Here is a 53,732-nt window from a genome sequence, read left to right on the forward strand (position 1 = left end):
TACAGCAATGTTTTGGATGCGAAGAAGCAATTAAACGCATATTTTGAATTTTATAATTTGAAACGACCTCATTCGAGTCTGGACAAAATGACTCCAGATGAGTTTTACTATGACCAGCTACCACAACAAAATAAGGTAGCTTAACTAGAGCAGAGTATCACTTATAAATAAGCTTTTAGTTGTTCAAACATGTGGGACCACCTCTTATATAGCTATAGATTGATTTATACTGTTAAAGGATGCACATAAGTATGCCACCCTTAATAATTGATCACAATATAGGGTGAAATTTAAAATATATTTTACCGATAGTGATTATAAATATTCTCTTGTCCTTCAACTTTGCGAAAACGCTTGTAAGACCATAAGTACTGTTCAGGAGCGATATTAATCATCTCTTCTAAGTCTTGGTTGAGGCGATTCACGGAAGTTTGTAAATCTTTAGACAAAATATCATCGGAAAGTCGTGAACAATGAACATTAAAACCAGAAACTTCATCACGAATACAACTGAGTCCAATCACATTACATTGGGTTTTGCTGGCTAATTTTGATACCAATGTTGTTGATAATGTTTTTTGACCAAAAAAGTTTGAATAAATTCCGCCAGATTCTTTGGGCAGATGGTCGGGTAAGATGACGGTCAAACCGCCTTGTTTGAGGTGCTTAAAGATTGAACGTACACCATTTTCATCGGTGGGAACGAGGGTGGCATTCGTTCGTTGGCGTGCTTCTAACATAAAGCGATCAATGCCTTTGTTTTTATTCGGTTTATACATAATCATTGGTGAGGCATACTGATTCAGCCATGCATTTAAAAGCTCCCAACAGCCAAAATGTGCAATCACCACAATCACACCTTTTTTATTGGCTAAGGCTTCAGTAAAATACTGTTCACCATAAATATTTTTGAATAAAGCTAAATTATATTTGGGTGGCATCCCCCAACATTTAATCGACTCAACATAGGTCATACATTGGCTTTTTAAGCTATTTTTGATGAATATGTTTTGCTGCTGCGTGCTTAAATCTGGGTAGGCCAATTGCAGATTAATGCGGGTAATTCGTTTCATGGATGAGTTGTAACTATTGAGTAAAATAGCAATCCAAGAGGCAATTAACTGCAACAGAGAAAGAGGGAGCAAAGCAACTATTTTGAATAAAAGATACATAACAGCGCAACTCATTTATAGTTAATATCATTATAAAAAGAATAATTCTGGAAAGAGTTTTATCGCATGAATGCGGCTGCGCCATTTCTAAAGTATAGAAAATGAGATCAAAAGTCTTGAGAACAAAATAAGAAATGAAATACAACCACTAGGCAATAAAATCAGGTCAACCTAGTGGCGCTAGAGAAAAAATTACTCAGGTTTATCGGCATTACCTTTTAAGACCATATAAATTAAACTCACAAAAATGAGTAAGGCGCCACCTAAGCTACTGACACAAAAATATAAAATACGTTGATTAGTATCAATATTAAATAAACCATTGGCTAAAATGTAACGCATAAATAACCACTGAGCGATAGCGAATACCATTAATACAAGTGCACGACGACGGACAGCAGGACGCATAGCCATAAGGTTTAGCTCACACCAAAGGAGAAAATAGGTCGCTATTATGCCATTCTCAAGACCTGATCTCAATGTAATAAAAAACCCTGCATGAGCAGGGTTTTTTAGCACTGAATTTAAAGGATTAAGCTTCTGCTTTAACCTCAGCTTTTGGTTTTTCGCGTAAACGAATACCTAAGTCACGTAATTGATTTGCTTCAACTGGCGCAGGCGCTTGAGTTAAAGGACATTCCGCAGTCTTGGTTTTCGGGAAGGCAATCACTTCACGAATAGACGAAGCACCTGTCATTAACATTACCAGACGGTCAAGACCGAATGCTAAGCCACCATGTGGAGGCGCACCATAACGTAAAGCATTAAGTAAGAAGCTAAATTTTTCTTCAGCTTCTTCAGCATCAATGCCCAGCGCTTCAAAAATGGCTTGTTGCATTTCTAAAGTATAAATACGTAGTGAACCACCGCCCACTTCAGTACCATTCAAGACCATGTCGTAAGCGACTGACAACGCAGCACCTGGGTTGTTCTTCACTTCTTCAACGCTCGATTTTGGTAGCGTGAATGGGTGATGTACAGACGTCCATTTGCCATCATCTGTTTCTTCAAACATTGGGAAGTCAACAACCCAAAGTGGTGCCCACTCGCAAGTCGCTAATTTCATGTCATGACCAACTTTGATACGTAACGCACCCATCGCATCGTTCACAACTTTAGCTTTATCTGCACCGAAGAATACGATGTCGCCATTTTCAGCACCGACACGTTTCAACAAATCAAGCACGATTGGCTCGATGAATTTAACGATTGGTGATTGAAGACCTTCGATGCCTTTTTCAAGTTCGTTGACTTTAATATAAGCCAAGCCTTTCGCACCGTAGATACCGACGAATTTCGTGTATTCATCAATTTGGCTACGTGGCAATGAACCTGCACCCGGTACGCGAAGTGCAACGATACGACCTTTAGGATCTTTAGCAGGGCCTGCGAATACTTTGAACTCAACGTCTTGCATCATGTCTGCAACGTCAACCAATTTCAAAGGAATACGCATATCTGGTTTGTCAGATGCATAATCACGCATCGCATCTGCATAAGTCATACGTTGGAATTTTCCGAAGTCAACATTCAGAAGTTCCTTGAACATCTTAATGGTTAAAACTTCCATCAAATCCATGATGTCATCGTCACTCATGAACGATGTTTCAACGTCGATCTGGGTGAATTCTGGCTGACGATCGGCACGTAAGTCTTCGTCACGGAAACATTTAGCAATTTGGTAGTAACGGTCAATACCGCCAACCATCAACAATTGTTTAAACAACTGTGGTGATTGTGGAAGGGCATAGAAGCTACCGTTCGATACACGACTTGGTACTAAATAGTCACGTGCGCCTTCAGGCGTTGCACGGGTCAAAATTGGTGTTTCAACGTCTAAGAAACCATTTTCTTCGAAATAGTTACGAATAAGGTTGGTCAATTTAGAACGGAAACGTAAACGATCAAGCATTTCAGGACGACGAATATCAAGGAAGCGATATTTCAAACGAACTTCTTCAGAAATATTGGTATTTTCATCATTTAATGGGAATGGCGGCGTTTCAGAAGCAGCTAGAACTTCGATGTCTTTGGCTAGAACTTCGATTTGACCACTCACCATGTTGGCATTTTCTGTGCCTTCATAACGACGACGTACACGACCTGTAATTTTAAGTACAAATTCAGAACGCGCTTTGTCAGCAGTTGAAAATGCTTCAGGAGTATCTGGGTCAATAACCACTTGCACAAGACCATCACGGTCACGCATGTCGAGGAAGATGACACCACCGTGGTCACGACGACGATGTACCCAACCGCATAATGTAACGGTTTGGTCAATTTGAGCTTCGGTTAAAGTACCGCAGTAATGAGTTCGCATCATAGCGTAAAAAATCCAACTATATGGGTTAAGGCAAGCGTATACGTAAACAGCGTACCGCCTTTGAATGTTGAATTATGCCTCTTTGGGCAGGGTGTCACAAGAAGTAGATCTAAAAACAACGCCAAATCACTGAAAATTGCTGCATCATTTCACTTTGGCACATTAACCCAGTCGATGATCGCGATCAAAAAATAAGAACAACAGACTGCCTAAGGTAAATACGGATAAAGCCCCTTGGGTAAATTCATTGATGGATTTACCGACAAAAAAGTACAGATCTGCCTGCCAGATTTCTGTAGAAAAATAGCGTGCATAATCCCAACTAGAAAAACAACCAACAGCGAAAGATGTCAGTAAAAGCGCGACAGCAAAGCGTTTAATCTTTCGGCTAATTGGGTGGTGTTGCTGATGTTGTCGGTAATATTGCAGGCACATGTAAAGCAAAATCGGTAAAACCACAATAGAGCTACCAATTTGTAAGATGCGATGCACAGGATATTGATGATGAAACAAAGTGAGGTTTTGACTTAGAAAGTCTTTAAAGGCAAAGGTTCTAAAATCGACATGGGTTAAACCATCCCAAATAATATGCGTTGCTGTGCCAACAAGCACCGCAGCAATGACCCCAATGAAAAATTTGACGGCTGATTTGAAACTCTGAATGTTTAATGGATGCTGAATCCCGCTTAAGCGGTAAATCACAGGGCGATAGAGCAGATACCAAAGTAGACAAAAGCCCAAGCCAATCCATAAGTCGGGATGAATAATTGATGTCCATAAATGGGTGGTATTGGAATTTTCTTGGGTAAATAAGCGGTATAAATCAGGCACCATACAACCAATAGCCAGTGCAGCAACAGGCAGTGCATGACCTGTTAACTTGGAAATAGGCGGTGCGAGTACAGCATGCGACAAGGTAAAAGGCATCTAAAAATCTTTAAAATTCAATGATAATTTAATGGGTGAAATACAGTTTAGCGGAAGCCTTTTAAAAGAAATGTTTTTTATTGCAAAAAAAATGAAATGTTATATTATAACACTATTCAGATTTTGTCGCTTTGAGCCTGCACATGTCCTTCCATAAGAATTTAATTACACTGTCTATCTTTGCCGTCATTACACCTGTCGTTTTTGCTGATGATCATCTTCAAAATCAACAATTAGAAACCATTCAATTAAAAGCACATCCCTTAGTGCAATCGGCAGCAGATTTTGCAGTGGCAGATCATGTGGTAGAGCATCAGGCTTTGGCTGAACGTGGAGCAACCATTGGTGATGCACTTGCAGATGAATTGGGGGTGTATTCTAACCAATATGGCTCAGGTTCTAGTCGTCCCGTGATTCGTGGGCAAGATGGGCCACGCGTCAAAGTCCTACAACATGCCTCAGAAACAGCCGATGTTTCTACACTATCTCCTGACCATGCGGTGACTGTAGATCCAATTTTAGCCAAGCAAGTGGAAATTATTCGTGGGCCATCGACCTTGCTATATAGCGCAGGCACAGTGGGTGGCTTGGTCAATGTGACGGACAATAAAATTCCCACCCAAATGCCAGAAAAAGGTATCGAGGGGCAGGCGGGGATTCGTTATAACTCTGGCAGTGATGAAAAACTCGCCAGTGCGGGTGCAACCGTAGCTTTGGGTAATCAAGTTGCACTACGGGTAGAAGGTTCGACTCGAGATGCGAACAGTTATATTGCACCGAATTATTTTCATGACCATGATGGCGAATTAGAAAAAGAACGTCGTGTCGGTAATACTTTTGCTCAAAGCGATAGCGTCAATGTCGGTTTATCTTGGATTCATGAGCGTGGTTTTAGCGGTATTTCATATAGTAACCGTCAAGATCAATATGGTTTGCCAGGGCACAGTCATGAATATGAAGACTGTCATCCGCATGACAATAATTTGCATTGTGGCAGTCATACAGGACATAGCCATGATGAAGATGAGCATGCTGCTGGCCCTTGGGTTGACCTTAAATCGGAACGCTATGATTTCCGTACTGAATTGAATCATCCCTTTGCAGGCTTTGAAAAATTACGTGCCCATGCCAGCTATACTGACTATAAACATGACGAACTAGAAGAAAATACGGTGGCAACCCGCTTTAAAAGTCAGGGCTATGATGCGCGTTTAGAATTGGTACACAATCCTATTGCCAATTGGGAAGGGGTAATTGGGACACAATATAATCAGCAAAAACTGGATATTACTGGTGAAGAATCTTTATTGAATCCAAGCAAAACACAAAAATGGAGTCTTTTTGCTTTAGAACATAAGCAATTTAATGATGTGCATGTGGAATTGGGTGCGCGTTTAGATCAGCAAAAAATTGAAATTGATTCCAATCAAAAAGATTTTGATGATTATGGCATCTCTTATTCAGGTGCTGTGAATTGGCAGTTTGCACCAAGTTATAAATTGTCTGTGGTCGGTTCTCATCAAGAGCGTTTACCCTTGGCGCAAGAACTGTATGCCAATGGCAAGCATTTTGCGACCAATACCTATGAACGTGGTAATGAAAATTTAAGCGCAGAAAAATCTAATAATATCGAGCTTGGTTTACATTATGAGCAAGATAAGTTGGATTACCATGTGCATGTTTATCATAACTGGTTTGATCATTATATTTATGCCAATACCACAGCATCCTACAAAGATTTTCGTTTAGTCGATTATACCCAAGACAAAGCTAAATTTTATGGTGCAGAAGCGCAAGCATCTTATGCTGTAACCGATGAGTATAAAGTGAGTGTATTCGGTGATTATGTCCGTGGCAAAATTGAAAGCGACAATGCACCACGCGTTCCAGCAGGTCGAGTGGGGACGAAAGTAGATGCCAATTTTGATGACCATTGGTCAGGTTTGGCCGAGTATTATCATGTGTTTAATCAGGACAAGATTGCCAGTTATGAGCATGAAACGGGTGGCTACAACATGGTTAATGTTGGCGTGTCTTATGCAGGACAATACGCGAAAAACAATGATTATCGTGTGTATTTTAAAGCCAACAACCTGTTAGATGATCAGGTCTATTCACATGCTTCATTCTTGTCGAATATTCCGCAAGTCGGGCGTAACTTTACCGTAGGTTTAGAATTTGGTTTCTAAGTTTACGCTATAAAACAATGTAGGACTGAAGCTTAATTCACAGAAAACCTCTTGAAAAATCAAACCATAAAACCTAGTCTGATGCGATTGGACTAGGTTTTTTGTTATGCGTATTTTTCAACGAATTCATCAAAAATTGAATTGGTCACGCCGTCGTTATGTCAGCGTAATGGTCAGTTTATTGGCTTTGGGCTATCTCTCATCCGCGATTTATCATACCTATAAGCCCTTGCCTGAGGGCTTGGATTTTACGGGGCAGTTGCGTCATGCTGAGGTGGAATTTATCGCCGATCAAACCTATATTGATATGCAGGGCAAACAACAACAAGAGCACCATATTTTTAATCAAATGTTAAAAATGATTGATGAGGCACAAAGCACCATCGTGCTGGATATGTTCTTATTCAATAAAGAGGTTGGCGAATCTGGTGTGGTGCACCGTACACTTACTCAGCAACTCACCGATACTTTAATTTTAAAACGCCGCGTACAACCGAATATTGAAATTAAGGTCATTACCGACCCGATTAATTCAGTCTATGGCGGTGTTGCACCAGCGCATTATCGTCAGTTACGCGCAGCGGGGATTGATGTGATTGAAACGGATTTAACACCGCTACGTGCATCCAATCCACTCTGGTCAGGTATTTGGTATATCTGTTGTCAAGATGCGGGTAATAATCCTGAAAAGGGTTGGTTGCCTAACCCATTTGGTCAACAAAAGATTACCTTGCGGAGTTATTTCAACTTATTTAATTTTAAAGCCAATCATCGTAAAACTTTGGTGGTGGATACCGCTCAGGGTTGGAAAACTTTAGTGACTTCTGCTAACCCGCATGATGGTAGCTCACGTCATTCCAACGTGGCCTTGCTGGTTTCAGGTAATACTGCAATTGATGTATTAAAGACTGAACAGGCTGTAGGTAGAATGTCCAAAGGTGATATTCCGATGGTGATTGTTGGCGAGTTTGAGGCTGAGCAGTCTTTGCCTCAAGTTCAGGTGCTGACTGAAAAAGCCATTTATGATGCAACACTCAGATTGATTGAAACGGCGAAGTCACAAGAGCAAATTGATTTAGCCATGTTCTATTTGTCGGAACGGGATATTGTCAAAGCGTTAATTGCGGCACATCAGCGTGGGGTAAAACTTCGCGTGTTACTTGATCCGAATAAAGATGCTTTCGGTCGTCAAAAAAATGGTATTCCTAACCGCCAAGTGGCATCTGAACTTAATGATGCGGGTATACCTGTGCGTTGGTGTAAGACCCAAGGTGAACAGTGTCATAGCAAAATGATTGTGAAACACAATGCACAACATGCCGAGCTAATTTTAGGTTCAGCAAATTTCACTGCACGGAACATTAAAAATTATAATTTGGAAACTGATTTACGTGTCGTGGGTGGATCTCAAGCGCAGGTCTTTAACGATGCCAATCAATATTTTAATACCGCTTGGTCGAACTTAGAAGGCAAAAATATGAGTGTTGATTACCGTATTTATGCGGATGAGTCGAAATTGAAATATGCAATTTATCGCTTTATGGAATGGAGTGGGGTATCGACTTTTTAGGAAATCGTTCCAAATTTTTTAAATCCCTCCCAACCTCCCTTTGAGAAAGGGAGGAGCTATCTTATTTAAGATTGCGGATTGGGTGGAACTAACTTATCCAAATCGGCATCTTTTATTTTATCCAGTTCAGATAAATCCGTTTTAATTTTCCACTGGCTTTCATCTTCAACGGGTTGTGGTAAACGTGCTTCTAGCCAATCGCACACCACATCGGGTGGAAAGTCAGGATGATTACACTGAATCACCCAAGCTAAAAAGTCTTTTGCTTCACCATTCATATAAGGGGGCGGTGAAACAGGTAGGAACTGCGTTGGCAGGCGTTCATTCTTTGAAATGTAATTCAGCACATGTCCCAATTCTTGCACGGTTTGCCATGCCAGAGGGTGCTCTACATTAATTTGAAATTTAAACCACCATGCATGTTGACCATCTGAACCATAAGCATCAATCAATGCTTCTTGTATACTCGGCACTTTACAAAAGAATTGATGTAGGCGGTCAAAACTTAAATCAGACACTCTGCTTGATCCAGTAACAAAAAAGAATATCTTAGCATAAACATCGGGCATGCTTAGTTGCATGAACGCATGAAATGATTCAAATATTTGGTTTACAAAACGTTGCATTAGATGGTTTTTTATCCATTCTTTATCCTAAACTAGAGATTAGAATGGTTGTATCAACGATATTGGGAGTCTCTGATGAAAGTAGCAATTCTTTATGCTCTGAGTGGCATGGTGCTTCTTGGGGCTTCAGCAATGACTCAAGCGGAAAACCGTTGGTCAAATTATCAAGGTGTCGATACCAGCAAACATCAACATCGACCGAGCTATCCGCAAAATAATTATCCATCAAATGACTATACTTCAAGTCGACCTAATTTTTCCTTGCATCAACCGAATTATCCACAAAATAACTATCCACCAAATAGTTACCCACAACATCGACCTCATTATCCGAGTCGCCCAACACCGTCTTATCCAGCATATCCGCCACATGGTGGCTATCCACCAATACAAAATGGGGTCAGTATTCAATACCATGCCCCAACGACCATTACGCAGAACTCACAAAGTTATAGCTGGGTGAATGGTGATCCGAATACAGCCCGAATTGAAAGTTCAAACTCGGTTTTAATTACCGATTGGCGTCGTTTAGGTTTACCCGCACCGCCTACAGGAATGTATTGGATTTATGAACATGGTCGCTATGTGTTGGTGCCGAATCGTTAATCTAAAAAATATTTTTTAGCACGGTGTTTGAATAAAAGAATTCTTGCTCCATCCAAATTTGTACTTGGTTTAAAACAATATTTTAAACTTTATTCAATCTCCCTTATAGCTAAAGGAGGATTGAAAAAGCATGATGTTTTTAAGCCAATTCATCATCTTGTGGACGAGGTGTTTTACCTTCAGGTAGGGGCTTTTCACTGTGCTTGTCACGAATTACAGAGGGATAATTCCAAGATGCAAACCGTACAATCCAAATTGAAAAAGCCAAAATCAGAATAGAACCTGTGATAATGATCAGATCCAAATCTGCTTTATGGTCATGCTGAATGTCGGAAATGAGCAGGCGAGTTAATGCTGTAATTGCAACATAAATTAGAAAACGCACTGGCATATGGTTGGTTTTAAAATAAATTCCGACCATTGCCCCCAATTCTAAATAGATAAATAACAATAAAATATCATCAATGGTTGCGTATTGTTTGACGGTTAAAATATCAATCACGGTATGTACCGCAGACCAAGCCACCATGCAGCCAATAATAAACAGTGCGACATAGTGAAAGGTTTCAACAGCTAAATTGCCTAATTTATCGAGGAGGGCTTCAACTTTTTCAACTTTGGGATTTCGTTCAGACATTTTTTCCTCCTTATTTTATAAAAACTAAGATGTATTAAATAGCATGCAAATTTCATGCACATGAAAGATAAATCAAAAAATATTGATTCTATTTTCTATGTGAATAAGAGGGCTGTAGCCCATGCTTTATTGCTGTTGGCTTAGTTTAGTCGCAGATAAAGACCAATAGAGAATAGTATTTTACAATGACTCATGTGCAGTAGTCGTTTTAGAATTTAGCGATATTGATTTTTTGAGTATAATAAATGTATTTACCTACGCATTTTAAACAGGAAAATCTTCCTGAACTTTTCGACTTAATTGAACAACATTCATTGGCGAGTGTGATTGTCACCCATGATGGAAAAATCGAGGCGAATCATATTCCACTCGAATTAGATTCAACACAAGGTGAGTTGGGTGTACTCAAAGGACATATTGCAAAAGAAAACCCATTGTGTGAAATTTTAGATCACCCTGTATCCGCGTATGTGATTTTTCAGGCAGAGCAGGCTTATATTTCTCCGAATGGGTATGCGGGTAAACATGAGCATCATCGCGTTGTTCCGACTTGGAATTATCGTGTGGTGCATGTCACAGGAAGCATCCAAAAAATAGAAGACCAGAAATATTTACGTGGAATATTGGCGCGTTTAACGCGTACTCATGAATCATCACAGGATATTCCTTGGAAAATGGGGGATGCACCACATGATTTTATTGAAGAGCAACTTGAGAAAATTGTGGCAATCGAAATTGAAATTTCTTCAATTATTGGAAAATTTAAAGTTAGTCAGAATCGTTCAAAAGTAGATGCTGAAAATGTCGCACATGCTTTAGAAAAACATCATCCTGAAACGTCTGAGACAATTCGAAAATATCATCCAAAATAAAAAAGATCATCCAAAATAAAAACGCCTGACAAAGCAGGCGTTTTTAAAGCTTAGTTCAGAAAATTAAGCCTGAGTAGTAAAGTAGTCTTCGCTAAAGTTCATAATCACTTCTGAACCTGCTTTTACTTTGGTAATACGAAGTTCAAGCTCTGGCAAAATGCGTTGTACGAAGTATTGCGCCAGTGCCAATTTATTTTGATAAAACTCGCCATCTTTCGCTTTTGCTGCATTGGCAATTTTTGCGAACATATACGAGAAGCTTAAAAGACCCACTGCATGCAGGTAATCAACCGCCGCAGAGTTCGGAAATTCGATATTTTCACTCGCAGCTTCAATTACATATTGCGTCACGGCTTCAATTTCAGTTGCAGCATCTAATGTTGCATCTTTAATGAAGTTTAACTCAGCGTCTAAACCGTTGGCAAAGTCACGAATTTCAGAAATATATTCTGCAATGAATAAACCGTTGCATTTAATGGTTTTACGACCAATTAAATCTTGCGATTGAACACCATTGGTACCTTCGTAAATTTGTGCAATACGTAAATCACGTACGCATTGTTCCATACCCCATTCACGAATATAACCATGACCGCCAAATACCATTTGCGAATCAATGACTGCATTAAAAGCGGTATCGGTTAAATAGGCTTTTGCAATTGGAGTTAGTAAAGCTACACGGTTATTTGCCGCTTTAATTGCTTCTGGATCGGTTGAGAATTTAGTGATATCCAGTTGCTGACCCACGTAAACTGCAAATGCGCGAGATGCTTCATTATTGGCACGTGCATTGAGTAACATACGACGAACATCACCGTGAACTAAAATGCTGTCCGCAGGTTTAGCAGGCGATTGAACGCCAGAAGCGCTACGACCTTGTAAACGGTCAGTCGCGTATTGTGCTGCATTTTGGTAAGCATATTCAGAAGCACCAAGACCTTGAATACCCATCGATAAACGTTCGTAGTTCATCATCACGAACATTGCTGCTAAGCCTTCATTTTCTTTGCCGACTAAATAACCTTTAGCAGCATCAAAGTTCATCACGCAAGTTGCAGATGCTTTAATCCCCATTTTGTGTTCAATTGAACCTGGGCCTGCTGTATTGCGCTCACCTAACGAACCGTCAGCATTGACCATGAATTTTGGCACGATAAACAATGAAATACCGCGTGAACCCGCAGGTGCATTCGGTGTTTTTGCTAAAACAAGATGAATGATGTTTTCAGAAAGGTCGTGGTCACCACCGGTAATAAAGATTTTAGTCCCTGTAATGTTGTACGTACCATCTGCATTCGGTTCAGCTTTGGTTTTAATAATACCCAGATCCGTTCCTGCATGTGGCTCTGTTAAGCACATTGTACCTGACCATTCACCTGTATACATTTTAGGTAAATAAGTTTCTTTTTGCTCTTGTGATGCATAGCTGTTTAACGCCATACCAGCACCCACAGAAAGAAGCGGGTAGAGCATGAATGAAGGATTGGTGGCGAATAACATTTCATCAGAAAGAACAGTCAGCATTTTTGGCATTGCCTGACCGCCCCATTCTTCGTCAGCGCCTAAACCAATCCAACCACCTTCAGCATATTGTTTGAATGCTTCTTTAAAGCCAGCAGGAGTCGTCACATTGCCATTGCTAAATGTTGCACCTTCTTCATCACCAGTACGGTTGATGGGTAAAGTCACATTTTGCGCAAATTTAGCCATTTCTTCAAGAATAGCTTCTGCCGTCGCAGCATCAATATGTGCAAGATTTTCATTGGCTTGCCAGAATTGCTCTGCATTGAATACATCGTTAAGGATGAATTTCATATCTGCAAGTGGCGCATTATAGATTGGCATGATTCGGACACCTGTTTTTGTTTAAATTTTGGTATTAGTCAGTCTAAGCAAGGTATTTCGAGCATGTTAGACGACTAAGGGGTAACATTTATGTGTATTTATAAAGAAAAAGGACCGCCAAAGCTATGACCGTCCTTTTTCTTTTTTGTACTCATGAGTACAGTTTTTTACAATGTTGTATTAGAAAGCGAAATGTTCAGCATCTAAAGACATCAATGGCTCTAAACCACCCGCAATCACGTCAACGTGTGAGCGAACGCGTGGTAGAATTTTCTTGAAGTAGAAACGTGCAGTCGTCACTTTCGCGTTATAGAAGTCAACGTCAGTTGTACCCGCAGCAAGTGTTTCTTGGGCAACCAGTGCCATACGCGCCCATAGGTAAGCAAGAGTTACATAACCAGAGAAGTACAGGAAGTCTACCGCAGCAGCACCCACTTCATCTGGGTTTTGCATTGCACGCATACCAATCTGCATAGTCAAATCACCCCACTCTTTATTTAGAGTAGCAAGTGGTTCAACAAATTCTTTCATTGCGGCATTGTCTTTGTTTGCATCGCAGAATTTGTGAATAATCTTAGTGAAGTCTTTCAACATTGCACCTTGAGTACCCAACACTTTACGGCCTAACAAATCAAGTGCTTGAATTTCAGTTGTACCTTCGTACAAGCAAGCAATACGTGTATCACGTACGATTTGTTCCATGCCATGCTCTGAAATAAAGCCGTGACCACCGAACACTTGAACGCCGTGCTTCGCAGATTCTGAACCTGTTTCAGTTAAGAATGCTTTTGCAATTGGTGTCAATAGGGACAAGATATTATCAGAAGCCTTACGCTCTTCTTCTGTTGCACCTTGCTCAACCACGTCCGCATGTAGAGACAACAAGTAAACCAGTGCACGACCACCTTCAGCAAAAGATTTTTGCGTTAAAAGCATGTTACGTACAGCAGGGTGAACAATAATTGGATCTGCTTCTTTTTCTGGCGCTTTTACACCTGAAAGTGAACGCATTGCCAAACGGTCTTTTGCATAAGTAAGTGCACCTTGGAATGAACCTTCAGATGCAGATAAACCTTGAATTGCAGTACCAATACGTGCTGTGTTCATGAAGGTGAACATGCAGTTTAAGCCGCGGTTTTCAGGTCCAATCAAGAAACCTTTTGCGTTGTCAAAGTTGATCACGCAGGTTGAGTTACCATGGATACCCATTTTGTGTTCGATTGAACCACAACGAACTGCGTTACGCTCGCCCACAGAACCATCTGCGTTTAAGTTGAACTTCGGTACGATGAATAAAGAAATACCTTTAGTGCCTTTTGGCGCGCCAGGAAGACGTGCAAGAACAATGTGTACAATGTTCTCAGCCATGTCATGTTCACCCGCTGAGATAAAGATTTTCTCACCAGTGATTGCATAGCTACCGTCAGCTTGTGGCTCAGCTTTAGAACGGATAATACCCAAGTCAGAACCAGCGTGTGATTCTGTTAAGCACATAGTTCCTGTCCAAACACCTGAAACAAGGTTTGGTAAGTAAGCATCTTTTTGTTCAGCTGAACCGTGGTGTTCTAAAGTACGAACTGCACCGTGAGAAAGACCTGGGTACATACCCCATGCCCAGTTCGCAGTACCGACCATTTCTGAAATCACGTTACCTAAAGAAACAGGTAAAGCTTGACCGCCGTATTGCTCTTCAGCAGAAAGAGAAGGGAAGCCAAGTTCGATGTATTTTTGATACGCTTCTTTAAAGCCTGTTGGTGTTGTTACAACGCCATCATTCCAAGTACAACCTTCGCGGTCGCCGCTTTGGTTGATTGGAGACAATTCGTTTTCACAGAAATCTGCAGCAGCTTCTAAATATTGGTCAACCAATTCGCGGCTTACGGTTTCCTGAAATGCAGGCAATTTAGAATAGTGTTCTTCTGCATTCAATAGCTCATGCAGTACGAATTGCATATCACGTAAGGGCGCTTTGTATTGTGGCATATCGGTTTCCTCAATACTGGTTTAACCAGCTTATAATCCTAATAAACATTGGAACGTGCCTTCTATGACACGTATTTCTATGGCTCAATCGTGCAACATCTTCCCGCTTGGTACAAGCTTTTCCATGCCTTTTCTTGGTGACTGTAAAGTCAAAGATTTTTCGCTTGAAATTGCTAAGTATGTTGAGTGTAAATGCTTTTATCCTTTATTCGATGTTATAAATAGTCAAATACGTAAATTTTTATGTCCAATAAAAAAGGCGCATAAATGCGCCTTTTAAAATTTGGAGGAGATATTTATAGAGCTGATTTCACTGGAGCGGCAACAGGGGCTTTAGGTTGGAAGTGAATTTCACATTGACCATTGATGGTTTGCACACCGACTTTGATCTGAATCGCTTTGCCGTGTGTTTGACCTTGACACGCTTTAGCAATTGCTTGTTGTATTGCTTGGCGTTCAGCTAAGCGTTGATCAAATTGCTGCGTTAATTCAGCACGTCGAGCATCTGTTAAAGGCTGGTCATGCTGCATATGCATACCCTCACGCATTTCACCGCGCATTGGACGATGCTCATCTTTCATGGAATGCTTTTCCCCACGCATTTTTTTACCAGTTTTATGCTCTGGTTTAAATGTCATGGTGCAAGTACCCTCAAGGGTCTTTTCACCGGCTTGAATTTGTACTGCTGTACCTGCTGCTTTGCTCTCACAGGCTTTTTGAATTTTTTCAAATACTTGTTTACGTTCATGACGTGCTAGTTGGAACTGTTCACGTTGTTCAGTTGTCATTTTGCGTTCATGCTGCGGATGATGATCTTTCATCATGCGAGCATGGTCGTTATCTTTAATACTATTGCTCGATTGGCAGGCTGTTAAAGCCCCTAGACTGAGAATACTTGTACCCACTAAAGCAATTTTTATCATGGAATTCATTGTTTTTAGCTCCAATGAAAAATAATGTAATTTTGATCAGTTAAAGAATAGATAATAATGATGAAGAAACAATGGAGAGTTTTTTAGGATGGTGTTGGTTACAATAATAAATTGAGAAGAAATTTTGAGATTTTGCATTTGAAAATTCGTCGTGTTCCTATTGCTTTACGCCTGTTTTTGACCGTATTACTCACAACCTTAGTGATTACGACGGTGAGTCTTGGTGTCTTGCATTGGACCATGCAAAAAAACTTTGCCCGCTATGTGGCCGATGTTGAAATGCAAAAACTCGACCATGTCATCAGCAATTTGGCAGGGGTTTATACGGTTTATCATGACTGGGGCAATGCCATTCAAGCACAAATTCTTCAAATTGAAGGCAAGGCAGCACCTGATGATTATGATCGCTTATCGCGTTGGTGGTTACGCCGTCAGTATGATATTGCTTTGCAGCAGCGTTATTTTCAGGACAACTCCCTAATGAATGTTTCGCCTAATTTAGATAAGGCTGGACAGCATAAACCAATATTAAATGAAGAAGAGCTCAAGATGATTGAGTTGAATTTACCTTCAGAATACCAACCTTTTGAAGGGCTTCAATTTCCATTAAGTGCCAATGAAAACACATTTCGACCTGCTCAAAAAAATGCAGCAACGCAAGCAGATTCGACCCACAATCAAAGCAAAAAAAAGCAGTTTATTTCGATGCCTGACCGTTTGGGTCTAAGTTCTCGATTATCCTTATATGATGCCAATCAGCAGTTTGTTGTGGGGGAGCCATCAGATATTCCAGTGTCTTATCGGCCTATTATGGTGAATGATAAAATTGTCGGTTATTTAGGCTTAAAACCCGTACTGGATAAAGATGATGCCTTAAGTATTAATTTCTTTAGTAATCAGAAACGCTATTTGTTGCTGATTTATGGCTTAACTTTTTTAAGCAGTTTAATTGCCGCGTTATTGTTGGCGACCTATTTTAAAAAGCCGATTCAACGGCTGTTAAATGCAACACGTGAATTGACCAAAGGGCATTATCAGCATCAGGTAAAAATTAATCGCAATGATGAATTGGGTGATTTATCTACTGAAATTAACCAATTGGCGGTCATTTTAGATCAGCATGAACGTTCACGTCGTCAGTGGGTGGCAGATACTTCACATGAGTTAAAAACACCATTGGCAGTGCTGCAAGCTCAGATTGAAGCAATGCAGGATGGTATTCGAAAGCCAACTCCAGAACATTTTGAAGCGATGTTGCGTCAAGTCACTAGTTTGAAAAAATTGACGCAAGACCTAGCCGACTTAGCTCAAGCCGAAGCCCAGCAATTGACTTGTTATTTGGCGGAAGTTAATCCTTGGAATGTGGTGCTACAAGAAGTTGAAAACTTTAAGCCTAAATTTTCCCAAGCCAATTTATCTGTTGCAGTGCAAGGTGAAGGTGCGAATTTACAATTAGATATAGATCGTTTTAAACAAATTATGGTCAACTTATTGGGCAACAGTATTCGTTATACCGAAGCAGGCGGTGAGGTGCGTGTACATACCGAGCAATCGGCAACGCATTGGAGCGTGATTGTCGATGATAGTCCATTTGGCTTAACGGATGAACAGTTGGCACGTTTAGGCGAGCGTTTCTATCGCGTCGATGATTCACGTACCCGCAGTACGGGCGGTACAGGTTTAGGGTTGGCATTATCTGGTAAAATTGCGCAGGCATTGGGTGGGAAATTGAGTTTTGAACATTCGCCACTGGGTGGTTTGCGTTGCAAACTGACTTTTCCAAAACAGTTAAACTCATAAGGAATAAGATTCATGAAACATGTCATGCTGGTTGAAGATGAAGTTGAACTTGCACAATTGGTGCGAGACTATTTAGAAGCAGCAGGCTTTGAAGTCAGTATGTTTCATGATGGTCAGGAAGCCTATGATAGCTTTACGCAGCGTAAACCCAGCTTAATGATTTTGGATTTGATGGTGCCACGCATGGATGGTTTAACCATTTGCCGTAAGGTGCGTGAACAGTCTGATTTACCGATTATTATGGTGACTGCACGCACTGAAGAAATTGACCGCGTATTGGGTTTAAACATGGGTGCGGATGATTACATTTGCAAACCATTTAGTCCGAAAGAATTGGTGGCTCGTGTACAAGCGGTCTTACGTCGTTTGGATCGTCAAGCTGAGCCTGAGCAAAATAACTTGTTCCGTATGGATAAAGCGCAACAACGTATTTGGTATCAACAAAAAACCTTGAATTTAACGCCCACTGAATTTCGTTTGCTTGAGTTGTTCTTAGAGCATGTCGGGCAAGTGTATTCACGTGCACAGTTACTCGATCATATTAATCCAGACAGTTTTGATGTGGCGGATCGTGTTATTGATAGTCATATTAAAAATCTACGCCGTAAAATTTCGGATGCAGCTGAAACAGGTAACCGTCATGAATGGATTCAAGCAGTCTATGGTGTGGGCTATCGTTTTGAATATCCTGAAGACTAATTTAGTTTTCTGATTTAAAAAAAGCGGATAAGCAAAAGTTTATCTGCTTTTTTTATGGATTTATTTTGTGGAAAAATATTTTTTCAGTACAGTTAAAATATAAGCCGCAAGGTTAAACATTCAACCAGTGAAATGCGGCTGAGCAATGGGCGATTTTAAAGCACAAGACTGTGGTTGATTGCCTGTGCAAGCGGTACAATTCATTTTTTTATCAGATGAGCATGTGTTTTGAGCAGCGAGACGCCTAAACTTCAGCGCCGTTTAAAGAACCGCCATATCCAATTGATCGCCATGGGCGGTGCAATTGGCACAGGGCTGTTCTTAGGTTCAGCACATATTATTGAATCCGCTGGCCCATCTATTATTTTGGGTTATATGATTGGCGGTTTGATTGCATTTTTAATTATGCGTCAACTCGGTGAAATGATTGTGCATGAGCCAGTGACGGGTTCATTCAGCTACTTTGCCTTTAAATATTGGGGACGGTTTTCAGGCTTTTTAACGGGCTGGAACTACTGGGTGCTGTATATCTTAGTCGTGATGACTGAGCTGACCGCGATTGGTAAATATGTCAATTACTGGTGGCCGCATATTCCTGCGTGGGTCTCGGTGCTGGTGTTTTTTGTGGTGATTACACTGGCCAATTTGGCCAATGTCAAACTATATGCCGAGTCTGAGTTTTGGCTGTCGATGATTAAAGTTGTTGCGATTATCGCGATGATCATCTTCGGCGTTTATTTGCTGTTGACGGCAGATGTAGGTTCAACTGCATCCATCACTAACTTATGGGCACATGGCGGGTTTTTCCCACATGGCTTTGAAGGCTTGTTTTATATGCTGGCCTTTATGATGTTTGCATTTGGTGGTATTGAGCTGATCAGTATGGCGGCTGCGGAAACCGAAGATCCTGAAAAAAATATTCCAAAAGCAGTCAATCAAACTGTGATTCGGGTTTTCCTGTTCTATATTTGCTCTTTAGCGATCCTTTTGTCTTTGGTGCCTTGGAATCAATTGGATTTGGGTGGGCTAGATAAAAGTCCATTCGTGCTTATTTTTAAGCAAATGGGTATTGATTGGGCGGCGCATTTACTGAATTTTATTATTCTGACTGCATCGGTTTCTGTTTGTAATAGTGGTATGTATGCCAATAGCCGCATGCTTTTAGGTTTAGCAGAACAGGGCAATGCACCACAAGTCTTTCAGCAAGTGAACCAGCACGGTACGCCGATTTCTGCTGTTTTATTTTCAGCATTATTGATTTTCGGTTGCGTGCTGTTGAATTATTTCTTGCCTGAAAAAGCACTCAGTTATCTGATTTATATTGTGGTCAGTGCTGCGGTTCTGAATTGGATGCTGATCAGTTTGATCCATCTTAAATTTAGACAGAGTATGAAGAAGCAGGGCATTCAAACTAAATTTCCAGCGTTGTTTGCACCGTTTAGCAATTATTTTGTTTTAGCTTTTATGCTGATGATTTTGTATATCATGTGGAATCAGGGCTTTATGCTTTCAGTATTGATGCTGCCTGTGTGGATTGTAGTATTGTTTGGTGTATTTAAGATGCTGAAGGCGAAGAAGACCTAAAGAGTAGGTAATGATTTAAAAAGGACTCAAGCATGAGTCCTTTTTTATTTGGTTGTTTTAATGTCTGGGAGTTTTGTTCAATAAGATAATTTAACTATTGGATTTCGTATTTAATAAAGAATCTTATAAATTGTATTATGTAAATTCTAGAGAATATTAAATTTAGGACGTTATTTTAAAAGCTTTTTTATGATTCATCAATTTTTTACTAAGCTTTTACTTTCGAATTTTCTGTTTCAAACATGAGATAGATACAAAATGTCGAAAAGCTGTTCAGTAAATACAATATGTGTTCAAACTCATGATCTGCTTGATGAAGCGATAGCGTTGAGCTTTAGAAAATTAAAAGGGAAGAATTAAATTCTTCTTCATTCAATATTTATGTGATGGCTCTAAGCGCGGCAATTCGCTGTCTTTGTACTTTATTCAGCTTTGATACTACTAGATCATAAGAACTCTGTACCAGATCAATCACTAAATCAGGATCTAAGTCTTCATTCTCATAAATTGAAATCCAATGTTGCTTATTCATATGCCAGCCTGTACGGATATAAGGATAAATATCACGTAACATCACACCGTGGTCGGGAGTGACTTTTAAGTTAACCGCGGCTTTGCCTTCCAAATGAAAACTCAGCATAAAAATTTTATCCATGACTTTATAAACGTCACAGCCTTCTCCAAAAGGCTGACTGCAATTGGTTTCAGGGAAAGTAAGGGTAATTTTGGCTATATACTGATGCAATCCCGTCATAATTATTCTTCTTCAAAAAATGAAAATACCATGAGATAAATACATTATAAGTTAAATATATTATTGATGAATTTCAATCACTGTACCATTGTTCACTAATTGCCAAATTTCATCCATATCAATATTACGTACAGCAATACATCCCCAAGTCCAATCTTTTTGAGGTAAATAACTCATCAAGTTTGGCAACGCTTTTACTTGTTTGGTCGTGGCAGAACCATGAATCATAATGTCTCCACCTGTGGAAACACCAAGCTGTTGCGCATTTTGTTGATCTTTAGCATTTGGGTATGAAACGTGAAGCGATTTATAAAAAGCACTCTCAGGATTTCGCCAGTCAATTACATACTGACCTTCAGGCGTTTTGCCGTCACCTTCTTGAATTTTATGTCCTATAGGAGCGAAGCCAAGTCGCATTGGATAGCTTCGAATAACTTGATCTTGATGTAATAATTTGACCAATCGTGCTGCCTTGTAAACATGGATACTGCTAATCGGCGTTTGCTTACGGATATGAGTGATTTCTATATCAGACAATGTATTGGGAAATTGAACTTGGTTGGATAGGGTTGGAATAAATTTTTGATATTTAAAATAAAGACCAGTACCAGTCATGATAATTAGAATAATAAACGTCAGTGCCAGAATGTATTTTTTATTCATTGTTGGTTCAAACATATTATTTGAACATAAAGTTCAATAATTAAAAGGGTTTGTGGATAAATTTTCATTTATCCACAATTTTATATTTTATTTAAGATGAACAACTCACCATCACTTCAGGTACATCACTTGGTAGTGGTGCTAAATCTGAAGTTTGTTCTAAAAGTTGTTGTTTTGTGTATGGTGTATTGAATAGTTTAAATAAGCGATCAACTTCAGAGAAATCGTTGCGTTCCGCCAGTTCAATGGCTTTTTGTAGCATGTGGTTGCGTAAAGTGTATTGTGGATTCACTTTAAACATTTGCACATCTAGCTCATCGGTTGCTTGGTCTGCTCGAATGCTTTGATATTGGTTCAAAAATGTATCGAATTGACGGGTATCTAAGCAATCATCACGCAGAGCAGTATAGCTCTTGTTTTGTAGACGAATAAAGCTGTCTGTGTAATCGAGTTGTTCTGCTTGCAGAATACGAAGAAAAGCCATGCTGCAATCAAAACTGTCTTTATGGAAGCTGGGTAGCCCCATTTTTTGGCATAGCCCAAGTGTGTAATGTTCTAAAAATGTAGTTTCAAAATGCTCTAAACATTGGGCTAAATCTTCTTTAAATTGTTGTTTGTTTTCAGCAGGGGCAAGCGGAATAAGATTATTGAGCCATGTCCATAAATTCCAGTGCCCGATACTGGGTTGTTGCTGGTAGGTATAACGTGCATTGTAGTCTGAATGGTTGTTAATCCAATTTGGACGGAAGCGTTCCATAAAACCATAAGGGCCAAAGTCTAGCGTAGAACCGGTGATATTGAGATTATCGGTATTCATCACGCCGTGGGCGAAACCGACCAATTGCCATTTTGCAATCATCACCGCGGTACGCTGAATGACTTTGGTGGCAAAGGCTAAAATGGGCTGCTCAGCATTAAGGCATTCAGGATAATGCCATTCAATACACTTCTGCACAAAGTCTGCGAGTAGCTCAGGCTGATATTGATTAATCCATTCAAAATGACCCAGACGAATATGGCAGTCCGAAGTACGCAGCATCATCGCGCCAAGTTCTAATTTTTCGCGTTGTACACCTTGCGCCGACGAGGTAAAGCCCACGGCATTACTCGAGGCTACGCCCAAAGCATTCAGTGCATGACCCGCTAAATATTCACGAATAACAGAGCGCAATACTGCACGACCATCGCCCATACGGGAGTAGGGGGTAGCACCTGCACCCTTTAAATGCAGGTCAATGGTTTGATTGTTTTTATCTAAAATTTGAGCAATCAGTAAACCGCGTCCATCACCCAATTGTCCTGCCCATTGTCCAAATTGATGTCCTGCATAGACCATCGCAAGGGGTTCAAATTCAGCAAAGGTTTTCTGCCCACTACAGATTTCAACCCAAGCCGCTTGGTCTGCATCCGACCATTGTAATTGATCGGCAAGTGCTTGGTTAAAATGTCCTGCTTTTGCCCCTTTTAGCGGAACTGGCATTTGCTGATGAAAAAGCTTGGGATTGAGCAAAGGATAGCGGGGATTGAATTGCATAGTGGAAAATACTGAATGGGGTTGGATTCACTATACTTGATATAGATGCACGATTAAAACAGGATTAATCCACAATAAAGAGTTTTGCACCTGTAGTTGTTGAGGAGCGATGAGCTTCGGCATGATCTGCAACTTGATAACTCATGCCAGCGGTTAATGTAAAGCTACGACCATCCTCAAGTTCAGTATGTAATTCACCTTCAAGGCAGAATAAGATATGCCCCTTTAGGCACCATGAACAAAAATAAAGCGATGCTTTATTTGCAGTGCAAGGCTAAATAACCTGCTGAATATTCCACAATACGCACCCGAATATTGTCAAACTGTTGCGTACGCCATAGGGCATGACCATGTTCACCTGCATGTCGTTCAGTTTTAATTTCTGTCCAATTGGTGATTCCAAATGGAATGTTATTCAAGTTCATTTTTTTCCTTCTTTATATGATTTTAAGTGGCTGAGATAAAAGAAAAGCCCCAAGAAGGGGCTTTATCGTAACAGTATCTTATTCAGAAATAGGGTTCTTTTTAACACTGCGCATCAGGATTTTTAACGTATTGCGGTGGTGTGCAAGACGCTGTTCAACCAATTGGAAATCCACTTTAAGTTTGTGATCCATTTGCTGAATTTTTTCAGCGACAGAGGCTTTCTTGGCTTGAATTTCTTGTTCTTTCAGCTTTGCCCAGTCATTTAATGTTTGGGTAAATGCTTCATATTCCTGTGCAATACGAAGTTTGGCAGTGGCCATATCTTCATTGACATTGTGTCCATAAACAGCCAAATCTTGTTCAGCATATTTAAAGCGCATTGCCAATTCTGCTTTTTTAATATTAAAGCTTGGAATACGGCGTAAGTTTTTGGCTAAACCTAATTTTGAACACGACCAAATCAACCATTTCGTTGGATCGTACTGCCACCATTTCACACCATTACGGTAGTCATATTGGAAAATATGGTGATAGTTATGATAACCCTCACCCCAAGTTGCAATAGCTAACCAGAAGTTGTCACGTGCAGTATTTTCGTCGGTATAAGGACGTTTTCCCCACATGTGGCAAAGTGAATTAATGAAGAAGGTCACGTGATGGCTTAGGATTAGGCGAAGTAAACCACCCAATAATAATACGCCCCACATATCACCAACTGCCCAACCGACTGTAGTAAGAATTACGACATGTACAGCAACAACAAGAGGAATGTAATATTTGTCTTGGAACATCACCACTTTGTCATTTAACAAATCTGGTGCATTTTTATAATTTGATTCTGCTGCTGGATAGTTACGAAGCATCCATCCAATGTGCGCATACCAAAAGCCATTATTAATTGAATATGGATCTTGTTCAATATCATCAACATGACGGTGATGCGTACGATGACCTGAAGCCCAGAACAAAATACTATTTTGAACGGCAAAAGTCCCCATAAGCATTAAAATGATTTTTAATGGTAAGGTCGCTTCATAGGCACGATGGGCCCATAAACGGTGATAACCCGCAGTAATCCCTAAACTACTTAAACCAAGTAGTACAAATAAGCTGATCCATGCGCCTAAGCTAAAATCATGATGATAAGCATATAAAGGGATAGCGATTACAGCCACAATTGGTAAAAGTACCAATGCAAACACTGCAATCCAGTTAATTGGGGCTTTGGGTAGGGGAGCATTCATCTCCAACAGCACTCCTAGAACCTTGTAAAGGTAAGGTATAAATGAATTTGTTAATTCAATACAGTTTATAGGGATTAAAACTTCGTCATATTAGCATGAGCGAATAAATATGCACTAGCATTATTCTACAGTTGTATTGTACTAAACAGTAACAGAATAATAAGTAGATTTGATTGATTTTATCGAAGACTAAGACCGCTTATTTAAAGATCGACGATAGGGTTTAAGAAATGATTTTGGAAGCATAAAGTAAGAGCTTGTTCTGTTTGGAGTTATCTTATTTACGCTTAGTATTGATTATGTCGAAATAGATTGTTTTGTGCGCATTTATTATTATGAAATAAAGCACATTCATTGCAAAAAAGTGACATCAGTGCATCTGGTGGATGTCATATGGATAAGTGTTCTAGCATCATTTTGGGAAAGTCAGTAATTAAACCATCAATGCCTAAATTTTGAAGATGTTTTGCCCGTTCAATATCATTGACTGTCCACACGCTAATGTTGAGTTGAGCTTTTTGTGTGGCTTGAATGATGTCATCTGTTGCCAGTTGATTCATCCAACCAATTTGACAGCAACCTAAGTTTAATGCCTGTTCAATGGCTTGTTCTTTAATATCATCTTCAACCAGTAAGCCTCGTTTAAAGATGGATTGTTGCTGTTGTAAGGCTTGATGAATTTTCAGGTCAAAACTGGTGATCACCGCAGTTTGCTCAAAACCTTTCAGTTGTTTTTGTAATTCGATAATTAATCTTTCAGCTTGTTGCAATGTTTCAACAGCTTTAACTTCAACTTCAAGGTGTTCAAAGTCGTGCATAATATTTAAGCTTTGAACTAAGGTTGGAGTGATTTGTTTTTCCCAATCCATCCAGATATTGGCTTGATTATAAGTGTTTAAATCTGCCTGAGTACATTCATAAAGATTTTTATCGATACCTGTAGTACGAATGAAGTTGTCATCATGCATGATCACCAATTCACCATCTTTAAGCTGGCGAACGTCAAATTCAACGGCTCGAATGCCTAAGTCATGAATGTATTGAAAGCCTCCTAATGTATTTTCAGGGGCTTCACCACGTGCACCACGATGACCGATAATTTTCATAATAAATTCTGGTGGTATTTTGTGACTATATTAACGCTAAATATTGAACCTAGAACAGTTGAATATCTTTGTGTTTTCTTATTCCGAAGATTTTAATTAGATTTTAATTAGATTTTACTGGTGAGAGAACACCTTATTTTTTAGGGATAAAAAAGTAACAAAAAGCCTTTGTTAGACTGCGGCACATTCTTGTGCCGCAGTCTAACGGACAGCATCCATGCTGCCATCGCGATAGTGATTTTGTTAGGTTATTTATATTCTGAATTTTAATTTAAAAATTTAAATCGTCTCATTAATATTTTTTTGCCACAGCACTTCACTACCACCTTCAGCGCGTTGCAACGTGCGTGAAGCAACAAATAACCAATCGGATAAACGATTTAATAATTGTAATGAAGTGGCTTGAATATTTTGGTCACGGCTATGTACAGTCATCAGACTACGTTCTGCACGGCGGCAGACTGAACGTGCTTGATGTGCATAGCTACAAGATAGTGTTCCCGCAGGTAAAATGAAGTCTTTGAGCATCGGTAAGGCTTCATTCATACGATCAATTTCATTTTCCAAAAATTCAACTGAAACAGGTAAAACCATATTGTAGTTGGGAATGCAGACTTCGCCACCCAGATCAAATAACCAGTGTTGAATTAAGCTTAAAGATTTGTCCCAAGCGGATTTATCTTCAATTGAACTGACTGTAATTTGGGCACGTAAAATACCAATACAAGAATTCAGTTCATCGACATCGCCTAAGGCAATAATACGTAAATCATCTTTAGCAACGCGTGAACCATCGCCAAGACCTGTTGTGCCTGAGTCGCCTGTACGGGTGTAAATTTTGCTTAAACGGTAGCCCATAGTTTTTCCTAAAATTTTTAAGTCATAAAAAAGGATAATGTCGGTCAGAACATTATCCATAAACTGCGCTGTTTTAAATGTATTTTTGAGGCTTTAAGTTAAATTAATAACGGAAAGTGACCCCAGCTGAAGCTAAGCGACCGCTTGCAAGATAGTACGAATTAACTTCGTTATTCCATGCTGCTTTATAAGTTGTATCCCCGATGTTATGAATGTTCGAGAAAACTTTGACATGTGGATTAATTTGCCAATAAGCATTCATATCGATAGTAGTATATCCAGGAATCTCTTGAAGGTCTTTAGAAGAGCTTTTAGCAACTAAAGATGTTGTGAAACCATAGACTCCATTATCCCAACCAGCAGATAACGTGAAGTTTTGACGCGGACGGTTTGGAGCGTCTTCGTCGGTATCATCATTTTTCGGCTGTACATAAGCATATTCTGCATTTGCAAATAAGTTGTCTTGTTTCCACTTCAAACCAAGCTCAGATCCAGTGAAAGTCGCTTTCTTCAGATTATAAAACTTAAATCCTGTAGATGAATCAGACACCATGAGGTTATCAATTTTGGTTTGATAAACAGATCCATAAACGTGGATACCGTAATCAAAGGAATGATCAAAACCTAATTCATATGAAATACTTTCTTCAGGTTTAAGGTCTGGGTTACCACCCCACCATGCTGGTTCAGAAATAATCTGGCCTACAACAGGTGCTCTAAATGCTGTACCTACGTTGGTATAAAAACTTGTCTTTGGTGTGGCAAAGTAGCGAGCAGCGAGTTGACCAACAGTGTGTGTTCCAAACTGCTGATTATCTTCTACACGAACACCTGCTTGAGTTGAGAATAGGTCATTTTTAAACTGGTGTTGTGCGTAATAACCAATAGTCTCATTGTTTGATTTAAAGCCTACATCACCTGCATAAGCGGCAACTTTCGCTGCCTCAGTTTTATTGTACTCAACACCAAAGAGCACGTTTTGGTGTTGAGTGAATTGCCATTTTAAGTTGGAGTCAATTTCTTGCTGCTCAGTATTTACAATAGAAGGAAATGAACCTTTTACCACATTATATTGGTCTTCAAATTGAGAAAGACGCGTATTCCAAGTTAAGCTATCATTAAAGTTTAAGCGACCTTGGATATTGTATAGGCGGTTAAGAAAATCATAAGCTTTAGGAGCGCCGTAAGAAAAATAATCGCCCGTTCCTTTATTTTCTTTAACTTCAGCAGAAAGACCATAAGCTTCTTTTTCTACGCCAACTTTCGCGGTATAACCTTTTTGGTCAAAGCCTGCTTTACGGTCATCATTGGTAATGATTTGATCACCATCAGTTTCAAAACGTTGACCGCGGAGCTGAGCATAAAAACCGTCTTCTGCAACATCAACACCTAAAATTGTTTTATAGGTGTTGCGCTCTCCTGCTTCAACGGTGGTAAATATTGAATTTTCTGTTGGAATTTTAGAAATTAGCTGAATCACCCCACCAATTGCATCAGTACCATATTGGACTGATGCAGGACCTTTTAGAATTTCAATTTGTTTAACATCTGAAAGATCAAAGAGAGGAGTATTCGTACCAGCTACAGTTGCAATATTTGAACGCATGCCATCTTGTAGAAATAAGGTATGCGATGCATTAGTGCCGCGTAAATATACTGAAGCCGTTTGTCCGTAGCCACCAACTTGCTTGACAGTCAGGCCAGCTTCTTTAGTTAATAAAGTTGGTAGGTCTGTAATCGGAGATTGTTCAATAGTTTTTTCATCAATCACAGAAATACGCGAAGGTACATCTTTAATCTTTTCTTCAGAACGAGATGCGGTAACTACCAAAGTTTCTAAAGATGCATTAACAGAAGAATTTGTATTTGCTTGTGCAGATACGGAGAAACCCATCGCAATAGCGATAGCGCCCACTAAAGCTGTAGGTTGAAAAAGAGTAGACATGTTTTTACGCTCCATACACTCACCCCCCGTGAATGATTGAGTTAAAGGAGCAACAAGCAGGTTTCCGGACTAAAATGTAATATCAAAGCGTTGATATTTACATATCCACCTTCCCACACCTTCAGTGCAGTGGCGTCAATCTTGAAAAAGATTTCATTGATATGCTTTTCATTTTTACCGTTGCGGGGGCAGTGTCGGGTTTTCACCAACTTCCCTAAAGCGAATGCTTAGACTTGCTGCATTTTGCGCGCAGTATAAAGTTTGTATGTGAATTACACAATGTATGTAAATAATATTCGGGATGAACTTTACTCAAGCTTTTAAAATTGCATTACAATGATTCGTCCAAGATTTATATATAGCTTATACATTGGGCTTAAACAGAGCTAAAACCAGAGCCAAAACTGTATGCGAACGCGCGCCAAAATTTGCGGAATTACACGAATTCAAGATATTCAATCTGTTGTACAGGCAGGTGCCGATGCCATTGGATTTGTCTTTTATCCACCGAGTCCACGCAGTGTCACCCTTGAACAAGCCAAAGTGCTTGTAAAGCATGTGCCTGCTTATGTGCAAACGGTTGGCTTATTTGTCAATGCAACAGGTGATGAAATTGCACAGGTCTTGCAACAAATACCCTTAGACATGATTCAATTTCATGGTGATGAAACACCTGAACAATGTCAGGTAATTGCACAACACACAGGTCGTCGCTGGTATAAAGCCATTCAGGTTAAGCCCGATTTAAATGTTATAGACGTGATAAAAAGCTATCAACAAGTCGGTGCGAGCGCAGTATTATTGGATGCTTGGCATCCTGAGCTTAAAGGCGGAACAGGACACCAATTTGATTGGTCGCAGTTCCCGAAACTGGATATTCCTTTAATTTTGGCAGGCGGTTTAAACCCTGAAAATATTGAAGACGCTATAACGACGACTGGGGCTTACGCAGTCGATGTCAGCGGAGGCGTAGAGTCCGCAAAAGGTATTAAAGACCAACAACTTATAGAACGCTTTATGCAAGGAGTCCATTGTGGATCAGCAAAATAAGATTGACTATACCCAATTCCCTGACGCACAAGGGCATTTTGGTATTCATGGCGGGCGTTTTGTGTCAGAAACTTTAATGGCTGCATTACAGGATTTAGAAAAACTCTATTTCCGTATGAAAGATGATGCACAGTTTTTGGCAGAATTTGACCGTGATCTCGCGTATTACGTGGGTCGTCCTAGTCCGTTATATCATGCTGAGCGATGGTCGAAAGAGTTAGGTGGTGCGCAAATTTATTTAAAACGTGAAGACCTCAATCATACAGGTTCACATAAAATAAATAACACCATTGGTCAGGCGCTTCTTGCCAAACTTTCAGGTAAAAAACGGATTATTGCGGAAACAGGTGCGGGTCAACACGGTGTGGCAACGGCAACGATTGCCGCACGTTTGGGTCTTGAGTGCGTTGTGTTTATGGGCGCAGAAGACGTAAAACGTCAAGCCATGAACGTCTATCGTATGCGTTTACTCGGTGCAACAGTTGTACCCGTAGAAAGTGGTTCAAAAACATTGAAAGATGCCATGAACGAAGCGATGCGTGATTGGGTGACCAATGTTGATTCAACGTACTATGTGATTGGTACAGTTGCAGGGCCACATCCATATCCACAATTGGTTCGTGATTTTCAATCGATTATTGGTCGTGAAGCACGCAAGCAAATTCAAGAACAAGCAGGTCGCCTGCCTGATGCATTGGTTGCCTGTGTAGGTGGTGGTTCAAATGCAATGGGCTTGTTCTATCCATTTTTGAATGATTCTGATGTGAAAATGTATGGTGTTGAAGCCGCAGGTTATGGCATTGAAACAGGCAAACATTCTGCGCCATTAAATGCAGGTCACGTGGGTGTATTACACGGTAACCGTACTTATTTAATGTCAGATGATCAAGGTCAGATCATTGAAACGCATTCGATTTCAGCTGGCTTGGATTATCCGGGTGTAGGTCCTGAACACAGTTTCTTAAAAGATATGCACCGTGTTGAATATGTGCCTATCAATGACCAAGAAGCATTACAAGGCTTCCGTGATTTGACCCAAATTGAAGGGATTATTCCTGCGCTAGAAAGTTCGCATGCCATGGCGTATGTGACGAAACTTGCGCCAACCATGTCAAAAGATCAAATTATTATTGCTACGGTTTCAGGTCGTGGTGATAAAGACTTGATGACTGTTGCGCGTATTGATGGCGTGGAAATGGTTGAAATGTAATTACTTCTTTGCAGCCTTCCCATTTGGGGGAGGTTTGGAGAGGGGATTTAAAGAATCGTGTTGGGTAAAAGCTCAGCACGATTTTTTATTTACTTTAATGAAAATGGCTTAGGTAATTTAAAAGAGGGAAAATTTATAAATGCACTTCCTCATTTTAAGTGATGAATTGTGATTGGTTTGCGTAGGAAATATCTTACTTTTGTTTTGGCAAAAGTAAGCAAAACCATTTGTTTTACTGATGCTGCATCCTTGCAGCACAGTAAAACGGCGACATCCATGTCGCCTCCGCGTCACCCATACTTTTAATCTATCATTATTTTTTATAATGACGGAGTCTTACCGTTTATTCATCTCATGGTAGGAGTTCGTCATGTTACTTTTAAAAAAGTAACCAAAATACGATCCATCAGCAAAACTCGTCGAATCCCATCATGTGATTTATACTTTGCAGAAACATGATTTATTTAATTTTAGTCTGACTCGAACAGTTGCTGATGAGTTTGGCGTGTATCATTTAGATTAATATTCTTGCTGAAAAAAAAGTATGTTTTTTGTCTCATAAATGATTAATCATTTTGCGATGTAAAAGAAATTGTTGAATAGAGGAAAGAAAATGCCCAGCCTATTTATCGTCATGCTCGGTGGTCGTCATGCCCGCGCTAACACAGAAGTTCATGATGTGGTTTTAGCCGTAGGTGATTCGCTTGAAGATGTTTATCCACAACTTAAAAATGCATGGTTTGGTGAGCAAAAAGGTTTGCATATTGATGCTTGGGCGCAGATTTATGGTGTGGCATTTGAAGGTCAAAATTATCAAGTTCAATTTACCGATGCTGCGCCGAATCAAGCCGATCAAAAACTCTATTTGCTTAACCTGGGCGGCTATGATGCACGTGAGTTTGGTGAGTTGCATCGTTATGTTTTAGTGGTTGCACAAAATGCAATGGTGGCCAAACAACGTGGCAAAGCCTACTTTGCACAGCATTGGCAAAAACAACATACAGACCGCGTATTAGATGTGGATGATTGTATTGCCATTGATCAAATACATGGTCGTTATGTGCAATTAATCGAAGGTGAGTTTTCAGGGAATCAGTGGGAAAATACTTATTTAATGCTCAATGATTAATATGCATATCTTAATGATTAATCAATATTATTTATGCATAAATCAACTTAAAAGAATGAGATGAAGTTTTTGCGAATTTTGGATGAATAACGATTAATGACACTGTTTTCATATATTTTTATAGGCATAATAAGATTATGGAATTTATGATCTCTTAGCTAGATGGAATTTGATAAATGGATTTGATTCAATCAAATGGACAACCGAATTATGGACGTTTCAGTGCTCTTCCAAAGATTATCGATTTAAATAAATATCAATATAAAACGCCTTATGGTGAAGTGCTTACAGGTTGGCGTAAGCGGCTAAAATATAAAAAATTTAAGTTTTGTTGTATTCAACATGAACACTACACCATTGGTTTAGCCATTGCTGATATTGCTTGGGCAGGTCATGGCTTTGTATATGTTTATAACCATATGACTCAGGAAGTTTTAGAATGGAATGCCATTAACTTTTTATCCCGTCATACCGTTGTTGATGAACAACCGCTTTATAATCAAAGCTTTTTTTCTAAGTCTCCTTTTCAAATTGATATTCAGCATGCCAATGGTGTGCGTTATATCCATGTGACTAAATATGGTGAAATTAAACTCAGCGCGCGAATTTTTTGTGCAGGAACAGATCCACTGAGTATGTGTAGCCCAACAGGCATTAATGGTTGGACGTATACGCAAAAACTGACGACTTTAGCTTGCGAAGGTTTTTTTATAAATAAGCAGGGTGAAACCATCCAGTTTAATGAAAGAACTTTTGCTTCTTTAGATGACACCTGTGGTTTTCTGCGCCCAGAAACAGCTTGGTTTTGGTTGTCATGTAATTTTTGGGATGCGAATAATAACCGCATTGGCTTAAATTTAGCTTCTGGGGTAAATGAAAGTTTTGGCAATGAAAATTGTTTGTGGGTGAATGGGGTTTTGTATCCTTTAAGCGATATTTTATTTCAACATCAAGAAGAAGGGCATTGGACGATTCGTTCACTGGATGAAAAATTAAATTTGGATGTAAAGACGGGATGGCGACGCTATGAAAATCTTAATTTAAGATTAGTCGGAAGCCAATTTAGCCAATGGCAAGCTAAAATTAGCGGCACGATTCAGCAAGATGAGCAAGAAATTGTCTTGTTAAATGAATATGGCTTGTTAGAGCAGCATTATGCCAAATGGTAATATGCTATATAGCTAAATTCTAAATATCGTAGCACGGAAATATTTTCGTAAAATATCATTTCATAAGGTTTTGATGTGCTACCAAATTAAGTAATCAGCTATAGCATAAACAATAAGACCAAGTCCTTATGGATAGGGACTTGGTCAATATGAATCAATATATTTTTAATCTTTAGCTGCTTGCCAAAAAGCTTCTCCTGCTGCAATTGGATCACCTGTTTCTTCTAGGGTTTTTACCCAAACATCATATTGGGCAATGACAGGATGTTGGTTAGGATGGAAGTCTTTGTTAAACCAGTCACGGTATTGCTTGCCCATTTTTCTAAAGATGCCATTTTTACCCAAAAACCAAGGCAATCCTCGAATATTCATTTTGAGCCGTTGTGATGAGCAAGAAATTGTCTTGTTAAATGAATATGGCTTGTTAGAGCAGCATTATGCCAAATGGTAATATGCTATATAGCTAAATTCTAAATATCGTAGCACGGAAATATTTTCGTAAAATATCATTTCATAAGGTTTTGATGTGCTACCAAATTAAGTAATCAGCTATAGCATAAACAATAAGACCAAGTCCTTATGGATAGGGACTTGGTCAATATGAATCAATATATTTTTAATCTTTAGCTGCTTGCCAAAAAGCTTCTCCTGCTGCAATTGGATCACCTGTTTCTTCTAGGGTTTTTACCCAAACATCATATTGGGCAATGACAGGATGTTGGTTAGGATGGAAGTCTTTGTTAAACCAGTCACGGTATTGCTTGCCCATTTTTCTAAAGATGCCATTTTTACCCAAAAACCAAGGCAATCCTCGAATATTCATTTTGAGCCGTTGTAATGGCGTAAACCCATCATATTCTAACATCACATTGGTACGGTAAATGGTGAAGCCAAGCATCAGCAAGGTGGTCCATGCCAGTGTAAATTTACGGGTAGATTCAGGTACATTTCCGACTTGTTTCATGACATCGAAAGCAACATCACGATGTTCCATTTCCTCAATCGCATGCCAAGCAAAGAGTGCGCGAACATAGGGGTGAGCATCCCGTAAGGTTTCTTTTTTATTGTAAAAAGTTTCTGCCATGAGTGCAGTCAAGTGTTCAGCTGCGGCGGTCATGGCAATGTTGTATTGAGGTGAACGCTGTTCCAGTTCGAATTTAAAAATTTTCGTTAAACGCCGAATAAACAGGTCAACAGGCATACCTTGCTCTTTCATGACCTGATTCATTTGGTCATGGGCGATACCATGTTGTGCTTCTTGGCGAATAAAGTCCGCAACGCGTTGCTTTAAATCTGGGTCGGTAATTTGATCGCGGAACAAACGAACGGATTGAATAAAATAGCGTTCGCCATCTGGGAAAGTCAGGCTTAACGCATCAAACATACGAGTAATAAAGGGATCCCCCCCAAACCAAAAACGCGGGATTTCATTGAGTTTAAAATCGAGATGACTACGAACAACAGGAGTGATTTGATTTTGGACAATGGCATTCATTTTGTTTTACTTAAATCGCCTTGAATAATTGCAGTATGTCGGTCTTTTGGGATTTTGTTTTGACAGTAATTGCCAATTTTTATACATTTGACGACAGAATAAAAAGATCGCATGTCAAAATAGTCCGAACATATAGAGCAAGGCCATGCACGAAATACAGATACCGAATGGCTATTTTCAACTCTGGCAAATGTATTTGGCAGAACGTGGTTTAGATGGGTTGCAACTCGATTTTCTTCAACAGGATCAAGCACAATTACGTCAGGTGTTAAGCATGCCTATCGATACACAGTCGTCTTATACATTCTTCTTGGAGGTAATCCAGCGTACGCAGCAGCATCTTGATTGCCCACAACTGATTTTCGAAATGGCACGGCATATACGACCTGAGCATTTTGGGGTTTTAGGTTATATCGCATCGAGAAGTAAGAGCGTAGCAGAGGCGATTCATTATGTAATGCGTTTTAGTCGTTTGGTGATTGATGGTTCTGCGGCAACGCGAGTACAAGTCTATCAACACGGGGATGAAATTCATTTGGCATGGCCCAATATTGATGAAAAATATGCCTTAATTCATGAAATGACTTTTGCTTGTATTGTGCAATTAGCACGACAAATTTTTGGTTTGAGTCAGCCTATTTTAAGATCTTTACATTTTGCTCATGCAGCGCAAATGAGTTTATATGCATATCAGAAGTTTTATGGTTGTGAGGTGTTATTTAAACAAACGGATTATCAGCTGGTATTGCGTTTAGACAGTTTAGAGTTACAACCGCATCAATCCGACCCATCACTGATTCATTTACTCACCAAGCAAGCTGAAGAGGCGATTGCTTCTAGATTAAGTTATGAAACTTTAGATCAGCAGCTACATATGAGAGTGGCTGAATATTTGCGCTTACAAAATAGTGTGCCGAAAATTGAGCAAATTGCCACAGAATTACATATATCTTCACGAACGTTACAACGTCAACTGAATGAGCAAAATTCATCGTTTAAAAAAATTCTTGAAATAGAGCGAATGAAGCGCTGTGAGCAATTATTGCTGCAAAATATGAGCTTGATTGAAATTGCAATATATTTGGGTTATTCAGACCAGTCTGCTTTGGCGCGTGCTTATAAAGCCTATAATGGTCAAACGCTATTGCAGCGAAAGCAACAGCTCAAAGATTAACTTGAGCCATAAAAAAACGACCTATTCAGATTAATGCCAGTCAGTTAAGAAATTGACTGGAATTTTATTTTTTAAATTCATGATGTTATTCGACACGCGGAAACGTCATCCGCAACTTGAGCAATAAATAAAGCACGGCTTTATTTTGCAGCGCAAGGCAAAACTATTTTAAAAAGTAAGGTTTCTGCGATTTATTAATCAATAAAAGGGATTTGGCGAGTTTTGCGGATGACAAATGTTTTTGGTTCTTTTGGCGTATGAGAAACATTGTTTCGCAAGGAACGAACTAGCTCCAAATATCTGATCCAAAACGGTAAGACTCCGTCATGAACAACTAAAAACTAAGGGCTTTATTTCTAAAACCCTTAACTGACTGGCATTAACCTTTTCAGATCGTTTTTTATCGGGATGATGCTATTTCGGGCTGATGTTTAAGCCGCTTTGAATCTTGGAAAGCGAAATACAATCGCTAAAATTGCAAAAATCGCCAATACCCAACAATAGTAAATATTACCGATCAGTTCTACGGGCGATAGTTTCGCAATAGAACATGCCAAGAGTAATTGAGCACCGTAGGGAATCAAGCCCTGTACAATACAGGAAAATATATCCATTAAGGCCGCAGCACGTTTCGGATCTACACCGTATTCTTTTGCCACTTCACGTGCCATATCGCCCGATAAAATAATCGCAACGGTATTGTTGGCCACAAAAAGATTGGCGAATAGTACAAGGAAACTGATTCCCAATTCACCTGCACGTTGCCGTCCGACTTTCAGCAAACGGGTCACACTGTAAATGCGTTCGATTAACCATTGTAGCCCGCCTTCTTTTTGCATAAGGGCAGACAAACCACCTAAAAACATAGACAGTAATGCAACTTCAAACATACTCACAAAGCCATCATAGATGGATGTGTTGAGCTGTAATAAATCAAAATTTGGACGAACAACCAGACCAATCAAGCCTGAAAGTACGACCCCAAGGGTTAAAACGGCAAGGACGTGTAAACGTGAAAAAGCCAGTAAAAATACAGCCACATAAGGCAGAATGAGCCAGAGGTCATAATCTTTATATACAATATTTTGTGAAGTATGGCTGGTCAATACATAAATTAAAATGGTAATGATGGCCGCAGGGACTGCAATCCATACATTGACTTTGAACTTATCGCGAAGTTGTACTTTTTGACTGCTGGTGGCTGCAATGGTGGTGTCTGAAATCATGGATAAATTATCACCAAACATTGCCCCGCCAACCACTGCACCAATCGCATAAACAGCTTCAATATTAGTTACTTGTGCAAAACCGAAAGCAATCGGAGCACACGCTGCAATGGTACCCATCGAAGTCCCCATTGCTGTTGCAATAAATGCTGAAATCACAAACAGCATAGGCAATACAAACGTAGGTGGAATAATCGAGAGCCCCAGTTGAACTGTGGCATCGACACTACCGATGGCACTGCTGGTACTGGCAAATGCACCTGCCAGCATAAACACCATAAACATCAAAACCAAGTTGGGATGACTGGCGCCTTTTAAGAACTCATCTATCGCTACATTTACTTTGCCACGGTAAATCAACACTGTAAGAATAATAGCGGGCAGCACTGCCACAGGTGCTTTAACTTGATAAAAAGCAAACTCAGTACCAATCATGGAATGATAGATACCACTGCCTAAAAAAATGGCTAAAAATACAATAAGAGGTAGCAGTGCCAACGCACGCGCCTGCACTTTACCTTGGGAGTTGGGAGTCATATAAAATAGAAAAAAGGAAAATCGTGTGTAGTATAGTGCAGGTTTTGCTATTTCATAAAACATTAAATGTAAAAGCTAACTTAGTTATTTTTATCAAGTTTTTACTAATAAAAATAAGTTTATCTTAATGTTGGCTATTTTTTTAAATAGCAAAATTAGGCATCTTTGATCATTGAGAAAAAATCGTAAATATCAGTAAATGGTGTTCTCGGATTGTTCTGAAAAAATGAGATTGTCAGTCTAGTGTATCGTGAGGTTTTCAGACTCTATTCAATGAGTAAAAAATAGCGTTACAATGCGTTGTCTTGTGTTTCTACAAAGCCAACTCCTCAGTTTTAAAATAATTCAAGGAAAGCATACCCTTATGTCACGTTTAGCCACTCGTTTTGGACAGCTTAAATCTCAACAGCGTAAGGCGCTAGTTTCTTATGTGATGGCTGGTGACCCTCATCCGCAAGTAACGGTTCCATTGTTACACCAGATGGTTGAGGCAGGTGTGGATGTGATTGAGCTTGGTCTTCCATTTTCAGACCCTATGGCAGATGGTCCAGTGATTGCCCTTGCAGCAGAACGTGCATTGGCTGGTGGAACCAATACCTTAGATGCTTTGAATATGGTGAAAGAGTTCCGTCAAAAAGATACAGAAACACCCGTCGTTTTAATGGGCTATTTAAATCCAGTTGAAGTGATTGGTTATGAAAAATTTGTGTCTTATGCCAATGAATGCGGTGTAGATGGTTTACTTCTGGTGGATTTACCGCCTGAAGAAGCAAAAGATTTAGATGATGTGTTGAAAAAATTTAACATGGATCAAATTTTCTTACTTGCACCAACATCTACAGATGAACGTATTCAATATGTGGCGAATCAAGCCAGTGGCTTTATTTACTATGTGTCCTTGAAAGGGGTAACGGGTGCTGCAACCTTAGATGTCTCTGAAGCTGCAACTCGTATCCAAAAAATTAAAGCTGTGACTGATATTCCTGTTGGTGTGGGTTTTGGTATTAGCGATGCTGCCTCTGCGAAAGCAATGGGTGTAGCGGCTGATGCGGTAATTGTTGGTAGTGCTTTTGTCAAACAATTTGCGAACTTAGCGCCAGAACAAGCTGTTGTCGAAACGGTTAATAAAGTCAAGGAGCTTCGAGCAGCGCTCGATGAGTTAGTATGAATCAAGAAGTGAAATCAGGCAAAATTCTGAGCCCAGCGACGCCGTGGACGGAACGTCATGTTCCGGGTATTCACACACCCGATGAGCAAACTGCACTCAAAGCAACATTTACAGAACCAACTATCGAATGTCCTGAATGTCACGCACTGGTGACACGTACAGCGATATCATTTAACGCTTATGTTTGTCCGCAATGTGACGAACATTTGCGTATGAAAGCACGTGAACGTTTAACGTGGTTCTTTGACCAAGTTCAAAATGAATTGGGTCAAGAATTTGTTGCGAAGGATCCACTCAAGTTTGTGGACAGCAAGCCATATCCAGCCCGTATGTCTGAAGCACAAAAGAAAACTGGCGAAACTGAAGCATTGGTGGTGATGCAAGGTGTGTTAAAAGGTATTCCTTTGGTTGCATGTGCATTTGAATTCGACTTTATGGGCGGTTCAATGGGTACGGTTGTGGGTGACCGTTTTGTACAGGCGGCTGAACGTGCGATTAAAGATAAACAACCGTTAATCTGCTTCGCTGCATCGGGTGGCGCACGTATGCAAGAAGGCATGTTGTCACTCATGCAAATGGCACGGACTTCAGCAGCGATTCAACGTATGAAAGATGCAGGTTTACCGTATTTAGTGGTATTGACGCATCCAGTATATGGTGGTGTAACGGCTTCACTTGCGATGTTAGGTGATGTCCATATTGCTGAACCGAAAGCCATGATTGGTTTTGCGGGTAAACGTGTGATTGAGCAAACTGTACGTGAAACATTGGAAGAACCATTCCAACGTGCTGAATACTTGCTTGATCATGGTGTAATCGATCAAATTGTTCATCGTCACGCATTACGTGATACTGTATATCGTATTGTCGCGAAACTGATGAATTTGCCTTGAACACAGCACCACTTGCAACAGACTCTTTAACTACATGGCTCAATTATTGGAGCCATGTTCACGTTACGGGCATTGATTTAGGTCTAGAACGTGTCATTCCTGTGGCTGAAAAGCTCGGAGTGACACAACCACAGGCAAAAGTCCTGACTGTAGCAGGAACCAATGGTAAGGGTTCAACCACCACGACTTTAGCTGCCATTTTAAATGCACAAGGCTATCAAGTCGGTTTATATCAATCCCCACATATTTACCGTTTTAATGAACGGGTGAAGTTATCTGGGGTTGAAGTGGATGACCAGACTTTGGTGAATGCGTTTGTACAAGTGGATCAAGCACGTCGTGCCTGTGATTTAAGCTTATCGTTTTTTGAAGCAACCACTTTGGCTGCTTTTGTCATTTTTAAACATCAACAATGTGATGTTTGGGTTTTAGAAGTTGGTCTAGGTGGTCGCTTAGATGTGGTGAATGTCGTAGACCCAGATGTGGCTGTGATTACCAATATTGGTCTAGACCATATCGATTGGTTAGGTGACACGATTGAAAAAATTGCTTTCGAAAAAGCAGGCATTATTCGCCCGAATATTCCCGTAATTTTTGGGGGTTTACAACCACTGCCACAGGCAATTCAAAATAAAGTCGATGAATGTCAGGCGCAACTTTATGTGGCAGAGCGTGATTATTGTTATCAATATAGCGACGATGGTCAAACTTGGATGTTTGCATCCTCAGGTACAACCCTAAAACTTCCTCTCGGCTCTTTAGCATTAGAAAATATTTCAACGGCAGTTGCTGCCATTTTGCTCAGTGGTTTAACAGTTAGCCAAGCAGCGATTGCACAAGGCATTCAACAGGCACGACTAGCAGGTCGTTTTGAAATCTGTCAAATTCAAGATAAAACGGTTATTTTTGATGCGGGGCATAATCCGCATGGTGTTAAATTTTTGTTACAGCAGTTGCGAAAATACTTAGAATACAATAAACAGTACACAGAAGTGATCGGTGTTTTTTCAATGCTGGCAGATAAAGATATCAATTCTGTCGTAGAGTTATTGAAAGATACTGTTTTAACATGGAAAATTGCACCCTTAACCGTTCCGCGAGCAGCTGAAAGAGCACAGCTTGATGAGGCATTACAGGGTGAAACAGTACAACACTTTGAAAGTGTTCAATTGGCTTTTAAATCAGCGCTGAATGAAACGAAAAATAATCAGCTGATCTTGGTATGTGGTTCATTTCATACCTTAGAAGCGGTATGGGAGTATTTGGAAGAATGTCAATGAATAGCACACAACGTTGGATGGGTGGCGTTGTTTTATTAGGTGGTGGTGTTTTATTGGCAGCATTGCTCCTGAAGGGTAAAGACGAAATAGATCAAAATGAATTTAAAACCCCAGAGCGCGCTTCCCAAGTCGAGCAGCAAAAGCCTGCTACAACTGGAGAAATGGTTCAGCTTCAACCTTTAACGGTTGATGTTGAAACCGAAAAACGTTTGCTTGAAGAACAACGTCGGGCACGTGAAAAAGCAGTTGCAGAACAAGAAGTACGTGCAGCAGAGTTTTTAGTCATGCAGCAACAAGCAGAAGCAGAAGCTGCACGTAAGGCAGCAGAAGAATATGCAGCTTTAAATGCGCATCGTACAGGCGCACAGCAAAGTTCGGATAATATTCCTCCTGAACTGATTGAAGATGAGAAAGTAAAACAAAAGCGTTTGGCTGAAGAGAAGCTCAGTGCTGAAAAAAAGTTACAACAGCAGAAAGTTCAACAACAAACTGATGCTGATAAAAAAATAGCTGAAGATAAACGTAAAGCTGAAGCCGAAAAAAAGTTAGCTGAAAAGAAAGTTGCTGAGAAAAAAGCAGCAGAGGATAAAGTGCAACAAGCAGCAGAAGTTAAAGCGCAACAACAAGCTGAGGAAAAACGTAAAGGAGCTGAGAAGCAGGAAGCAGCAAGAAAAGAAGCCGAAAAGAAAGAGGCTGAGAAAAAACAAGCACAAACCAAGCATGAGGCCGATTTAAAGAAAAAGGCTGAGGCTGAAAAAGCACGCGATCTATTGGAAAATGGTGATAAACAATGGATGGTGCAAGTGGCATTGGCTGCAAATGAAGCGAATGCAGATGCAGTAGCATCTAAATTACGTGCCAAAGGTTATAAGGTCACCAAAAGCCCAACCTCGAAAGGGATTCGAATTATGGTCGGGCCTGCTAAAAATCGAGAGATTGCCGATTCAGCACGTAAGAAAATTACCAGTGATACAAGCCTAGGCATGAAATCAGCATGGGTGATTGACTGGGTCCCACTCGAGAAACGCTAAATCGAGCTTAAAGCAAAAATTAAGATGGATTCGACAGTTGTTGTCGAATCCATTTTATATTTTCAGGGGTAAATATTTTTTCAATATGAACCCAAACAGGGTGAAAGCCGTAACCACCATATTTCATTTCATTCAGTGCGTCTTCAGTTTGCCAATTTTCAAAAATAATGCGATACATGGCAACACTTGCACCCGTACGGTCAGAGCCATGATAGCAATGAATCAATACTTTTTGATTGAGGGTTTGGGCTTGCTGAATGTGTTGCATCACCTGCAGCAAGTCGTCACGGTTCATTGCCCATGTATTAATTGGAATATGAATCAATTGAAAGTCTGTAGTTGGCAGTACAGCTAAATCCGCATTTCTCGATCTTAAATTAATCACAGCATCAATATTGTGCGCCTTTAATTGTGGAATCAGTTCAGCATTCGGCTGTTCACTACGAAAGACATACTCACTAATTTGATAAAAATTATCGGGTTGATGAATTGCTTTGCCCCAGTGTGGCGGACGCTGTTCCGCCGAAATGGTCGGTGTGGTGATACATCCGACCAGATTGGAGCTACTGATGAAAATGGCAAGTAGAGTTCTTTTTATCATGCTCGAGAGCGTTCCAATTCAACAGGATCATGTGCACAAATAATTTCGATATTATTTTGGCTTTGTGCGAGTTGTTGAATTTTATGTAAGTTATCTAAACGCATTGAATTATTTTCAGCAAAAATCCGTTCTAATTTAGCCAGCGTTCTGAGTTTATTTTGGGGATTTAGTTGTAGATGTGAAAAATAAGCATCGCCACAGAAGAATACCCAGCCATCTTGCTGCTTAATGGCAATGCCACAGTGACCCTTGCTATGCCCCAATAATGGAATCATTAAAATTTCATCTTGAAATAAGCGAAATCCTTGCACTTGGTGCAGGTTAAACCATGCTTCACCTTGCTCTGGTTCGATGAAATTCCAGTAGCGGTGTTGTTTAAATTGTTGGGTTTTATAGCGCGCTTTATTTTTAAGTGAGAAAAAACTTTGTGTCGCATTATATTCCGTCGAGAGCACATGTACGGTGGCATGCGGAAAGTCTGAAATACCACCAGCATGATCAAAGTCAAGATGCGAAACCAAGATGTGTTTGACATCTTGAGGACTAAAGCCTAAGCGTTGAATCTGGGCAATGGCGGTCAGTTCTAAATCATGCTCTATACGTCCGAATCGTGCAGCGAAACTGCCTAAACGGGCTTGAGGATGTAGATGATCTTGGATGCCTAAGCCGGTATCAATCAGTACCAGTCCTTGATCTGTTTCAACAAGCAGACAGTGACAAACCACTTTGGCATGCAAGCCTTTTTGCCCAAAAAGCGGTGCACAAACAGGGCACATGGTGCCGCAATGTAAATGATGAATATTATAGATCACAGTCATTATTCTTAAAATTAAGTCAGCACATTTATAAACGGACTGTAAAATAAATACCAACTTGATTTTGTAATTCAATTCTTTAGCCAAATAAAAAGCCTGTCATAAGACAGGCTGTAGAACAATCAGGATTTGGCTCGTCATGTAAATCCTGTATGTGTTGCATGTGATGTTGGCTTTATTTTCTATGCTCCGTACTTCATTTGTCTTGCGAAAAATTAAAGCAGCGTATTTTTTATCCGAAACTACGCGCTTCGCTTGCCTTGCACTTCGTCTAAAGCAGTGCTTTAATTTTTACTCGAAGTACAGCTTCTCGTCTTGCGGAATATATTCCTCAGGGGGGCAGTGCTCCACTTGTCCTTTACTACGCGCTTCGCTTGTCTTGCGACAAAATAAGACAGTGTCTTATTTTTTAATTCGAAGCATAGCTTCTCGTCTTGCGTTCGGGCAAGGCAGTGCCTTGCTGATCCTCACTCAGGTTGTGGGGTTAAACGCAAATATGGTTTAACCGCTGTATAGCCTTTAGGGAAGCGTTGTTTGATTTCATCTTCATCCTTTAGTGAAGGCACAATCACCACATCATCACCGTGTTGCCAATTGGCAGGTGTGGCAACTTTATGCTGATCTGTCAGTTGTAGCGAGTCTACGACACGTAAAATTTCATGGAAATTACGTCCTGTTGATGCTGGATAGGTAATGATTAAACGAACTTTTTTATTTGGATCAATAATCACTAAAGAACGTACAGTAAGCGTTTCACTGGCATTTGGGTGAATGAAATCGTATAGGGTTGAAACTTTACGGTCTTTATCGGCAAGAATAGGGAAATTTACCGTGGTATTTTGAGTTTCATTAATGTCGTTAATCCAACCGTGATGCGATTCAACATCATCGACAGACAGGGCGATGGCTTTCACCCCGCGTTTGCTAAATTCATCTTTCAGTTTTGCGGTAAACCCAAGTTCAGTGGTACATACAGGGGTATAATCAGCGGGATGGGAAAATAAAATCCCCCAATGGTCACCCAAATACTCATAAAAATTAATCAAGCCTTCACTCGAGTCTTGCTCAAAATTCGGTGCAGTATCGCCTAAACGTAATGTCATTTTTATCGCCTCAAATTATTTGTTATGAACTTTGCTGAGATCGAATATGGCGCATTTCTTTTGCCAAGGAAAATAGCATTTTTATATTTCTTTATGCATATATGGAATATAGCAGCTGGATTTGATTTGTAAAAACTGTATAAATGACGAATTCTATGACTATATTGGTTGTTTAAAATTTGTTACATTGATTTCCCTTGGCTGTCACGTGCTAGAACGAGTGCGCAGAATTTTTTTATTGGTTTTGTCTAAAGCCCTTGTACTTCAAATTTCTAGCACCATAATAACGACTGAGAAAAAATTTATTCATTTGACAAGCAAGATTTAGAGAGTCTATTCATGTTGGCAAGTCTGATCGGAGGCATCTTCGGTACCAAAAATGAGCGCGAACTCAAACGCATGCGTAAAATCGTAGATAAGATTAATGCGCTCGAGCCGACGATATCTGCACTAAGCGATGCAGACTTATCTGCTAAAACTGAAGAATTCAAACAACGATATAACAAAGGCGAAAGTCTGGATAAATTATTGCCAGAAGCATTTGCTGTTTGTCGTGAAGCGGCAAAGCGAATCATGGGGATGCGCCACTACGATGTACAGTTGATTGGTGGTATTACTCTTCACGAAGGTAAAGTTGCAGAAATGCGTACCGGTGAAGGTAAAACCCTGATGGGAACTTTAGCGTGTTATCTGAATGCGATTAGCAGTCAAGGCGTACATGTCATTACGGTGAATGACTATTTGGCACAACGTGATGCCGAGCTAAACCGCCCATTATTTGAATTCTTAGGCTTAAGCATTGGTATTATTTACTCGATGCAGAATCCGACAGAAAAAGCTGAAGCCTATCGTGCTGATATTACCTATGGTACCAATAACGAATTTGGCTTTGACTACCTTCGTGACAACATGGTGTTCTCACTGGCTGAGAAAAAACAGCGTGGTCTTAGCTATGCCATTATCGATGAGGTCGACTCGATCTTAATTGATGAAGCACGTACACCCTTGATTATCTCGGGTCAAAGTGATGACTCTTCACAATTGTATGCTGCAATTAATAGTATTCCACCTAAACTTCGTGCACAGAAAGAAGAAAAAGTTGCCGATGGTGGACACTTCTGGATTGATGAAAAACAACGTTCAGTTGAAATGACTGAAGTTGGTTTTGAAACAGTGGAAGATGAACTGATTGGTATGGGTTTGTTGGCAGAAGGAGAAAGTCTTTATTCTGCTGCAAACTTAAACTTGGTTCATCATGTGACTGCGGCAATTCGTGCGCACTATCTATACCAACGCAATGTTCAATACATCATTCATGATGGTGAAGTGATTATTGTCGATGAGAACACTGGTCGTACTATGCCGGGTCGTCGTTGGTCAGAAGGTTTGCACCAAGCAGTTGAGGCCAAAGAAGGTTTAGAAATTCAACCTGAAAACCAGACATTGGCAACCACGACGTTCCAGAACTATTTCCGTCTTTATAAAAAGCTTTCTGGTATGACGGGTACAGCCGATACTGAAGCTGCGGAAATGAAAGAAATTTATGGTTTAGATGTGGTATTAATTCCAACACATCGACCAATGATCCGTAATGATATGAACGATTTAATTTATTTAAATCGTAATGGTAAATACGATGCCATCATTCAAGAAATTCAAAATATTCATGAAGCGGGTGTCGCGCCAATCTTGATTGGTACAGCGACCATTGAAGCCTCGGAAATTTTGTCTGATAAATTAAAAGAAGCAGGCATTATTCACGAAGTGTTGAATGCGAAACAACATGAGCGTGAAGCCGATATTATTGCGCAAGCAGGTTCACCCAATGCGGTGACCATTGCCACCAATATGGCGGGTCGTGGTACTGATATTTTGCTCGGCGGTAACTGGAAAGCTAAACTGGCCAAAATTGAAAATTATACGACTGAAGATGAAGCACGCTTAAAAGCCGAATGGGAACAACACCATGAGATGGTGTTAAGTTCTGGCGGTTTACATATTATTGGTTCAGAACGTCACGAATCACGTCGTATTGATAACCAGTTGCGTGGTCGTGCAGGTCGTCAAGGTGACCCAGGTGTTTCACGTTTCTACTTGTCATTAGAAGATGACTTGATGCGTATCTTCGCGGGTGATCGTGTTGTCAGCATGATGCGTGCAATGGGCTTACAAGAAGATGAAGCCATTGAACATAAAATGGTGTCACGTTCAATTGAAAATGCGCAACGTAAAGTAGAGGCACGTAACTTTGACATTCGTAAGAACTTGTTGAAATACGATGATGTGAATAATGAACAACGTAAGATCATTTATTCACAACGTGATGACGTACTTGCTGAAAGTACTTTGCAAGATTACATTGAAGAAATGCATCACGAAGTGATGAAAGGTGTAATTGAAAATTATATTCCACCTGAATCAATTCATGATCAATGGGATATTGCAGGTCTAGAACGTGCCTTACGTGATGATCTCGGTATTGATTTACCTGTGAACCAATGGTTGGAAGAAGATCGTCGTTTAGATGAAGAAGCCTTGGTTGCACGTATTTCTGATGAAATCGTGACTCGCTATCGTAATCGCCGTGAACAAATGGGTGCTGAATCTGCGGCCATGCTCGAACGCCACTTTATGCTCAGTGCTTTGGATCGTCATTGGAAAGACCATTTGGCAGCCATGGATTACTTGCGTCAAGGGATTCATTTGCGTGGTTACGCACAAAAGAATCCAGAACAAGAGTATAAAAAAGAAGCATTTAACTTGTTCGTGAACATGCTGGCTGTGATTAAATCTGATGTGATTACCGATCTTTCACGTGTGCATGTGCCTACAGCTGAAGAACTCGCTGAAATGGAAGCACAGAAACAAGCACAAGCTGAAGCAATGAAATTGAGTCTTTCCCATGCTGAAGTGGATGGTTTGACAGGTGATATCACATTGTCAGAAGACAACACTTTCCAATTCAGCGCTGTTGATGAACACAATATCATTCCACCTTCAAGCCGTAATGCCGCTTGCCCATGTGGTTCAGGTCTAAAATACAAGCAATGTCACGGTAAAATTTAATTTTACCTTGATTACACAGCCACTTTAACGATTGCTCTGCTGGATTAAGCGACAATAATAAAGTGGTTTTTTTTTATTCAATTTGAATATGCAATTTAGTTTTTCAATATGTGAATATGTTTGCAGAGAGCGAAATTAAATGGTATTTAGTTGCATATCTAACTCTGAAAAGCAGAAAGACAATGAAAAAAGTATTACAAACATTGATGATTGCAGCTTTAGCGCTTCCTACTTTGACTTTTGCAAATACGGCTCAAACCACCACTGTCGATAAAGTGCAAGCTGCTCGTGGGGCAACCACCGCTCAAGCAGTGGTTAAAGATGACAACATCACAGTAATGAGCCCTCGTACAGGAATTCGTTATACTTTTGCGAATCCGAATCAACGTCCAGTTATCTTAAAGACTACAGCAGTAACTGCTGCTAATGCAGCAAATGTAAATCGTATTGTGGCTTCTAATCCAGCATTATCCACAGCGAGTCAAGAAAAAGCGAAACAGGCATTATTGTCAGAATCTGCACAATTAGCTTCAAACTAAGCGCAGTTTCTTTTTTAGACCAGTCTTCGGACTGGTTTTTTTATGCTTTGAAAGTGCAATTCAATAAAAAATAAATCAAACAAAGTGTTCTGCTCGATTTTTTATTGAATTTCTACTAAGCTGTCATTTTATCACGCACTTATTTGGAAGTTTAAAAATGGCGGTGGGCGACGTAACAATGCCACAAATGCATGTGGTTAAAGGTGTAAAAATTGGTTCAGCTGAAGCTTATGTACGCTATCAGAACCGACGTGACCTTGTCATTTTTGAATTTGCAGAAGGTTCAAATGTTGCGGGTGTATTTACTCAAAATGCATTTTGTGCCGCGCCAGTCCATGTATGTAAAGCACATCTTCAGCTTGGTAATCCACGTTATTTAGTGATTAATACGGGCAATGCCAATGCGGGTACAGGCAAAATTGGGATGGCGAATGCTGAAGCAACCTGTGCAAAATTGGCTGAGCTTGCAGGTGTATCTGCAACCGAAATTCTGCCTTTTTCAACAGGTGTGATTGGTGAGCAGCTTCCTTTAGCGCGTTTATTGACGGGTTTAGAACCTGCACTCAATACACTGAAAGATGATGCTTGGTTCGATGCCGCAACTGGCATTATGACCACAGATACTTTGCCTAAAGGTACATCTGAACAATTTGAGTTGGATGGTATCCTCTATACCATGACTGGTATTTCTAAAGGCGCAGGCATGATTCGTCCAAATATGGCGACCATGTTGGGTTATGTAGCAACCGATGTCCCGATTAGTCGTGAATTGGTACAACAACTATTAAAAACCACGGTGAATGTTTCATTTAATCGTATTACGATTGATGGTGACACCTCAACCAATGACTCCTGTATTTTTGTTGCTACAGGTCAAGCGGGCGGCACAGAAATTACATCAGTAGCTGATGCTCGTTATACGGTGGTTCTTGATGTTCTCACCCGCGTGATGAAGCGTCTAGCACAACTGATTGTACGTGATGGGGAAGGTGCGACTAAATTTATGACTGTTGCCGTGGAAGGTGGAGTAGATACGCAAGAATGTTGTGATATTGCTTATAGCATTGCGCATTCACCCTTGGTTAAAACGGCTTTCTTTGCATCCGATCCTAACTGGGGACGTATCCTTGCAGCGATTGGTTACGCGGGTGTTAAAAATTTAGACGTTGAAAAAATCCAAGTTTGGTTGGATGATGTACAAATCTGTAAAGATGGTGGTGCAGCAGCGGACTATACGGAAGAAGCTGGCGCACGTGTTATGTCTCAAGCTGAAATGACCATTCGTGTCGATTTAGGGCGAGGACAGGCAAAAGATACGGTCTATACTTGTGATCTTTCTTATGACTATGTCAAGATCAATGCGGATTACCGTTCTTAAGTCTGGTTGAATGAAAGGCCTCCGTTGTGAGGCTTTTTTGTAATGTAAAGTTTTTAATGCTTGATCAAAAAAGCATGATGCCATTTTGATCAGTGAATTGAGTGTATTGCTTGTAAGTGAACAGGCACTAAGGATAGAGAAGACGTTTTTATGAATGATGCGACCAATTTAATTGCCAATGAGGCTAAATCGATTGTGCAGGCGCATTTAGATCGTTTAGGCGAGCCTAAAGATATTCATTTGAGTGATGAGGTCAAACAGGAAAAATTTGCGCAAATTCTTGCAGAACTCAAAAAACGCGATGCTGTCCTTGTCGCACATTACTATTGCGATCCTGAAGTTCAAGAGTTGGCTGAACTGTCGGGTGGTTGTGTTTCAGACTCATTAGAAATGGCGCGTTTTGGCCGTGATCATGAGGCTTCAACCTTGGTGGTTGCTGGTGTGAAATTTATGGGGGAGACCTCAAAAATTCTTTCTCCAGAAAAAACGGTGCTTATGCCAACTTTAGAAGCCACCTGTTCTTTAGATTTGGGTTGTCCTGTAGAGGAGTTCACAGCATTCTGTGATGCACATCCTGATTATACCGTTGTGGTTTATGCCAATACTTCTGCTGCGGTTAAAGCACGCGCGGATTGGGTGGTTACTTCAAGTTGTGCGGTTGAAATTATTGAACATCTAGATAGCTTGGGTGAAAAGATTATTTGGGCGCCAGATCAACATCTGGGGCGCTATATTCAAAAGAAAACGGGTGCGGACATGTTGCTTTGGGACGGTGCTTGCATTGTGCATGAAGAATTCCGTGCGCGTGGCATTGCTAATATGAAAGCATTGTATCCAGATGCAGCAGTATTGGTGCATCCAGAGTCTCCAGAGTCGGTGGTCGATGTTGCCGATGCTGTCGGTAGTACCTCTCAACTGATTAAAGCCGCACAGACTTTACCAAATGAGCGTTTAATCGTGGCAACAGATCGTGGCATCTTCTACAAAATGCAACAAGCGGTGCCGCATAAGATTTTGATTGAAGCACCAACAGCAGGTGAGGGGGCAACTTGTCGCTCTTGTGCACATTGTCCTTGGATGGCAATGAATGAATTGGATGGGATTTTAGCAGTTTTACAAAACTCTGATCAAGAAATACACGTTGACCCAGTGCTGGCAGCACGGGCTAAATTGCCGCTAGATCGCATGTTGAACTTCAGTGCGAGTTTAAAACGCTAATATTTGTATATAAAATGTCTAATATGCTTGATAAATATACATTTGAAGCGATTTTTTGATTTTTTTTGAATATAGGTGTTGACGTTATTAAGCGTCACGCCTAGAATGCACACCGTACCGCACGATGTGTAGTACGAAGCTAAGATGAATCGGAGCATGGCGCAGCTTGGTAGCGCACCTGGTTTGGGACCAGGGGGTCGTAGGTTCGAATCCTACTGCTCCGACCAATTCTTCAAGGCGAAGGTTTAATGATATTTTGGTATCATAGGTCATGCGCCTGTAGCTCAGTAGGATAGAGCATCCGCCTTCTAAGCGGATGGTCACAGGTTCGAATCCTGTCAGGCGCACCATTTGGTAGCTTGATATTTTAGAATCTAAAATGTTGTAACGGTGGATGTAGCTCAGTTGGTAGAGCCCCGGATTGTGATTCCGGTTGTCGTGGGTTCGAGCCCCATCATTCACCCCAATTCGGAGCATGGCGCAGCTTGGTAGCGCACCTGGTTTGGGACCAGGGGGTCGTAGGTTCGAATCCTACTGCTCCGACCATTTTTAAAAAGATGATATAAATAATCCGCTTAAATGCGGTTTTTTTATGCCTAAAATTTGTGGAATTTAATGTGAAAAAATAAAACCCTCTTGAATGGGAGGGTTTTTGTATAAAAAAATAATTACGGAATAATAATGATATTCACACGACGGTTGATTGCTCTATTTTCATTGGAATTGTTTTGCACTAAGGGTTGGCTTGGGCCACGTCCAAAAGTTTGAATATTTTGTTGCTTATAGCCAGCTTGAATAAAAACATCAGCAACATTTTGCGCGCGTTTTTCTGAGAGTGTTTGGTTATAACTTTCATTGCCAATATCATCAGTATGCCCAATGATTTTTAATTTATCTAAATCATATTTTTGCAATTGTGAAGATAGTCGGTTGAGTGATGCTTTGTGTGATTCTTGAATTTCTGTGCTGTCAAAACCAAACAAGAGTTTTTCGGGGAGTGCGAGTGTCCAGCCTTCATTTGTTAGTGAGAATCCCTCTTTTTTTAACATATGTACTTGTTTGTAGTTGAGCTGACCGAGATTCATACATGCTGTTAAAAAAGTACAGAATAAAATAGTGAAAGTTGTCTTGATTATTTTGACATGCATCTGCTTGGGCCTATGTGTTATTTAGGTTAGGGGAGATAAACCAGTGGTGCGGTAACGTTTTTGCGCGATACATTGCACTGTCGGCTTGAGTAATGAGTTCTTCTGGAGATGTTGCATTTTTTGCAAAAGCAATCCCAATACTGAAGCTGAAATGAATTTCAGATTTTTCGAAAATAAGCGGTGCTTTACTGCAACTTAGCAAATGTTCACAAATGCTGGCTAATTGTTGAGGTTGTTGAATATTGTGGACAATAATCGCAAATTCATCTCCACCAAGGCGAGTAATAAAATCATTTTGCCGTAAGTTGGATTTTAATCGCTTTGCCATTTCTTGCAGTACTGCATCACCCGCTAAATGGCCATATTGGTCATTAATGTCTTTAAAGTTATTGTTATCAATAAAAAATAAAGCAATATGTTCTCGGTGTTTAGAGTCGAATAAATTGAATAAAGTTTGATAAAAATAATGTCGGTTGGGAAGTTGGGTGAGTTCGTCGTGATGTGCTTGATGGCTGAGTTTAATATTTTCGGTTTGTAACTGTTGGCTTGACGTATGAATTTTTTCTAACAACTCATTGAAAGCAATATTAAGCTCTTGAAATTCTTGTATATCTGAGTCTGCTAAGCGTAATTGATAGTTTTTTTCTTCACTAATCATCTGTGCTGTTTCGACAATTGGCTGTAGTGACTTCATCAGGTGTTGATAGAGGGTGCTGACAGACCAGAAAAGAACAGCAAGCATCATGAGAAAGCCTAATGCTAAACCCAATAGTAGTTTGTAAAAGAAACTCACTAAAGCGGATGAATTACCATAAACAATTAATTTGCCATAATTTTCTTGGTCGTGTTGAATGTTGATGGTTGCGGGTTGATTGAAGAAAAGGTGATCTAAAATGACCTGACTTGAGAAGGTTGGGCTTTCAGTATGTTTGATCTGTGCAAGTGCGTTATTTTGATTGTCTAAAACTTGAATCGAGCGAATGGGATATTGTTCTGAATATTCTGCAAGGATTTGTGTAATTGTAATTTGGTCTTTAAAAACAACCGCGGGTTGAATACGTTCACCAAGAGCTTCCGACAAAATATGTAAGTTACGATTGGCGTAAGTCTCCATAGTATAAGTGGAAATTACCGCAAAAATTATGGTGCAACTTGTAAAAGTAAGGATAAAGATGGTGAGTTGTGAGCGTTTAAATAGCTGCTGTAGCGAGGTAATGCTGTTTATTTTTTTCATTATTGCTGCTCACTTGGCTTTGCTAAAAGTAAAACGCGCGGATCAATATGAACTTTAGATTGACTTAAGCTTTCTAAATTGATTTTAAAGCTTAAATACTTATTTTTTTTATAAAGGCAAAAAGCACTTCCTATCTCGCAATTAAGATTATTTGTACTAATGGATAGTGTGGGATAGCGCACAGCTGTATTGAGAAGATGTTGTTCTTCTTGGGCTGTGAGTGAGGAAAAGATGATTGCTTGGCAAGAGGTGCTTGCCAACTCATTGGTGTTGATTGAGTAAATTTGATATTGCAGATTGTTTTGTTGGTTGTGGATTTTAAATTGAGTAGCAAGTGCTTCATTGCTAATGATGCAAATATTGGATGGGGTACTTAATTTTGAATAACTTAGAATTGAAAAAGTTGTTGCAGCAATACCGTTATTTTGATGAGGAGCGGCATAGCTTGGGCTAATGTATGACAATGCTAGTAAAAATAGGATAATTTTTTGTTTTAGTGAAGGCATTTTGAAGGGGTTTTAAGCTGGGATATATAGTAAGAATGAGTTTAACTAAAAAAGGAGTATAAAAATAGTGATAAAAATGGACATTAAGTAATCAAAAAAAGCTTTTTTGTAGAATAAACACTCATCCGATAAAGAAAGTTAAAGAAAGGGGTTGCATGGGAAATTTTTTCCCCTATAATGCGTATCCATCGGCGGTGATGTTAAATAAAACCTCTGGTAAATCAATGGGTTGGTTGGATTGTTAAGATTTCAAATGAAATTTTAAGATTGGATTTAAACTTGGGTTTGTCGGAAAAGAATTTAACAAAACCTGTTGACTTTCTCTGGAAAGAGAGTAGTATAGCCGACCTAGCTTGTTGATGACGAATCAGCAAGAAGATCATTAAGAGATTATGAAGAACAACTTGTGTGGATTTTTACTGGTTGATTGATCGAAATTATTTTCATTAATTGATGGTAGAAATTAC

At 40.0% G+C, this 53,732-nt stretch carries 45 protein-coding genes, 4 tRNA genes, 2 pseudogenes and 1 riboswitch; of the genes and pseudogenes, 25 read left to right on the top strand and 26 right to left on the bottom strand.

Translation table 11 applies throughout. From position 1 onward, the window contains the following. Positions 1 to 144, top strand: a 144-nt coding sequence (locus tag BLV99_RS13715) for an integrase core domain-containing protein (protein ID WP_139243551.1), incomplete at its 5' end; no start/stop codon positions are given. 158 nt (positions 145 to 302) lie between these two features. Here BLV99_RS13715 and BLV99_RS13720 read toward each other — a convergent pair. The 4 genes from BLV99_RS13720 to BLV99_RS13735 all read right to left on the bottom strand — a co-directional run bounded on the left by BLV99_RS13720 (position 303) and on the right by BLV99_RS13735 (position 4,422). Beyond that, the gene (locus tag BLV99_RS13720) at positions 303 to 1,172 is read right to left on the bottom strand and encodes a lysophospholipid acyltransferase family protein (protein ID WP_092691692.1); all 870 of its coding nucleotides are present in this window, start codon (positions 1,170 to 1,172) and stop codon (positions 303 to 305) included. 192 nt (positions 1,173 to 1,364) lie between these two features. After that, positions 1,365 to 1,586, bottom strand: a complete 222-nt coding sequence (locus BLV99_RS13725; protein ID WP_074946730.1) for a hypothetical protein — start codon at positions 1,584 to 1,586, stop codon at positions 1,365 to 1,367. 118 nt (positions 1,587 to 1,704) lie between these two features. After that, on the bottom strand, positions 1,705 to 3,495 hold the full coding sequence (gene aspS / locus BLV99_RS13730) for an aspartate--tRNA ligase (protein ID WP_086166157.1): 1,791 nt from the start codon (positions 3,493 to 3,495) through the stop codon (positions 1,705 to 1,707). Between the two features lie 162 nt (positions 3,496 to 3,657). Next, the gene (locus tag BLV99_RS13735; protein ID WP_092691695.1) at positions 3,658 to 4,422 is read right to left on the bottom strand and encodes a DUF4184 family protein; all 765 of its coding nucleotides are present in this window, start codon (positions 4,420 to 4,422) and stop codon (positions 3,658 to 3,660) included. 143 nt (positions 4,423 to 4,565) lie between these two features. On the opposite strand from BLV99_RS13735, the gene znuD reads away from it, so the two are divergent. Both znuD and BLV99_RS13745 read left to right on the top strand, forming a co-directional pair. Continuing rightward, positions 4,566 to 6,611: a zinc piracy TonB-dependent receptor ZnuD gene (gene znuD, locus BLV99_RS13740; protein ID WP_092691698.1), complete on the top strand. Its 2,046-nt coding sequence runs from the start codon at positions 4,566 to 4,568 to the stop codon at positions 6,609 to 6,611. A 106-nt stretch (positions 6,612 to 6,717) separates the two neighbouring features. Then, positions 6,718 to 8,181 (top strand): phospholipase D family protein, encoded by a 1,464-nt coding sequence (locus tag BLV99_RS13745; RefSeq protein WP_092691704.1) that lies wholly within the window; start codon positions 6,718 to 6,720, stop codon positions 8,179 to 8,181. A 65-nt stretch (positions 8,182 to 8,246) separates the two neighbouring features. On the opposite strand, the gene BLV99_RS13750 is transcribed toward BLV99_RS13745, so the two are convergent. Next, on the bottom strand, positions 8,247 to 8,699 hold the full coding sequence (locus BLV99_RS13750; RefSeq protein ID WP_092691708.1) for a hypothetical protein: 453 nt from the start codon (positions 8,697 to 8,699) through the stop codon (positions 8,247 to 8,249). Positions 8,700 to 8,882: 183 nt separating this feature from the next. Here BLV99_RS13750 and BLV99_RS13755 point away from each other — a divergent pair, with 183 nt between their 5' ends. Further along, entirely contained in the window at positions 8,883 to 9,413 is a 531-nt protein-coding gene (locus BLV99_RS13755) for an RcnB family protein (RefSeq protein WP_092691711.1), read from the top strand. A gap of 139 nt (positions 9,414 to 9,552) precedes the next feature. On the opposite strand, the gene BLV99_RS13760 is transcribed toward BLV99_RS13755, so the two are convergent. Beyond that, the gene (locus BLV99_RS13760) at positions 9,553 to 10,050 is read right to left on the bottom strand and encodes a phosphate-starvation-inducible protein PsiE (protein WP_092691715.1); all 498 of its coding nucleotides are present in this window, start codon (positions 10,048 to 10,050) and stop codon (positions 9,553 to 9,555) included. A gap of 245 nt (positions 10,051 to 10,295) precedes the next feature. Between BLV99_RS13760 and BLV99_RS13765 the strand changes: the two genes are divergently transcribed. Then, positions 10,296 to 10,922, top strand: a complete 627-nt coding sequence (locus BLV99_RS13765; protein WP_092691718.1) for an FMN-binding negative transcriptional regulator — start codon at positions 10,296 to 10,298, stop codon at positions 10,920 to 10,922. Positions 10,923 to 10,985: 63 nt separating this feature from the next. Here the strand turns inward: BLV99_RS13765 and BLV99_RS13770 are convergent, their stop codons facing one another. From BLV99_RS13770 to BLV99_RS13780, 3 genes are all read right to left on the bottom strand, one after another. Next, positions 10,986 to 12,767, bottom strand: coding sequence for an acyl-CoA dehydrogenase C-terminal domain-containing protein (locus BLV99_RS13770; protein ID WP_092691721.1), 1,782 nt, complete (start codon positions 12,765 to 12,767; stop codon positions 10,986 to 10,988). Positions 12,768 to 12,947: 180 nt separating this feature from the next. After that, the gene (locus tag BLV99_RS13775; protein ID WP_092691723.1) at positions 12,948 to 14,750 is read right to left on the bottom strand and encodes an acyl-CoA dehydrogenase C-terminal domain-containing protein; all 1,803 of its coding nucleotides are present in this window, start codon (positions 14,748 to 14,750) and stop codon (positions 12,948 to 12,950) included. 296 nt (positions 14,751 to 15,046) lie between these two features. Beyond that, entirely contained in the window at positions 15,047 to 15,682 is a 636-nt protein-coding gene (locus BLV99_RS13780) for a hypothetical protein (RefSeq protein ID WP_092691725.1), read from the bottom strand. 138 nt (positions 15,683 to 15,820) lie between these two features. Between BLV99_RS13780 and baeS the strand changes: the two genes are divergently transcribed. From baeS to BLV99_RS13795, 3 genes are all read left to right on the top strand, one after another. After that, entirely contained in the window at positions 15,821 to 17,482 is a 1,662-nt protein-coding gene (baeS, locus tag BLV99_RS13785) for a sensor histidine kinase efflux regulator BaeS (protein WP_092691728.1), read from the top strand. Positions 17,483 to 17,494: 12 nt separating this feature from the next. Beyond that, complete coding sequence (locus tag BLV99_RS13790) at positions 17,495 to 18,181, top strand: response regulator (protein WP_086166147.1); 687 nt, start codon at positions 17,495 to 17,497, stop codon at positions 18,179 to 18,181. 228 nt (positions 18,182 to 18,409) lie between these two features. Beyond that, positions 18,410 to 19,765: an amino acid permease gene (locus BLV99_RS13795; protein ID WP_092691731.1), complete on the top strand. Its 1,356-nt coding sequence runs from the start codon at positions 18,410 to 18,412 to the stop codon at positions 19,763 to 19,765. Positions 19,766 to 20,144: 379 nt separating this feature from the next. On the opposite strand, the gene BLV99_RS13800 is transcribed toward BLV99_RS13795, so the two are convergent. The 8 genes and pseudogenes from BLV99_RS13800 to BLV99_RS13835 all read right to left on the bottom strand — a co-directional run bounded on the left by BLV99_RS13800 (position 20,145) and on the right by BLV99_RS13835 (position 28,295). Then, positions 20,145 to 20,519 (bottom strand): MmcQ/YjbR family DNA-binding protein, encoded by a 375-nt coding sequence (locus BLV99_RS13800; protein ID WP_092691734.1) that lies wholly within the window; start codon positions 20,517 to 20,519, stop codon positions 20,145 to 20,147. Positions 20,520 to 20,579: 60 nt separating this feature from the next. Next, the gene (locus BLV99_RS13805) at positions 20,580 to 21,182 is read right to left on the bottom strand and encodes a L,D-transpeptidase family protein (protein ID WP_092691737.1); all 603 of its coding nucleotides are present in this window, start codon (positions 21,180 to 21,182) and stop codon (positions 20,580 to 20,582) included. A gap of 91 nt (positions 21,183 to 21,273) precedes the next feature. Then, positions 21,274 to 22,716 carry a protein adenylyltransferase SelO gene (locus BLV99_RS13810; RefSeq protein ID WP_092691740.1) on the bottom strand — a complete coding sequence of 481 codons (1,443 nt, stop codon included), beginning with the start codon at positions 22,714 to 22,716 and terminating at the stop codon, positions 21,274 to 21,276. Positions 22,717 to 22,780: 64 nt separating this feature from the next. Next, a pseudogene (locus BLV99_RS13815) lies at positions 22,781 to 23,141 on the bottom strand (DHCW motif cupin fold protein). 78 nt (positions 23,142 to 23,219) lie between these two features. Further along, positions 23,220 to 24,386: an acyl-CoA desaturase gene (locus BLV99_RS13820; protein WP_086185237.1), complete on the bottom strand. Its 1,167-nt coding sequence runs from the start codon at positions 24,384 to 24,386 to the stop codon at positions 23,220 to 23,222. Between the two features lie 389 nt (positions 24,387 to 24,775). Then, complete coding sequence (locus BLV99_RS13825; protein WP_092691743.1) at positions 24,776 to 25,492, bottom strand: glycerophosphodiester phosphodiesterase; 717 nt, start codon at positions 25,490 to 25,492, stop codon at positions 24,776 to 24,778. A gap of 279 nt (positions 25,493 to 25,771) precedes the next feature. Then, complete coding sequence (locus BLV99_RS13830; protein WP_092691777.1) at positions 25,772 to 26,350, bottom strand: cob(I)yrinic acid a,c-diamide adenosyltransferase; 579 nt, start codon at positions 26,348 to 26,350, stop codon at positions 25,772 to 25,774. 103 nt (positions 26,351 to 26,453) lie between these two features. Next, positions 26,454 to 28,295, bottom strand: a complete 1,842-nt coding sequence (locus BLV99_RS13835) for a TonB-dependent receptor plug domain-containing protein (protein WP_092691746.1) — start codon at positions 28,293 to 28,295, stop codon at positions 26,454 to 26,456. A 38-nt stretch (positions 28,296 to 28,333) separates the two neighbouring features. After that, positions 28,334 to 28,554, bottom strand: a riboswitch (cobalamin riboswitch). A gap of 149 nt (positions 28,555 to 28,703) precedes the next feature. Between BLV99_RS13835 and BLV99_RS13840 the strand changes: the two genes are divergently transcribed. The 4 genes from BLV99_RS13840 to BLV99_RS13855 all read left to right on the top strand — a co-directional run bounded on the left by BLV99_RS13840 (position 28,704) and on the right by BLV99_RS13855 (position 32,853). Next, a complete protein-coding gene (locus tag BLV99_RS13840; protein WP_092691748.1) occupies positions 28,704 to 29,345 on the top strand; it encodes a phosphoribosylanthranilate isomerase in 642 nt (213 codons plus the stop codon). Beyond that, complete coding sequence (gene trpB, locus BLV99_RS13845; protein WP_086185242.1) at positions 29,329 to 30,555, top strand: tryptophan synthase subunit beta; 1,227 nt, start codon at positions 29,329 to 29,331, stop codon at positions 30,553 to 30,555. The genes BLV99_RS13840 and trpB overlap by 17 nt, the downstream gene beginning before the upstream one ends. A gap of 613 nt (positions 30,556 to 31,168) precedes the next feature. Beyond that, the gene (locus BLV99_RS13850) at positions 31,169 to 31,684 is read left to right on the top strand and encodes a DUF1543 domain-containing protein (RefSeq protein WP_092691750.1); all 516 of its coding nucleotides are present in this window, start codon (positions 31,169 to 31,171) and stop codon (positions 31,682 to 31,684) included. 176 nt (positions 31,685 to 31,860) lie between these two features. Then, positions 31,861 to 32,853 carry a DUF2804 domain-containing protein gene (locus tag BLV99_RS13855; protein ID WP_092691753.1) on the top strand — a complete coding sequence of 331 codons (993 nt, stop codon included), beginning with the start codon at positions 31,861 to 31,863 and terminating at the stop codon, positions 32,851 to 32,853. A 165-nt stretch (positions 32,854 to 33,018) separates the two neighbouring features. On the opposite strand, the pseudogene BLV99_RS13860 reads toward BLV99_RS13855, so the two are convergent. Both BLV99_RS13860 and BLV99_RS13865 read right to left on the bottom strand, forming a co-directional pair. Continuing rightward, positions 33,019 to 33,237 (bottom strand): annotated as a pseudogene (locus BLV99_RS13860) (metal-dependent hydrolase); the annotation flags it as partial. Between the two features lie 232 nt (positions 33,238 to 33,469). Then, entirely contained in the window at positions 33,470 to 34,348 is an 879-nt protein-coding gene (locus BLV99_RS13865; protein WP_086185245.1) for a metal-dependent hydrolase, read from the bottom strand. A gap of 145 nt (positions 34,349 to 34,493) precedes the next feature. On the opposite strand from BLV99_RS13865, the gene BLV99_RS13870 reads away from it, so the two are divergent. Continuing rightward, on the top strand, positions 34,494 to 35,522 hold the full coding sequence (locus BLV99_RS13870) for an AraC family transcriptional regulator (RefSeq protein ID WP_092691755.1): 1,029 nt from the start codon (positions 34,494 to 34,496) through the stop codon (positions 35,520 to 35,522). Positions 35,523 to 35,953: 431 nt separating this feature from the next. On the opposite strand, the gene BLV99_RS13875 is transcribed toward BLV99_RS13870, so the two are convergent. Then, positions 35,954 to 37,285: a Na+/H+ antiporter NhaC family protein gene (locus tag BLV99_RS13875; protein ID WP_086185247.1), complete on the bottom strand. Its 1,332-nt coding sequence runs from the start codon at positions 37,283 to 37,285 to the stop codon at positions 35,954 to 35,956. A 364-nt stretch (positions 37,286 to 37,649) separates the two neighbouring features. Between BLV99_RS13875 and trpA the strand changes: the two genes are divergently transcribed. The 4 genes from trpA to BLV99_RS13895 are packed head-to-tail and all read left to right on the top strand — an operon-like array spanning position 37,650 to position 41,657. Then, positions 37,650 to 38,453: a tryptophan synthase subunit alpha gene (gene trpA / locus BLV99_RS13880; RefSeq protein ID WP_004649507.1), complete on the top strand. Its 804-nt coding sequence runs from the start codon at positions 37,650 to 37,652 to the stop codon at positions 38,451 to 38,453. After that, the gene (accD, locus tag BLV99_RS13885) at positions 38,450 to 39,346 is read left to right on the top strand and encodes an acetyl-CoA carboxylase, carboxyltransferase subunit beta (protein ID WP_086185248.1); all 897 of its coding nucleotides are present in this window, start codon (positions 38,450 to 38,452) and stop codon (positions 39,344 to 39,346) included. The genes trpA and accD overlap by 4 nt, the downstream gene beginning before the upstream one ends. Beyond that, positions 39,343 to 40,626, top strand: coding sequence for a bifunctional tetrahydrofolate synthase/dihydrofolate synthase (folC, locus tag BLV99_RS13890; protein WP_092691758.1), 1,284 nt, complete (start codon positions 39,343 to 39,345; stop codon positions 40,624 to 40,626). The genes accD and folC overlap by 4 nt, the downstream gene beginning before the upstream one ends. After that, positions 40,617 to 41,657: an SPOR domain-containing protein gene (locus tag BLV99_RS13895; RefSeq protein ID WP_171259187.1), complete on the top strand. Its 1,041-nt coding sequence runs from the start codon at positions 40,617 to 40,619 to the stop codon at positions 41,655 to 41,657. The genes folC and BLV99_RS13895 overlap by 10 nt, the downstream gene beginning before the upstream one ends. Before the next feature lie 19 nt (positions 41,658 to 41,676). Here BLV99_RS13895 and BLV99_RS13900 read toward each other — a convergent pair whose 3' ends face one another. From BLV99_RS13900 to BLV99_RS13910, 3 genes are all read right to left on the bottom strand, one after another. Beyond that, positions 41,677 to 42,255 (bottom strand): dual specificity protein phosphatase family protein, encoded by a 579-nt coding sequence (locus tag BLV99_RS13900; RefSeq protein ID WP_092691779.1) that lies wholly within the window; start codon positions 42,253 to 42,255, stop codon positions 41,677 to 41,679. Then, entirely contained in the window at positions 42,255 to 43,070 is an 816-nt protein-coding gene (locus BLV99_RS13905; RefSeq protein WP_092691782.1) for an MBL fold metallo-hydrolase, read from the bottom strand. The genes BLV99_RS13900 and BLV99_RS13905 overlap by 1 nt, the downstream gene beginning before the upstream one ends. 470 nt (positions 43,071 to 43,540) lie before the next feature. After that, positions 43,541 to 44,176, bottom strand: coding sequence for a peroxiredoxin (locus tag BLV99_RS13910; RefSeq protein ID WP_092691764.1), 636 nt, complete (start codon positions 44,174 to 44,176; stop codon positions 43,541 to 43,543). 339 nt (positions 44,177 to 44,515) lie between these two features. Between BLV99_RS13910 and secA the strand changes: the two genes are divergently transcribed. From secA to BLV99_RS13950, 8 genes are all read left to right on the top strand, one after another. Then, positions 44,516 to 47,242 carry a preprotein translocase subunit SecA gene (gene secA, locus BLV99_RS13915; RefSeq protein WP_092691766.1) on the top strand — a complete coding sequence of 909 codons (2,727 nt, stop codon included), beginning with the start codon at positions 44,516 to 44,518 and terminating at the stop codon, positions 47,240 to 47,242. A gap of 182 nt (positions 47,243 to 47,424) precedes the next feature. Beyond that, a complete protein-coding gene (locus tag BLV99_RS13920) occupies positions 47,425 to 47,781 on the top strand; it encodes a hypothetical protein (RefSeq protein WP_086184389.1) in 357 nt (118 codons plus the stop codon). 157 nt (positions 47,782 to 47,938) lie between these two features. Beyond that, the gene (argJ, locus tag BLV99_RS13925) at positions 47,939 to 49,159 is read left to right on the top strand and encodes a bifunctional glutamate N-acetyltransferase/amino-acid acetyltransferase ArgJ (RefSeq protein WP_092691768.1); all 1,221 of its coding nucleotides are present in this window, start codon (positions 47,939 to 47,941) and stop codon (positions 49,157 to 49,159) included. Positions 49,160 to 49,309: 150 nt separating this feature from the next. Continuing rightward, a complete protein-coding gene (nadA, locus tag BLV99_RS13930; protein WP_086166125.1) occupies positions 49,310 to 50,377 on the top strand; it encodes a quinolinate synthase NadA in 1,068 nt (355 codons plus the stop codon). A 150-nt stretch (positions 50,378 to 50,527) separates the two neighbouring features. Continuing rightward, a tRNA-Pro gene (locus tag BLV99_RS13935) sits at positions 50,528 to 50,604 on the top strand. A gap of 46 nt (positions 50,605 to 50,650) precedes the next feature. Then, positions 50,651 to 50,727: transfer RNA gene (locus BLV99_RS13940), tRNA-Arg, on the top strand. Positions 50,728 to 50,767: 40 nt separating this feature from the next. Next, a tRNA-His gene (locus BLV99_RS13945) sits at positions 50,768 to 50,843 on the top strand. 3 nt (positions 50,844 to 50,846) lie between these two features. After that, positions 50,847 to 50,923, top strand: a tRNA-Pro gene (locus BLV99_RS13950). A 122-nt stretch (positions 50,924 to 51,045) separates the two neighbouring features. On the opposite strand, the gene yfiB is transcribed toward BLV99_RS13950, so the two are convergent. The 3 genes from yfiB to yfiR are packed head-to-tail and all read right to left on the bottom strand — an operon-like array spanning position 51,046 to position 53,265. Next, positions 51,046 to 51,525, bottom strand: coding sequence for an outer membrane lipoprotein YfiB (gene yfiB / locus BLV99_RS13955; protein WP_086184392.1), 480 nt, complete (start codon positions 51,523 to 51,525; stop codon positions 51,046 to 51,048). A 10-nt stretch (positions 51,526 to 51,535) separates the two neighbouring features. Next, positions 51,536 to 52,759, bottom strand: a complete 1,224-nt coding sequence (dgcN, locus tag BLV99_RS13960) for a diguanylate cyclase DgcN/YfiN (RefSeq protein WP_092691771.1) — start codon at positions 52,757 to 52,759, stop codon at positions 51,536 to 51,538. Next, the gene (gene yfiR, locus BLV99_RS13965; protein ID WP_092691774.1) at positions 52,759 to 53,265 is read right to left on the bottom strand and encodes a regulatory sequestration protein YfiR; all 507 of its coding nucleotides are present in this window, start codon (positions 53,263 to 53,265) and stop codon (positions 52,759 to 52,761) included. The genes dgcN and yfiR overlap by 1 nt, the downstream gene beginning before the upstream one ends. Between the last annotated feature and the right edge of the window lie 467 nt (positions 53,266 to 53,732).

Origin of the sequence: Acinetobacter kyonggiensis (assembly GCF_900107285.1) — a bacterium.
GTDB classification, from domain to species: domain Bacteria; phylum Pseudomonadota; class Gammaproteobacteria; order Pseudomonadales; family Moraxellaceae; genus Acinetobacter; species Acinetobacter kyonggiensis.

Bases quoted from the DNA above. Each gene is read 5' to 3' on its own strand.
- BLV99_RS13835 (WP_092691746.1), bottom strand. From the start codon at position 28,295: ATGTCTACTCTTTTTCAACCTACAGCTTTAGTGGGCGCTATCGCTATT.
- BLV99_RS13855 (WP_092691753.1), top strand. From the start codon at position 31,861: ATGGATTTGATTCAATCAAATGGACAACCGAATTATGGACGTTTCAGT.
- BLV99_RS13775 (WP_092691723.1), bottom strand. From the start codon at position 14,750: ATGCCACAATACAAAGCGCCCTTACGTGATATGCAATTCGTACTGCAT.
- dgcN (WP_092691771.1), bottom strand. From the start codon at position 52,759: ATGAAAAAAATAAACAGCATTACCTCGCTACAGCAGCTATTTAAACGC.
- BLV99_RS13760 (WP_092691715.1), bottom strand. From the start codon at position 10,050: ATGTCTGAACGAAATCCCAAAGTTGAAAAAGTTGAAGCCCTCCTCGAT.
- BLV99_RS13840 (WP_092691748.1), top strand. From the start codon at position 28,704: ATGCGAACGCGCGCCAAAATTTGCGGAATTACACGAATTCAAGATATT.
- BLV99_RS13895 (WP_171259187.1), top strand. From the start codon at position 40,617: ATGTCAATGAATAGCACACAACGTTGGATGGGTGGCGTTGTTTTATTA.
- BLV99_RS13810 (WP_092691740.1), bottom strand. From the start codon at position 22,716: ATGCAATTCAATCCCCGCTATCCTTTGCTCAATCCCAAGCTTTTTCAT.
- BLV99_RS13875 (WP_086185247.1), bottom strand. From the start codon at position 37,285: ATGACTCCCAACTCCCAAGGTAAAGTGCAGGCGCGTGCGTTGGCACTG.
- BLV99_RS13910 (WP_092691764.1), bottom strand. From the start codon at position 44,176: ATGACATTACGTTTAGGCGATACTGCACCGAATTTTGAGCAAGACTCG.
- BLV99_RS13735 (WP_092691695.1), bottom strand. From the start codon at position 4,422: ATGCCTTTTACCTTGTCGCATGCTGTACTCGCACCGCCTATTTCCAAG.
- BLV99_RS13830 (WP_092691777.1), bottom strand. From the start codon at position 26,350: ATGGGCTACCGTTTAAGCAAAATTTACACCCGTACAGGCGACTCAGGC.
- aspS (WP_086166157.1), bottom strand. From the start codon at position 3,495: ATGATGCGAACTCATTACTGCGGTACTTTAACCGAAGCTCAAATTGAC.
- nadA (WP_086166125.1), top strand. From the start codon at position 49,310: ATGAATGATGCGACCAATTTAATTGCCAATGAGGCTAAATCGATTGTG.
- trpA (WP_004649507.1), top strand. From the start codon at position 37,650: ATGTCACGTTTAGCCACTCGTTTTGGACAGCTTAAATCTCAACAGCGT.
- BLV99_RS13820 (WP_086185237.1), bottom strand. From the start codon at position 24,386: ATGAATGCTCCCCTACCCAAAGCCCCAATTAACTGGATTGCAGTGTTT.
- BLV99_RS13780 (WP_092691725.1), bottom strand. From the start codon at position 15,682: ATGAATTCCATGATAAAAATTGCTTTAGTGGGTACAAGTATTCTCAGT.
- BLV99_RS13790 (WP_086166147.1), top strand. From the start codon at position 17,495: ATGAAACATGTCATGCTGGTTGAAGATGAAGTTGAACTTGCACAATTG.
- secA (WP_092691766.1), top strand. From the start codon at position 44,516: ATGTTGGCAAGTCTGATCGGAGGCATCTTCGGTACCAAAAATGAGCGC.
- BLV99_RS13920 (WP_086184389.1), top strand. From the start codon at position 47,425: ATGAAAAAAGTATTACAAACATTGATGATTGCAGCTTTAGCGCTTCCT.
- BLV99_RS13865 (WP_086185245.1), bottom strand. From the start codon at position 34,348: ATGAATGCCATTGTCCAAAATCAAATCACTCCTGTTGTTCGTAGTCAT.
- BLV99_RS13765 (WP_092691718.1), top strand. From the start codon at position 10,296: ATGTATTTACCTACGCATTTTAAACAGGAAAATCTTCCTGAACTTTTC.
- BLV99_RS13800 (WP_092691734.1), bottom strand. From the start codon at position 20,519: ATGACGGGATTGCATCAGTATATAGCCAAAATTACCCTTACTTTCCCT.
- yfiR (WP_092691774.1), bottom strand. From the start codon at position 53,265: ATGCCTTCACTAAAACAAAAAATTATCCTATTTTTACTAGCATTGTCA.
- BLV99_RS13745 (WP_092691704.1), top strand. From the start codon at position 6,718: ATGCGTATTTTTCAACGAATTCATCAAAAATTGAATTGGTCACGCCGT.
- BLV99_RS13850 (WP_092691750.1), top strand. From the start codon at position 31,169: ATGCCCAGCCTATTTATCGTCATGCTCGGTGGTCGTCATGCCCGCGCT.
- BLV99_RS13755 (WP_092691711.1), top strand. From the start codon at position 8,883: ATGAAAGTAGCAATTCTTTATGCTCTGAGTGGCATGGTGCTTCTTGGG.
- BLV99_RS13770 (WP_092691721.1), bottom strand. From the start codon at position 12,767: ATGCCAATCTATAATGCGCCACTTGCAGATATGAAATTCATCCTTAAC.
- accD (WP_086185248.1), top strand. From the start codon at position 38,450: ATGAATCAAGAAGTGAAATCAGGCAAAATTCTGAGCCCAGCGACGCCG.
- BLV99_RS13720 (WP_092691692.1), bottom strand. From the start codon at position 1,172: ATGTATCTTTTATTCAAAATAGTTGCTTTGCTCCCTCTTTCTCTGTTG.
- BLV99_RS13825 (WP_092691743.1), bottom strand. From the start codon at position 25,492: ATGAAAATTATCGGTCATCGTGGTGCACGTGGTGAAGCCCCTGAAAAT.
- argJ (WP_092691768.1), top strand. From the start codon at position 47,939: ATGGCGGTGGGCGACGTAACAATGCCACAAATGCATGTGGTTAAAGGT.
- znuD (WP_092691698.1), top strand. From the start codon at position 4,566: ATGTCCTTCCATAAGAATTTAATTACACTGTCTATCTTTGCCGTCATT.
- BLV99_RS13725 (WP_074946730.1), bottom strand. From the start codon at position 1,586: ATGGCTATGCGTCCTGCTGTCCGTCGTCGTGCACTTGTATTAATGGTA.
- BLV99_RS13870 (WP_092691755.1), top strand. From the start codon at position 34,494: ATGCACGAAATACAGATACCGAATGGCTATTTTCAACTCTGGCAAATG.
- BLV99_RS13805 (WP_092691737.1), bottom strand. From the start codon at position 21,182: ATGAATAAAAAATACATTCTGGCACTGACGTTTATTATTCTAATTATC.
- yfiB (WP_086184392.1), bottom strand. From the start codon at position 51,525: ATGCATGTCAAAATAATCAAGACAACTTTCACTATTTTATTCTGTACT.